At 33.7% G+C, this 57,671-nt stretch carries 56 protein-coding genes (2 of these 56 cut by a window edge); 17 read left to right on the top strand and 39 right to left on the bottom strand.

All coding sequences use genetic code 11. The features are described 5' to 3' along the window. The 11 genes from DR980_RS00495 to ppsA form a co-directional block, all read right to left on the bottom strand. Positions 1-51: the start of a universal stress protein gene (locus tag DR980_RS00495; RefSeq protein ID WP_113633314.1), read on the bottom strand. It extends 783 nt beyond the left edge of the window; the window shows 51 of its 834 coding nt (coding positions 1-51); the start codon lies at positions 49-51; its stop codon lies off the left edge, out of view. A gap of 159 nt (positions 52-210) precedes the next feature. Then, positions 211-498 (bottom strand): chaperone modulator CbpM, encoded by a 288-nt coding sequence (locus DR980_RS00490; protein ID WP_244199227.1) that lies wholly within the window; start codon positions 496-498, stop codon positions 211-213. Between the two features lie 2 nt (positions 499-500). Beyond that, on the bottom strand, positions 501-1,406 hold the full coding sequence (locus DR980_RS00485) for a J domain-containing protein (protein WP_113633312.1): 906 nt from the start codon (positions 1,404-1,406) through the stop codon (positions 501-503). 75 nt (positions 1,407-1,481) lie between these two features. Then, positions 1,482-2,054 (bottom strand): YceI family protein, encoded by a 573-nt coding sequence (locus DR980_RS00480; RefSeq protein WP_113633311.1) that lies wholly within the window; start codon positions 2,052-2,054, stop codon positions 1,482-1,484. A gap of 217 nt (positions 2,055-2,271) precedes the next feature. Further along, positions 2,272-3,333 (bottom strand): reverse transcriptase domain-containing protein, encoded by a 1,062-nt coding sequence (locus DR980_RS00475; RefSeq protein ID WP_113633310.1) that lies wholly within the window; start codon positions 3,331-3,333, stop codon positions 2,272-2,274. A 497-nt stretch (positions 3,334-3,830) separates the two neighbouring features. Continuing rightward, the gene (locus DR980_RS00470) at positions 3,831-4,985 is read right to left on the bottom strand and encodes a phospholipase D-like domain-containing protein (RefSeq protein WP_113633309.1); all 1,155 of its coding nucleotides are present in this window, start codon (positions 4,983-4,985) and stop codon (positions 3,831-3,833) included. Beyond that, positions 4,966-6,075, bottom strand: coding sequence for a site-2 protease family protein (locus DR980_RS00465; RefSeq protein ID WP_113633308.1), 1,110 nt, complete (start codon positions 6,073-6,075; stop codon positions 4,966-4,968). The genes DR980_RS00470 and DR980_RS00465 overlap by 20 nt, the downstream gene beginning before the upstream one ends. A 75-nt stretch (positions 6,076-6,150) precedes the next feature. After that, positions 6,151-7,143 carry an NAD(P)-dependent oxidoreductase gene (locus DR980_RS00460; RefSeq protein WP_113633307.1) on the bottom strand — a complete coding sequence of 331 codons (993 nt, stop codon included), beginning with the start codon at positions 7,141-7,143 and terminating at the stop codon, positions 6,151-6,153. Positions 7,144-7,415: 272 nt separating this feature from the next. After that, complete coding sequence (locus DR980_RS00455) at positions 7,416-7,688, bottom strand: zinc ribbon domain-containing protein (RefSeq protein ID WP_113633306.1); 273 nt, start codon at positions 7,686-7,688, stop codon at positions 7,416-7,418. Positions 7,689-7,985: 297 nt separating this feature from the next. Then, on the bottom strand, positions 7,986-8,741 hold the full coding sequence (locus tag DR980_RS00450; RefSeq protein WP_113633305.1) for an SDR family oxidoreductase: 756 nt from the start codon (positions 8,739-8,741) through the stop codon (positions 7,986-7,988). Between the two features lie 12 nt (positions 8,742-8,753). Continuing rightward, positions 8,754-11,174 (bottom strand): phosphoenolpyruvate synthase, encoded by a 2,421-nt coding sequence (gene ppsA, locus DR980_RS00445; RefSeq protein ID WP_113633304.1) that lies wholly within the window; start codon positions 11,172-11,174, stop codon positions 8,754-8,756. 676 nt (positions 11,175-11,850) lie between these two features. Here ppsA and DR980_RS00440 point away from each other — a divergent pair. The 6 genes from DR980_RS00440 (at position 11,851) to DR980_RS00415 (ending at position 18,635) form a co-directional block, all read left to right on the top strand. Then, positions 11,851-14,169, top strand: coding sequence for a PAS domain S-box protein (locus DR980_RS00440; RefSeq protein ID WP_113633303.1), 2,319 nt, complete (start codon positions 11,851-11,853; stop codon positions 14,167-14,169). 6 nt (positions 14,170-14,175) lie between these two features. Further along, positions 14,176-14,904 carry a sensor histidine kinase gene (locus DR980_RS00435; protein WP_113633302.1) on the top strand — a complete coding sequence of 243 codons (729 nt, stop codon included), beginning with the start codon at positions 14,176-14,178 and terminating at the stop codon, positions 14,902-14,904. A gap of 4 nt (positions 14,905-14,908) precedes the next feature. Beyond that, the gene (locus DR980_RS00430; protein ID WP_113633301.1) at positions 14,909-15,319 is read left to right on the top strand and encodes a response regulator; all 411 of its coding nucleotides are present in this window, start codon (positions 14,909-14,911) and stop codon (positions 15,317-15,319) included. Between the two features lie 21 nt (positions 15,320-15,340). Then, a complete protein-coding gene (locus DR980_RS00425) occupies positions 15,341-15,763 on the top strand; it encodes a response regulator (protein WP_113633300.1) in 423 nt (140 codons plus the stop codon). Between the two features lie 9 nt (positions 15,764-15,772). Further along, complete coding sequence (locus DR980_RS00420; RefSeq protein ID WP_113633299.1) at positions 15,773-18,124, top strand: response regulator; 2,352 nt, start codon at positions 15,773-15,775, stop codon at positions 18,122-18,124. Positions 18,125-18,269: 145 nt separating this feature from the next. Then, the gene (locus DR980_RS00415) at positions 18,270-18,635 is read left to right on the top strand and encodes a response regulator transcription factor (protein ID WP_113633298.1); all 366 of its coding nucleotides are present in this window, start codon (positions 18,270-18,272) and stop codon (positions 18,633-18,635) included. Positions 18,636-18,766: 131 nt separating this feature from the next. On the opposite strand, the gene DR980_RS00410 is transcribed toward DR980_RS00415, so the two are convergent. The 13 genes from DR980_RS00410 to truA form a co-directional block, all read right to left on the bottom strand. Next, positions 18,767-19,639 carry an HAEPLYID family protein gene (locus DR980_RS00410; protein ID WP_113633297.1) on the bottom strand — a complete coding sequence of 291 codons (873 nt, stop codon included), beginning with the start codon at positions 19,637-19,639 and terminating at the stop codon, positions 18,767-18,769. A 70-nt stretch (positions 19,640-19,709) separates the two neighbouring features. After that, positions 19,710-20,108, bottom strand: coding sequence for a hypothetical protein (locus DR980_RS00405; protein WP_146779205.1), 399 nt, complete (start codon positions 20,106-20,108; stop codon positions 19,710-19,712). Positions 20,109-20,200: 92 nt separating this feature from the next. Beyond that, positions 20,201-20,647, bottom strand: coding sequence for an endo-arabinase (locus DR980_RS00400; protein ID WP_113633295.1), 447 nt, complete (start codon positions 20,645-20,647; stop codon positions 20,201-20,203). 169 nt (positions 20,648-20,816) lie between these two features. Further along, entirely contained in the window at positions 20,817-21,491 is a 675-nt protein-coding gene (locus DR980_RS00395) for a hypothetical protein (RefSeq protein ID WP_113633294.1), read from the bottom strand. 357 nt (positions 21,492-21,848) lie between these two features. Further along, entirely contained in the window at positions 21,849-22,433 is a 585-nt protein-coding gene (locus tag DR980_RS00390; RefSeq protein WP_113633293.1) for a fasciclin domain-containing protein, read from the bottom strand. A 413-nt stretch (positions 22,434-22,846) separates the two neighbouring features. Continuing rightward, the gene (locus DR980_RS00385) at positions 22,847-23,305 is read right to left on the bottom strand and encodes an SRPBCC domain-containing protein (RefSeq protein ID WP_113633292.1); all 459 of its coding nucleotides are present in this window, start codon (positions 23,303-23,305) and stop codon (positions 22,847-22,849) included. 201 nt (positions 23,306-23,506) lie between these two features. Continuing rightward, positions 23,507-24,352, bottom strand: a complete 846-nt coding sequence (locus tag DR980_RS00380; protein ID WP_113633291.1) for a hypothetical protein — start codon at positions 24,350-24,352, stop codon at positions 23,507-23,509. Positions 24,353-24,715: 363 nt separating this feature from the next. Next, positions 24,716-25,630, bottom strand: coding sequence for a cysteine synthase A (cysK, locus tag DR980_RS00375; RefSeq protein ID WP_113633290.1), 915 nt, complete (start codon positions 25,628-25,630; stop codon positions 24,716-24,718). A gap of 5 nt (positions 25,631-25,635) precedes the next feature. Then, positions 25,636-26,472 (bottom strand): serine O-acetyltransferase, encoded by an 837-nt coding sequence (locus tag DR980_RS00370; RefSeq protein WP_208630779.1) that lies wholly within the window; start codon positions 26,470-26,472, stop codon positions 25,636-25,638. 326 nt (positions 26,473-26,798) lie between these two features. Further along, complete coding sequence (locus tag DR980_RS00365) at positions 26,799-27,584, bottom strand: hypothetical protein (protein ID WP_113633289.1); 786 nt, start codon at positions 27,582-27,584, stop codon at positions 26,799-26,801. Between the two features lie 240 nt (positions 27,585-27,824). Next, entirely contained in the window at positions 27,825-29,213 is a 1,389-nt protein-coding gene (gene lpdA, locus DR980_RS00360) for a dihydrolipoyl dehydrogenase (RefSeq protein WP_113633288.1), read from the bottom strand. A gap of 366 nt (positions 29,214-29,579) precedes the next feature. Next, positions 29,580-31,334 (bottom strand): ABC transporter ATP-binding protein, encoded by a 1,755-nt coding sequence (locus DR980_RS00355; RefSeq protein WP_113633287.1) that lies wholly within the window; start codon positions 31,332-31,334, stop codon positions 29,580-29,582. Positions 31,335-31,416: 82 nt separating this feature from the next. Beyond that, on the bottom strand, positions 31,417-32,151 hold the full coding sequence (gene truA / locus DR980_RS00350) for a tRNA pseudouridine(38-40) synthase TruA (protein WP_113633622.1): 735 nt from the start codon (positions 32,149-32,151) through the stop codon (positions 31,417-31,419). A gap of 246 nt (positions 32,152-32,397) precedes the next feature. On the opposite strand from truA, the gene DR980_RS00345 reads away from it, so the two are divergent. Next, a complete protein-coding gene (locus tag DR980_RS00345; protein WP_113633286.1) occupies positions 32,398-32,895 on the top strand; it encodes a metallophosphoesterase family protein in 498 nt (165 codons plus the stop codon). Here DR980_RS00345 and DR980_RS00340 read toward each other — a convergent pair. The 3 genes from DR980_RS00340 to DR980_RS00330 all read right to left on the bottom strand — a co-directional run bounded on the left by DR980_RS00340 (position 32,870) and on the right by DR980_RS00330 (position 35,917). Further along, the gene (locus DR980_RS00340; protein ID WP_113633285.1) at positions 32,870-34,597 is read right to left on the bottom strand and encodes a tetratricopeptide repeat-containing sensor histidine kinase; all 1,728 of its coding nucleotides are present in this window, start codon (positions 34,595-34,597) and stop codon (positions 32,870-32,872) included. The two genes, DR980_RS00345 and DR980_RS00340, sit on opposite strands and share 26 nt — an antisense overlap. A gap of 77 nt (positions 34,598-34,674) precedes the next feature. Further along, entirely contained in the window at positions 34,675-35,337 is a 663-nt protein-coding gene (locus DR980_RS00335) for a response regulator (RefSeq protein WP_113633284.1), read from the bottom strand. Between the two features lie 166 nt (positions 35,338-35,503). Then, a complete protein-coding gene (locus tag DR980_RS00330; RefSeq protein ID WP_113633283.1) occupies positions 35,504-35,917 on the bottom strand; it encodes a DUF4293 family protein in 414 nt (137 codons plus the stop codon). 182 nt (positions 35,918-36,099) lie between these two features. Between DR980_RS00330 and rho the strand changes: the two genes are divergently transcribed. Beyond that, a complete protein-coding gene (gene rho / locus DR980_RS00325) occupies positions 36,100-37,890 on the top strand; it encodes a transcription termination factor Rho (RefSeq protein ID WP_113633282.1) in 1,791 nt (596 codons plus the stop codon). 137 nt (positions 37,891-38,027) lie between these two features. Here rho and DR980_RS00320 read toward each other — a convergent pair whose 3' ends face one another. From DR980_RS00320 to DR980_RS00310, 3 genes are all read right to left on the bottom strand, one after another. Further along, the gene (locus DR980_RS00320) at positions 38,028-39,284 is read right to left on the bottom strand and encodes an RsmB/NOP family class I SAM-dependent RNA methyltransferase (RefSeq protein ID WP_113633281.1); all 1,257 of its coding nucleotides are present in this window, start codon (positions 39,282-39,284) and stop codon (positions 38,028-38,030) included. A gap of 139 nt (positions 39,285-39,423) precedes the next feature. Continuing rightward, on the bottom strand, positions 39,424-41,385 hold the full coding sequence (locus DR980_RS00315; protein WP_113633280.1) for a KUP/HAK/KT family potassium transporter: 1,962 nt from the start codon (positions 41,383-41,385) through the stop codon (positions 39,424-39,426). A gap of 117 nt (positions 41,386-41,502) precedes the next feature. Next, the gene (locus DR980_RS00310; protein WP_113633279.1) at positions 41,503-42,912 is read right to left on the bottom strand and encodes a hypothetical protein; all 1,410 of its coding nucleotides are present in this window, start codon (positions 42,910-42,912) and stop codon (positions 41,503-41,505) included. A 117-nt stretch (positions 42,913-43,029) separates the two neighbouring features. Between DR980_RS00310 and DR980_RS00305 the strand changes: the two genes are divergently transcribed. Continuing rightward, positions 43,030-44,091 carry a sialidase family protein gene (locus DR980_RS00305; RefSeq protein ID WP_113633278.1) on the top strand — a complete coding sequence of 354 codons (1,062 nt, stop codon included), beginning with the start codon at positions 43,030-43,032 and terminating at the stop codon, positions 44,089-44,091. Positions 44,092-44,156: 65 nt separating this feature from the next. Here the strand turns inward: DR980_RS00305 and DR980_RS00300 are convergent, their stop codons facing one another. The 5 genes from DR980_RS00300 to DR980_RS00280 form a co-directional block, all read right to left on the bottom strand. Then, positions 44,157-44,543, bottom strand: a complete 387-nt coding sequence (locus DR980_RS00300; protein ID WP_317047911.1) for a sensor of ECF-type sigma factor — start codon at positions 44,541-44,543, stop codon at positions 44,157-44,159. 114 nt (positions 44,544-44,657) lie between these two features. After that, a complete protein-coding gene (locus tag DR980_RS00295) occupies positions 44,658-45,071 on the bottom strand; it encodes a hypothetical protein (protein WP_113633276.1) in 414 nt (137 codons plus the stop codon). 32 nt (positions 45,072-45,103) lie between these two features. After that, entirely contained in the window at positions 45,104-45,646 is a 543-nt protein-coding gene (locus tag DR980_RS00290; protein ID WP_113633275.1) for an RNA polymerase sigma factor, read from the bottom strand. A gap of 60 nt (positions 45,647-45,706) precedes the next feature. Then, positions 45,707-46,828, bottom strand: a complete 1,122-nt coding sequence (locus DR980_RS00285; protein ID WP_113633274.1) for an SRPBCC family protein — start codon at positions 46,826-46,828, stop codon at positions 45,707-45,709. A 260-nt stretch (positions 46,829-47,088) separates the two neighbouring features. After that, entirely contained in the window at positions 47,089-47,277 is a 189-nt protein-coding gene (locus tag DR980_RS00280) for a hypothetical protein (protein WP_113633273.1), read from the bottom strand. 81 nt (positions 47,278-47,358) lie between these two features. Here DR980_RS00280 and DR980_RS00275 point away from each other — a divergent pair, with 81 nt between their 5' ends. Continuing rightward, positions 47,359-47,748 (top strand): pyrophosphohydrolase domain-containing protein, encoded by a 390-nt coding sequence (locus tag DR980_RS00275; RefSeq protein WP_113633272.1) that lies wholly within the window; start codon positions 47,359-47,361, stop codon positions 47,746-47,748. A 91-nt stretch (positions 47,749-47,839) separates the two neighbouring features. On the opposite strand, the gene DR980_RS00270 is transcribed toward DR980_RS00275, so the two are convergent. After that, entirely contained in the window at positions 47,840-48,907 is a 1,068-nt protein-coding gene (locus tag DR980_RS00270; RefSeq protein ID WP_113633271.1) for a branched-chain amino acid aminotransferase, read from the bottom strand. Between the two features lie 301 nt (positions 48,908-49,208). Between DR980_RS00270 and mnmD the strand changes: the two genes are divergently transcribed. Together mnmD and DR980_RS00260 are read left to right on the top strand one after the other, a co-directional pair. Further along, positions 49,209-49,871, top strand: a complete 663-nt coding sequence (gene mnmD, locus DR980_RS00265; protein WP_113633270.1) for a tRNA (5-methylaminomethyl-2-thiouridine)(34)-methyltransferase MnmD — start codon at positions 49,209-49,211, stop codon at positions 49,869-49,871. 169 nt (positions 49,872-50,040) lie between these two features. Further along, positions 50,041-50,238 (top strand): hypothetical protein, encoded by a 198-nt coding sequence (locus DR980_RS00260; RefSeq protein WP_113633621.1) that lies wholly within the window; start codon positions 50,041-50,043, stop codon positions 50,236-50,238. A gap of 32 nt (positions 50,239-50,270) precedes the next feature. Here DR980_RS00260 and DR980_RS00255 read toward each other — a convergent pair whose 3' ends face one another. Next, positions 50,271-51,215, bottom strand: coding sequence for a hydrogen peroxide-inducible genes activator (locus DR980_RS00255; protein ID WP_113633269.1), 945 nt, complete (start codon positions 51,213-51,215; stop codon positions 50,271-50,273). Between the two features lie 98 nt (positions 51,216-51,313). Between DR980_RS00255 and DR980_RS00250 the strand changes: the two genes are divergently transcribed. From DR980_RS00250 to can, 4 genes are all read left to right on the top strand, one after another. Next, the gene (locus tag DR980_RS00250) at positions 51,314-51,793 is read left to right on the top strand and encodes a Dps family protein (protein WP_113633268.1); all 480 of its coding nucleotides are present in this window, start codon (positions 51,314-51,316) and stop codon (positions 51,791-51,793) included. 133 nt (positions 51,794-51,926) lie between these two features. Continuing rightward, a complete protein-coding gene (locus DR980_RS00245; protein WP_113633267.1) occupies positions 51,927-52,208 on the top strand; it encodes a hypothetical protein in 282 nt (93 codons plus the stop codon). A gap of 87 nt (positions 52,209-52,295) precedes the next feature. Beyond that, positions 52,296-53,966 carry a SulP family inorganic anion transporter gene (locus tag DR980_RS00240; protein WP_113633266.1) on the top strand — a complete coding sequence of 557 codons (1,671 nt, stop codon included), beginning with the start codon at positions 52,296-52,298 and terminating at the stop codon, positions 53,964-53,966. A gap of 88 nt (positions 53,967-54,054) precedes the next feature. After that, positions 54,055-54,690, top strand: coding sequence for a carbonate dehydratase (can, locus tag DR980_RS00235; protein ID WP_113633265.1), 636 nt, complete (start codon positions 54,055-54,057; stop codon positions 54,688-54,690). Positions 54,691-54,735: 45 nt separating this feature from the next. On the opposite strand, the gene DR980_RS00230 is transcribed toward can, so the two are convergent. Together DR980_RS00230 and DR980_RS00225 are read right to left on the bottom strand one after the other, a co-directional pair. Continuing rightward, the gene (locus DR980_RS00230; protein ID WP_113633264.1) at positions 54,736-55,935 is read right to left on the bottom strand and encodes an LETM1-related biofilm-associated protein; all 1,200 of its coding nucleotides are present in this window, start codon (positions 55,933-55,935) and stop codon (positions 54,736-54,738) included. A gap of 226 nt (positions 55,936-56,161) precedes the next feature. Next, positions 56,162-56,806: a superoxide dismutase gene (locus DR980_RS00225; RefSeq protein ID WP_244199240.1), complete on the bottom strand. Its 645-nt coding sequence runs from the start codon at positions 56,804-56,806 to the stop codon at positions 56,162-56,164. A gap of 435 nt (positions 56,807-57,241) precedes the next feature. Here DR980_RS00225 and DR980_RS00220 point away from each other — a divergent pair, with 435 nt between their 5' ends. Next, on the top strand, positions 57,242-57,671 hold the start of the coding sequence (locus DR980_RS00220; RefSeq protein ID WP_113633620.1) for a YihY/virulence factor BrkB family protein. It continues 518 nt past the right edge of the window; the window shows 430 of its 948 coding nt (coding positions 1-430); its start codon is at positions 57,242-57,244; its stop codon lies off the right edge, out of view.

Genomic DNA, 57,671 nt, shown 5'->3' with positions numbered 1-57,671 from the left:
GGCGGAATCTGCCGCAATGGAGAAGTCTGTGGGCACAAGTATTGTTTTCATAGCTATAAAATTTATGCGTTAGTAATGTCATAAAGTATCAATTTTGAAATTTTTTAGGTTCCAGCAATAATAGCATTACTAAAAAGCAGTGAAACGTTTTCTTTTCTAAATATTGTAAACCATAACTTTTTTAAGGGGCGGATTCTAGTAGGGCTGTTGTTAACTTTCGTACAAACGCAATCTGTTTTTGAGAGCGGTCAATTCATTTTGCAATCCATCAATCTTTTGTAACAAATTAAACACGACATCAATTCCTGCTATGTTTACGTCTAATTCCTGATGCATGCGAATCATTTTTTCGATTTCATAAATTGCATCTGAATCAATATATTGCTTGGATTCAATCGTTTTTATTTCGAGCAAACCCATTTCGCTGAGGTTAGTAAAAAAAGACATTTCCACTTCATAATGAGCACATAATACTGGTATCGAGATCAAGTTTTCCATGTTCATGATTTTCTTAGGGTAGCGAGTTCAGCGAATAATTCTTTTTCTTTCTCAGAAAGATTGGTGGGGATTTGTATTTGATAAGTTAGGTACAAATCACCAAATTCTCCTTCTTTTTTATACACCGGAAATCCTTTTCCTTTCAATTTGACTTTAGTTCCGTTTTGGGTTCCGGGTTTAACGGTCAGTTTTACTTTTCCGTCAAAAGTGTCTGCGGTAATCTCGCCGCCCAATAACGCAGTATACAAATCCAAATCCACTGTTGCGTAAAGGTTGTGCTTATCCAGTTTAAAATTAGTGTGATTCGCCACCGTGAAAGTGATATATAAATCACCTTTGGGACCGCCACCGGCTCCTTCGCCACCCATACCGCTGATTTTTATTTGTTGGCCGTTTTCGACTCCGGCAGGAATGGTAATACGAATGTTTTTGCCATTAATGGTTAAAGTTCGTTTGTGAGTCGTGTAGACGTCTTTGAGTTCGAGATGCAGTTCAGCATTAAAATCCTGTCCTTTGAATTGCGCACTTCTGCGACCACCGCCACCAGAAGCTCGACCAGCAAACATAGATTCAAAAAAATCAGAAAAATCACCTCCACCACCGAATCCACCACCGCCAAAACCGCCTTGTTGTCCATTTCCTTGGTATTGCCGTTGTTGTTTTGATTTTTCAAATCCTTCTGCATGTTGCCAGTTTTCGCCGTAATCATCATATTTCTTACGATTCTCCGCATGGCTCAAGACTTCATTTGCTTCATTGATTTCCTTGAATTTTCTTTCGGCTTCTTTATCATTTGGATTTAAATCAGGATGATATTTACGAGCAAGTTTACGATACGCCTTTTTAATCTCGGCTTCGGTTGCTTTTTTGTCCACTTCAAGAATCTTATAATAGTCTATGAATGCCATTGTGATTATTTTTATGTTGTGGTTATTCGGTTAGGTTTGTAGTATCTGGAAATATAAAAAATGGTTTTTCGATACTTATTGTTTTATAAATTCACTGTCGGCCTTAATTTTTACTTCATCACTAATCATTGGTGCAGGGAATTTTGGACCTATATTAAAATCAGAACGTTTTATGATGGTACTAAATTTAAAACCAGCTGTTGGCGCTTTTGATTGAGGATTTTCAATAGTTCCTCTATACCACATGGTGATGACTACCGGTTTCGTTATTCCGTGCAGGGTAAGTTGACCCGTTAGTTTGTATTTATCTTTCGCTGTTTTTTGTATTGTTGTGCTTTTGAAATTCATTTTCGGATATTTTTCTACATCAAAAAATTCTTCACTTCGTAAATGCTTATCTCGCATTTCCACTTCGGTATTGATGGACGCAACATCTGTAGAAAGTTCAAAAACGGCATCGCTGAAATCAGTTTTGGTTGTAATTGCGCTAATTTCAAATGTTTTGAACAATCCTGCAATGTCAGAAATACCATTGTGTACCGTGCTAAAAGTTAATTTAGAATGCATTGGATCAGCTTTCCATGTTGTTTGTGCAAATAGAAAAGTAGATAAAAATAATGTAGTGATAATGGTAGCGATTTTTTTCATGACTTATTTTATTTAATTTTAAAAAGATACTCTACGAAGTAATTACGAAGTTTAAAACGAAATTTTTGAGATATGCAGAATTATAATTTTCAATGAATGTATATACCAAATTTAATCAATTTTTAGGTTATAAAATAATAATAACTTATTTTATAACAGTTAGTTATGAAAATTAAAAGCCCCAAAATGGAGCTTATTATAAATTGGTTTTTACAATTTAAATAGGAAATAATTCGTTTTCTATCGCCCTTAAATCTTGTTTGTGTTTCAAATCGAAAAGCACTGCTTTATACTTTATAAATTCCGCATCTTTTGGATTAATTTGGAGTACAAAATTTATTTTCCCCAGCAAATGTTCCAGATAATTGTTCTGATTAATTTTTTTGAAGATTTTATGTTCTTCAAAACCAAATTTCTGAATGTAATATAAGGCTTGTCTCAGTTCATTGCGTTTGTGGAAAATGACTTGCGGTTTCTGATTCACCACAACTCCAGTAACCGTTTGTCGCATATTTGGCGTCATCAGTTTGGTCTTTTTGGCATTGATGTGCAGGTTTAGTTTTTCAACCGTTTTTGTTACTTTTTTTAGCAATTCCTCATGGTCAAAATCTCCTGAAAAACTCATATCGTCCGCATATCGCGTATAACGAATTTTATAATCTTTGCAATATGAAGCAATTTCGGTATCAGCCTGTTTAAAAATCAGATTCGAAAGATAGGGGCTGGTAGGCGCACCTTGCGGCAAATTTCCATTTCTGGTGCATAATCTGGAAAGTAATTTAGATACTATTTTAGAATATCCCAATTCCAGAAATTCTGCTTCAACAACCTCAACTGATATTGAAGGAAAGAAATTCTCTAAATCCAGCGTAAAAATCTTGGGTTGATTTTTATGAAATCTTAGGTTTTCCAGCAGGGTTACGGTTGGCTTATAGGCTTTCGCAAAAGGACTGATGGGTACTTTATACAGTATATTTCTGAGAATCCAGATTTGGATTTCTTTCAAACTAGGCAGTGGTTCAGAAATTAGTCGTTTGCTTCCATTTTTTTTTAAGACTTCAAAATCACGATAAAAATAGTTAGGAAACAGCGATGCTTTTTTCAGGTATTCTTTTTTATATCCCACAATTGCTGATAAATGCGAAGGATTGTAAATTACCGGGACTTGATGCGAAAATAAAATTTCGGCATAATCCAGACAGCGCTGAATATTAGGTAACGAAAAGCCAATTTTTCGCGATTCCTTAATAAAAGCTTCTTTGTAATGGTTAAAATCCATAGGGTTGAATCATTAATGGGATAGGGACTTTTGCGTCCCTAACCCCAATTAAGAATACCGGTTTAAAAGTTCGGAGCTCTGCGGAGAATCTTTTAAACCTGGTGCTTGAAAGAACATTCAATTACAGAACAGTGACTCACGGCTCCGTCGTTAGCCTAAGCTAACAAATTTCTTTTAAAAATGAATTAAAAAAACAGTTCATCCTGATTAGGCACAAATATTTTTTTACAGTCCAATTTAGGGATTTGTCTTTCAAAATCCTTTTGGATCCAATCCTCTTTTTTTCGGGTTTTAATTCGGTATGGTTCCATTTTTAAAAAATTATAAATCAACATCCAATATTTGTAACTACTTATTTATTAAGTGATTACATTTATAAATTTACAAAAAAAAATGTAGTAACCGCATAAATTCTTAAATTTTTTAGTTTTTATTTTTAAAAAAATGCTTCTTTATAAATTTGATAGGTTTTAATAGGAATTAATCGATTGCTTTTTTCAATTATAGAACCGTTTATAAGGCGTGTAAGTAACTACTAATTCTACGATTCTTGTGACAGCATACGATACTAAGTTGATGAATTTTGTCATTATACTGGTTTTGGTTTTCAGTGATTCGGGAGTGATGCGTTGACATTGTGAAATAATTTCGTTGAGGTGTTCCTGAAATACCGTGGAGAAGGAACTTGAAAGTACCTCAACATTCATTTCAAGACTTCCGTAAGAACTCAAATTATTCAGGTTAAAAGAACCAATTGTGGACCAATTGCCATCTACTACAGCTACTTTTCCGTGTAAAATGGATTCGTTCCATTCATACAATTCAATGTTATAACTGAGGAGTTTGCCATACAAAAAGCAAGTTGCCCGTCTTGTCAGCGGAAGATCTGATTTTCCGGAGAGAATCAATTTGATAATTACTTTATTTTTAGATGCTTTTTTTAAGGCTCGAATGATTCGAATTCCTGGAAGAAAATAACTGCCTACAATGATGATTTCTTTTTTAGCATGGCGGATGGATTTTATATAGCCATCGCAGATTTCATTTTTACCTTTTAACCAATCATTTTGCAGGATGCGAACGGAAGTGTCTTGTTGGATTCGAAATGCAGATTTTATTTGTTTATTCTTAAAGTGGCTTTTCTTAAAATAAATGTCGTGGCAAAGCTGTTGAAGCGGTTTTGCAATTTCCCCGTTTAATTGAACGGCATAGTCCAGCCAAGGTTTCTGGGTGGCGGAACCGTGGTATTTATCAGCTATATTTATTCCGCCCACCAGCGCAACTTTTGCGTCAGCGACAATAACTTTACGATGCAATCTTCGTCCAAGATAAAAGGTGTAGGTTGAAAACAAAGGAGCGAAAAAACGAATATTTACGCCACTGTATTTCAGTTCTTTTATCACTTCAGCAGGAAAGGACAAAGAACCCAAACCATCCAGAAGTACATAAATTTCAACTTTGCGCAGAGCGGCTTCTTTTAATGCGGTAACAATTCTTTTTCCCGTGGTGTCATTTTCAAAAAGATACATTTGCATATGAATTTGAAATTGTGCTTCACGGATGATAGTTTCTAGACGAGCAAAATAATCTTCACCACTATGCACCAACTCCAGATTTTTAGGTACATAAAAACTATTGTTGTTTATTATCATGGGCTTTATTAATTTTTACCTCGTTAATCAAAATAAATTCCATTAAATTATCAATGTCCAAGGTTCCGGCAACTTCATTGTTTTCCATAACGAGCATTAATCTTGATTTATTGAGCTGTATGAGTTCAAAAACATTTTCCAAAAGCGAATTTGCATCTAGAAAAATCAAATTCCGGTCCATAACATTATAAATAAATTCGTCTTCTCCTTTATTTGTAAGCGCCATTATGATTTGATCACGGTTCAGGGTTCCCACCGGAGTTCCTGCTTCGGTTATTAGGAAATTCTTATTTTGACTGTCTAAAACTGATGCAACGGCAGTTTTTACGGTTTCATTGGCATCAATTTTCGGATAGTTTTTCATCACCACATCATGGACTTTAAAACCTTTTAGCATGAATTTCGATTCGGTGTAATCCGCTTCAACCTGAGCACCTATAACTACAAAAACACCAATAAAAACTAAAATAGGAGAGGTGAAAAAACCGAAAAGTATAAACCCCAAAGCAAGAAATTGACCAATCCGAGCCGAAATTCGTGTAGCGATATGTCGCTGCATTTTGAACGACAAAAGCGCACGTAAAATTCTCCCGCCATCCATTGGAAACGCAGGTATCAAATTAAAGAGTGCCAGCCAAAAATTCACTAAAAAAAAATTCAGAAAGAAATTATTCGCATTGACGCCATTGGATAATTCGGCCATCAGCTGTTCCGAAGTATCAGGAATAGTGATAAAAATTCCGGTAATAAATGCTAAAGTTATGTTGACCAAAGGTCCTGCAATAGCCACGATTAACTCTTCGATGGGTTTTTCAGGAATTTTTTCGAGTCGGGCTAAGCCACCAATGGGCAAAAGTGTGATGTCTTTTGTAATTATATGGTATCTTTTTGCTGCTAAAGCATGGCCTAATTCATGCATTACAACGGTGATGAAAATACTCAAAATAAACACAACCGACCATAATATTTGAGTAGCATTTTGACCTGATCGGTAATTAATGAAAATGATAAACAGAATCAGCAACGAGAATGTCCAGTGAACAAAAATCCCTATATCTGCTATTTTTCCGAGTTTAAAAGAGCCTTTCATTTGGTGCTTTTTTAGGAGTTTATTTTGATAAATAATCTCGAGTATTTCATTTTAACTAGAAAACAAATAGCTCATTTATCCACTTATTTCATTTTCAGAAATACCATTGTACGCCCAAGCATTTAAATTGGCAATCGTCGTATGGGCAATTCCTGCCAGCGTTTCATTAGTCAAAAAACCTTGATGTCCGGTAATCATGACATTGGGATAGGAGCGGAGTTTCAAAAATAATGTGTCAGTAATAGGAGCTTCGGTATGATCCTGAAAAAATATCGAATCTTCTTTTTCATAGACGTCTAAACCAACAGCAGCAAGGATTTTGTTCTCTATTGCTTCAATTAAATCTTCGGTATTTACTAATTTTCCATGTGAGGTATTAATAAAAACGATTCCTTTTTTGAACAACGAAAAGGTATTTTTGTCAAACATATATTTAGATGAATCATTCCAAAAAGCATGTACAGACAATACATCTGAAGCTGCACAAACCTCCTGTAGCGTCTTGTAGGAAATTGGTATGTCATTCTGTAACTCATCATTTTCTTCATTATCAAAAGCGACAATTTTGCAACCAAAGCCATGCATAATCCGTGCAAAAGCAGCACCTATTTTTCCAGTTCCAATAATTCCTACTGTTTTTCCATGCAAATCAAAACCAACTAAATGATCCATTCTGTAATCTCCAATGTGCATTAATCGCTGTCCTAAAACCTGTTTCCTGTTTAGTGCCAATAGTAATCCAACAGCATGCTCAGCCACCGAATAAGGAGAATACACAGGAACATTTGCCACCTTCATCGCCAGAGATTTTGCTCTTGAAACATCAATTAAATCGGAGTGTACAGCCCGCAACGCAATATATTTCACACCGCAACTATAAAGTTTTTGCAAAACTGCTTCTGAAGCCACATCTAAAGTGAATATCGAAATAGCATCAAATCCTTGGGCCAGATGTGCTGTGTTTTCATTTAAATGCTGCTCCGTAAAAACCAATTCATGATTTCCATGAGCTGCTTTTTCCATAAATGGCTTATCAAAGCCAAAGATGCTGTAGACTAATACTTTCATTTTATGGTTTTTTATTTTTTAATGTAAGTGATTTGTGCGTGTCATTTGGCAATTTTCTAACAATCTTTTTCCAAGATTTCTATTTGACGGTTTTTGGTTATTTGTATGTTTTTCTTCAATCTTCGGATGATATTACAGCAGCATTTTCAAATTATCGTTTATAAAAGAATTACTTTTCTCCTTTTTGAAATTCTTAGTAAAAATTTCTTTTTAATAACATTTATGATAATTAAGGATTATTTTTGACATTATTCTTGATGATGCAAAATGATTTAAATCACAAATTGGTTGTTTTTCCATCGCTTTAATGAGGGTAAAATATTCAACGCTTTTTGAATCATGTAAGAAGGAAGTTTTTTTTTCTCCATGTGGATTTTTACGTTGTTTTTCATTTCTTCTAAGTTCATCTCCGGATTTTTGAAATGGCTGTCTTCATAACAATACTTGCAGTAATCATTAGTTTTCTGACCGTTATTTTCGGTTCCTTTGGCGTCTTCTGTAGTCAGTGGCATTCCGCAACTTTGACAAAAATGTGTGTTTTCCATGTGTGTTGATTTAAATAGTTAGCTTTCTTTCTTTATGTAGTTTCTAATTTATTTTTCGTGTAAACAATTTTGTCAATTCATTATACCTTTTTCATATTTTCGCTTTCGCAAAATTTACTGCGTAATAAATTTTAATTTGAAAAATGATGTGAACTTAAATTTATCGTTTTTTTTACGTTGTCAAGTAGCTGTTGGCGCTTTAAATCGTCTATTTAAAAAATCTAATTTTATTTGTAATACAGACAGATACGTTTTTAAATTCACTTCTGCTGTCTAAATTTTGAGATGCTTTAGTTGTTATTGCGCCACAAATCCGCCGTCTACTGCCATCACATGTCCGGTTACAAAGGAGGCTTCATCTGAGCAAAGCCATACCACGGCATTGGCTATTTCTTCTGGAAGACCAAAACGTCCAATGGGTTCAAAACCGGTAAATTGCTCAATGCCTTCTTTTGTTTTGCCGGTCAGCCGGTCAATCATTGGTGTTTGAATAACACCGGGACAAACAACATTTACTCGGATTCCTTCTTTGGCACACTCTAAAGCAGTGGTTTTTGTAAGTCCCACAATTCCGTGTTTAGAAGCCACATAAGCCGGTAGCCCTGCAAAACCGACTAATCCCGCTACAGATGCACAATTGACGATGGCTCCTTTGCCTTGTTTGAGCATTTCCGGAATTTCATATTTCATGCACAGCCAAACTCCTTTCAGGTTTACACCAATGGTTTTATCCCAATTTTCCTCCGAACAATCTTGGGTAGAAGCGGAGGCACCCTCGATTCCGGCATTGTTGAACGCATAATCTAATCGGCCAAATGCGGCAATAGTTTGCGCCAACATTGCTTTTACGTCATCGGTTTTTGAGACATCGCATTTGATAAAAATAGCTTCACTGCCCAATTCTTTGATGAGGTCTACCATTTCATCATTTTCTTTCCAGTCCGCAACGGCTACTTTGGCTCCTTTTTTGGCGAAAGCAAGTGCAGTGGCTCTGCCAATTCCCGATGAACCTCCGGTTACTAATGCTACTTTATTCTTGAATGTTGTTTCCATGGTTTGGTTTTCTTAGATTATGATTTTTCTTTTTGTTTTTTGTTCTGCTTCCAAAATATTTTCGATTCCTTTTATCAAAGCATCGGGGTTAAACGAGATACTGTCAATCCCTTCATTTACTAAAAACGCGGCAAATTCTGGGATGTCGCTTGGTGCTTGTCCGCACAATCCCACTTTTATTTCGTAGCGCTTGGCCACCCGAATGGTTTCTTTTATCAGTGCTTTGACGGCAGGATTTTCTTCGTTGAATAAGTAACTTACCAATGCCGAATCGCGATCCAGCCCCAGCGTGAGTTGCGTTAAATCATTGGAACCAATAGAAAAACCATCAAATAGTTTGGCAAAATCATCCGCCATCAATACATTGCTTGGGATTTCAATCATCACATAAACCTGCAACCCGTTGATGCCTTGAACCAAACCGTTTTTAGCCATTTCGGACAGTACTTTTTCTCCTTCTTCGAATGTGCGGCAAAACGGAATCATCAGTTTTACATTGTGAAGTCCCATTTCGTTGCGCACTTTTTTCATCGCTTCGCATTCTAAGGCGAAACCTTTTCGATAAAAATTACTGTAATAACGCGAAGCACCACGGAAACCAATCATGGGATTTTCCTCATCTGGTTCAAAATATTTCCCTCCGATGAGGTTAGCATATTCGTTACTTTTAAAATCACTCATTCGAACAATTACCTCTTTTGGATAGAAAGCGGCAGCAACAATCGCTACCGCTTCGGCGAGTTTATCAATGAAATATTTTTTGGGGTCTTCATAGCCTTTTGTCAATCTGGCTATTTCAGATTTGATAGTTGAATCAGTTATATTTTCAGGTTCACATAACGCTAAAGGATGGATTTTGATGGTATTCGAAATCGCAAATTCCATGCGCATCAAACCAACACCCTGATTGGGATAATGACTTAGTTCAAAAGCTCTTTCGGGATCAGCAAGAATCAGCATCGGGTCTGTGTTTGGCATTTTGAGTGTGCTGAAATCTTGTTCTGTAATTTCCCAGTTCAATTTCCCGTCGTAGATGTTTCCTTCTTTACCTTCCGCACAGGATACGGTGATTTCCTGTCCGTTTTTTATAATTGAAGTAGCATTTCCGCATCCTACAACTGCAACAGTTCCCAGTTCACGTGCTACAATGGCGGCATGGCTGGTGCGCCCGCCTTTGTTGGTTATGATTGCCGAAGCTCTTTTCATGATGGGATCCCAATCCGGATTCGTTAAATCAGTGACAATGATTTCTCCGTTTTGTAACAAAGCGCCTTCTTGCGGATTGTTGAGAATTCGCGCTTTTCCGGACGCAATTTTATCACCAAGAGCAATTCCTTTAGTCAAAAGTGTACTTTTTTCTTGGAGTTTATAGATTTCCCGCACTTGCTTGTTTGCTTTACCGTGAACGGTTTCCGGGCGGGCCTGAACAATGTACAATTGATTGTTTAAACCGTCTTTTGCCCATTCGATATCCATTGGTTTTTGATAATGTTTTTCAATTTTAGCGCACCATCGGGACAGTTGAATGACTTCTTGATTGGTTAAGGAAAATTGGTTCTGTTTTTCTAAAGTTGTTTCGGTATTTACGATGGTATTTTCTGCGGATGAACTTTCGGATTTGTCCGAGTAAATCATCGTGAATTCTTTTCGACCGCACAGTTTTTTTAGCATTGGATTCAAATCCGGGTTTTGTAAAGTGGGTTTAAAAATCATCCATTCATCCGGTGTGATGGTACCTTGAACAATATTTTCGCCCAGTCCCCAGCATCCGTTGATGATGATTGTGTTTTCGAAACCGCTGTCCGGATCTATGGTAAAAGCCACGCCCGAAGACGCTTTGTCACTTCGAACCATTTGTTGTACGCCAACGGAAATAGCGATATCTATTTTGTCAAAATTCATATCATAACGATATTTTATTGCGCGGTCTGTAAATAAGGAAGCGTAGCATCTCCGAATTGCTTCAAGCAATTGCTGTTCTCCGTTGATATTTAGAAAAGATTCCATTCTTCCGGCAAAACTAGCGGTTGGTAAATCCTCCGAAGTGGCGCTACTGCGGACTGCTACATCAAGATTATTTATGCCACATTGTTCGCTGAGTGATTGATAGGCTGTGTTTATTTCATCATGAATCTCATCCGGAATAGTTGCTGATACAATTAGGTTTCTAGCTTTTTCTCCAATAGCAGAAAGATTCGAATACTCTTTGGTATCTAATGAAAGCAGCAAATCTTGAAGCGGTTGCTCCAGATTATTTTCTTTTCGGAAGAGTCGATATGCTTCTGCGGTAAGGGCAAAGCCGTTTGGAATATTAATGCCAATGGGGTTGAGCTGATTGTACATTTCGCCCAATGAGGCATTTTTGCCACCAACTTCTCCAAGAGATTCAATACTAATTTGATTGAAAAATAGGATGTATTTGAACTGTGCCATTTCGTATTTTTTTAAGTTGAAACAGACCCTTATTTGAGTCCGTCAAAATCGTAATATTAGAAAATAGGAATGGGGCATTTAATTTACTCCGATTGTAAATTTTGTATTTCAATTGTAGGTTTGAAATTTAATAATCGGTTTTATTAGTTTGATATACAATTAAGTAGGAGTTTTTGCTCGACGAAACCAATAGTGTAAATTTAATTAATTATTTTTTTAAATTTTGAAAAATAATCATTATTTTATTTTGTAAAATACTGTTTATCAGTATAATGTGTATTTTGTCGAATACATTTAATAAATTTTTATTTTTTATTAAAAAGATGGAAGGATCGAAGTTTTTTTCAGGTAAAAAGATGAAGTATTTATTAGTTGAAATTTAACAAACCAGATTTAAGATTTTGAAAAACACTTCAAAATAAGTTTGTGTCCATTATTTTAAACTTTTTTGAAAACAAAAAACGGGAAAAAAGACAGCGAAATCTTTATGGGATTACGTAATTTTAAGTTGTGAAACTTCTGTTTAATCCAAATTTAATTTTATTTTTGTGATGAAACATATTAGTATTTTAATAGAAGTACGGTAAGGTCATTAGAGAAAATTGAAAAAAATAATCATTCGACCTCCAGAAATTATTAATTCTTTACCAGTACTACTAAAGAAAGTCCCATTTTGATGAAAATATATCCGAAACCGGAGAATGAAGTAGAAAGACTAAAAGCGCTGAAAGAATATTCGGTATTGGATTCATTACCAGAAAAAGAATATGATGCTATTACCCAGCTTGCCTCCTACATTTGTGGAACTCCTATAGCCTTAGTAAGTTTAATTGATGATCAACGACAGTGGCTTAAATCTACCGTTGGAATAGACGTTAAAGAAACTTCGAGAGATGATTCTTTTTGCCAGTATACTATTATGGGTGATAGTGTTTTCGAGGTCAGTAATACTTTAGAAAACGAAAATTTTGCTGATAGTCCTTTTGTTACAGGATCTGCTAATATCCGCTTTTATGCTGGGGCACCGCTTAAGGACGCGAATGGTTTTAATTTGGGATCACTTTGTGTTATTGATACAAAACCCAAAATACTTACTGAAGAACAAAAAAATGCATTGCAATTATTGGCCGGTCAGGTTGTGTTGTTGCTGGATGCTCGTAAGAAAAATTTAGACCTTAATAAATCGCAGAGAGAGTTTCAGAATTTTATAAAACTCTCTAAAGATTTGGTTTGTATTGCAAATGTGGATGGATTATTTTACAAAGTAAATCCTGCATTTACATCCGTTTTAGGTTATTCTCAAGAAGAACTGGAAGGAAGTCCCTTTGTGAATTTTGTTCATCCTGATGATTTGGCTTCAACGTACCATGAAGTAGAAAAACTATCTAACGGGGAAATGACCATTAGTTTTGAAAACAGATATCTCTGCAAAAATGGGAAATATGTTGTATTAAGCTGGAATACCTCTCCGGATCCTGTCACTGGAAATTTGTATTGCATTGCCCGAAATGTGACAAAAGAGAAAGAGGCAGAACAAAGCTTAATAGACGGGAACAGGTTACTGGATGAATCACAAAGTATTGCGAAAATTGGAAGTTGGAAATTTGATTTGCTTACCAATGACCTTGTTTGGTCAGAGGGTCATTATCGTATTTTTGAGCTTGATAGAATGCCAACGGATCAATTGTATGAAGCTTACAGAAGTAGAGTTCATAAAGATGATTTAGCAAAGTTGGATAAAGTCAGCAGGAATGTGAACAAAACGGGAAAAGATTTCAAAATCAAATACCGAATTGTATTTCCGGATCAACGCGTCAAACACATATTAGAGATTGGGCAGCCTTTTAAAAATGAAAATGGCGAGATTACAGAATTAAAAGGGATTATACAGGACATCACTGAGATAACGATGGCCGAAAAGAAAATTATTCAAAAATCGAAAGAAATTAGCGATATACGATCGGCTCTTGATGAATCCGCAATTGTATCTATTTCAGATCAAAAGGGAATTCTGACGTATGTGAACGATAATTTCTGTACCATTTCTAAGTATGCTAAGGACGAACTTATAGGTAAAGATCAACGCAGCATTACGGGACATCTTCCTAAAGAATCTGCTAAAAACATTTTGCGAACTATTGTTAAGGGAGATATTTGGAAAGGAGAAACGCGAAATTTAAAGAAAGATGGTTCTTACTACTGGGAAAAAGCCACTATTGTTCCTTTCTTGGACGAAAAAAATAAACCCTATCAATATATTTCAATAAGTACTGATATAACAGACCAAAAAAACGCAGAGGAAAACCTAAATTATGCATTGCTTAATCTTGAAAAAAAGAATAAAGAACTCGATCAGTTTGCTTACGTAGTTTCGCATGATTTGAAGGCTCCGCTCAGGGCAATCAATAATCTTTCGGAATGGATTGTTGAAGATATGCCGAATATGCCAAAAGAGGTAAGTGCAAACTTTGATTTACTGCGCGGTCGTGTGCTGCGAATGGAAAATTTAATTAATGGAGTTTTAGAATATTCGCGTATTGGACGGGTTGAAATTGAGAAAGAAACTATTGATTTGAAAGTGATGCTAAGTCAAATAGTTGACTCGATTGTTCCTATGGAAGGGTTTGAAGTTACTATTGACGACAATCTTCCGGTTATTATATCTGAAGTAATACTGTTGCAACAGGTTTTTAGTAACTTGATTAGCAATGCAGTAAAATACAATGATAAATCTTTGGGAAAGATAGGATGTCATTATAAATCAATATCCGGTTTTCACCAATTTAGCATCAAAGATAACGGTCCGGGGATTGCGGAAGAGTACCACAAAAAAGTTTTTAAAGTTTTTCAAACCATTGAAGCGCGCGATGTAAAAGAGAGTACCGGAATTGGATTATCTATTGTCAAAAAAATTATTGAAGAAATAGGAGGAACAATTCATATTGAATCTGAACAAAATAAAGGGTGTAGTTTCATTTTTACCGTCCCTAAATAAATCAAAATGGAGGAATCTGAAAAAAAGTGCCAAGAAGAATTGGTAGCCCTTAAAAAAGAATTTGAAGAGTTTATTTATATTGTTTCACACGATATAAAGTCACCAATGAGAGCAATATCAAATATAACGACCTGGATTGAAGAAGATCTGGGAAGTGTTGTTAACCAAGATGTTTTGACTAACTTAGGATTGTTGAAAAATAGGGTAAAGCGTCTTGAAAACATGATGAATGCCTTACTGGAACTTTCTCGGGTTGAACGAACAGAATTGGAATTTTACGAATTGAATATTCCTAAAATGATTTCGAATTGCATCGCTTTATTTGATGACACAGCTCATGTAGATTTTCAATTTAAGGCTGATCTCCAGCAGGAGAATTGTTTTACTTTAGGATTGAAAATGCAAAAAGTAATAATGAGTGTGCTTGATAATGCCATACGTTTTAATCATGAAGAGAACAGGCTTGTATTTGTTGACGTGATCGAAAATGAGAATGATTATGAAATAAAAATCAGCGATAACGGACCGGGAATACCGGAACAGGCAATTCATAAAATATTTTCTATTTTTTATACCGTTAATTCTAAGGACGAATTGGATACAACTGGAGCAGGATTAGCCATAAGTTGTAAAATCATGAAATTAGTTGGAGGGAAATTAGAATATGCTCCGGGATTAAGCAGCGGTTCGGTTTTTACAATAAATTGGCCCAAAATAATAACATTAAAAAATTAATATTATGAACCAAAAATTGGTAAATATTTTATTAGTCGAAGACGATGAAGTAGACGTAATGAATGTAAAAAGAGCATTCTCTAAAAACAATATTATGAATCCGCTTTTTGTTGCCGGAAACGGGGTAGAAGCACTTGAAATGCTAGATGATAAGATAATTCCTTTGCCTAAAATCATTATTTTGGATATTAATATGCCAAAAATGAATGGAATCGAGTTTTTGAAAATTATGAGGGAAAACGAGAAACTTAAAAACATATCGGTTTTTGTGATGACCACTTCAAACGAGGACAGTGACAAGATCAATGCTTATAATTTGAATGTTGCCGGTTACATTCTTAAACCGCTTTCTTTCGAAAAATTCCTGACTTCAGTGGCTACGCTCAAAAATTTCTGGCAATTATGTGAAATGTAATTTATTTAAATTGTTTTGATTATGAGAAACGCAAACATTTTGCTGGTTGATAATAGAAAGACCACAATTGAAAATATCAAAAAGTCTTTTTTAGAAATTGATAGTAAGCATACTTTATTTTCAGCAGAAAACGAAAATGAGGCATGGTTAATGTTAGATGGAACTCATAAAATAAATCCTGTTCCTAAAATCGTACTTATTGATGTGAACAGAACAAAGAAAAAAGGAATAAATTTATTGAATGCAATACGAAATCATCCGGATCTGAAATCGATTTTAATCTTTGTAATTACAGATTCGGATGAAGATATAAATAAAGCAGCAGCGTTGAACCTGAATATTGCCGGTTATATTCCACTATCATTTGAAAGTCACAAATTGAATTATTTTCTTTCAGTATTGAATGATTATTGGAATATTATCGAATTTTCAAGTCAAAAATAACAGCATATTATGGCCCTTGTGTTAAAAATATTAATAATCGATGATGATAAAATCGACTCTATTACCATCAGTCGTTCCATATCTCAATCTGGGATGATTGCTGAGGTAGACAGTGTGTTTTCAGCAAAAGAAGGCATGGAAAAGATTGAATCAATGTATTATGACTTAATCTTTTTAGATTATTTGATGCCGGATACGGATGGAATTTCTTTTTTGAAAAAAGTAAGAACGGCAGGAATTGAAACACCAATCATTTTTGTAACCTCACAAGGTGACGAAAAAATTGCCAGTCAGGCCATATTAAGTGGAGCTTCGGATTATATTCCAAAAACTCTATTGACTCCTGATGGTGTTTCACAAAGTATCAGAAATGTGATCAAATTACATGAAAGTATAAAGCTCCGAAAAGATACTGAATTAGCTTTGAAAGTAAATGCTAACCGACTTCTGGAAGCACAAAAACTCGCTAAAATAGGAAGCTGGGAAATTAATTTAAGTAATAACGAAGCGTATTTCTCGGATGAATTCTTTACTATTTTTGAAGTAGAAAATCAGGCGATTGCTTCCGTTGATTTTTTTAAATCATGTTTTACTGATGCCGAAGATTTAGCCCTTTATGAAGATAATCTCGAACATGTCAAAAATACAAATGCAGAAGTACAGTTCCAGCACAGCATTACCAGTAAAAAAGGGACGTTAAAATATATCAGTGTATTCATTAAATGTTTGAATGATGAAAATAGCAAACCTTGTAAAATTTTGGGAACCATTCAAGACATCAGTGAGCAAAAACGTACCGAAGCAGAATTGATAAAAGCGAAAGAATTAGCGGAAAAAGCGGTTGTAATAAAAGAGCAGTTTCTTACTAATATGAGCCATGAAATTCGGACGCCTATGAATGGAATTATAGGATTTGCCAGAATTCTTGAGAGTACAAATCTAGATAATGACCAGAAACAGAGTGTGGAAGCGATAAAAAAAGCCAGCCATAATTTGATGTTTATTATTAATGATATTCTTGACTTCTCGAAAATTGAAGCCAATAAAATGACTTTTGAAACCGTAAATTTTTCTTTGTCAAAAACGGTCAATTCTGTAATTGAGTTGCTGTATCCCAATGCAAAAGAGAAAAAAATAAAATTGCTGTACGATATTGATCCGGATATAAATGACAATTTAATTGGAGATCCTACAAAACTGTCTCAAATTTTAGTGAACTTGGTTGGTAATGCTCTGAAATTTACTGAAAAAGGATATGTTGAAGTGGTCGTTACTGAAATGCTGGAAACCGAAACTGATTCGTTAATTAAATTTTCAGTAATCGATACCGGAATTGGTATTCCAAAAGATAAAATAGATTCCATATTTGAAAGTTTCAATCAGGCTTCAAATGAAACTACCAGAAAATATGGAGGAACCGGACTTGGTCTTACCATAACGCGAAAATTGGTTGAGCTACAGGGCGGAAAAATTACTGTTGAAAGTGTTGTTTCTAAAGGGAGTGAATTCTCTTTCTCGTTAGAGTATAAAAAAGCTCAAAAAGGAACCGCCAATAACACTAAATTAAAAAATGTAGCAATCGCTCCTGATTTTTTGAAAGACATAAAAATACTTTTAGTGGAAGATAATGAATTGAATCAGCTTCTTGCAGTTAAAGTTTTTGGAAAATGGGACAAACAAATTGATATTGCCGATAACGGAAAAATAGCGATTGAAAAGATAACCAATACCGATTATGATATTATTTTGATGGACATTCAAATGCCGGAAATGGATGGAAATGAGCTTACGCATTACATTCGAACAAATATGGGCGAGAAATCTACAGTTCCTATTATCGCTTTGACAGCGCATGCTACATTGGAAGAAGAGAAAAGATGTTTGCAAAACGGAATGAACGATTACTTATCGAAACCGTATGATTTCAATGTATTATTGGAGAAATTATATGAGAATTTGAATAAAAATAAAGGAAATACGATACAATCTCCTGAATTACCAACGCAAGAAATGACAACAGAAAAACTCATTAATTTTAAATATTTAAAGGATTTTGCAGAAGGAGACGATTCTTTCATAAAAAACATGATTTCCATTTTTTTAGAAAACACGCCGGAAACTATGGCACTAATTCTTAAATCGAACAAAAACGATGATATCAAAACATTGAAAGAAGAGATTCATAAACTAAAATCTTCCATCAGTTTATTGGGAATAACCAAGGCTTCAGAAAGTATTGCAATTATCGAAAATGAAATTGAAACAAATCCTTTGAGTGAAAAAAGAAAAGAGGAAGTTGTGTATTTAAATGAAATTTGTCAGTTGGCTATCAAAGAACTAGAGCTAGTGGAAGAGTATTAATTTTCTTGGTTGAAATTAATTTTTTGGTAAAAAACATATTTTATTTATCTAGATAATTTTTAAAAAAAATCAGATATTTGCTTTTAATTGATAATCAAATAATTAGTAAGAGTTGTTATAGTTATGAATTTATAAAACCATTTGTATGAAGAAGATATTAATTGCTGAGGATGACGAGATGATGTTGAAAACCATGGAATTCAAATTGGTTAAAGAAGGATATCACGTGATCCTATGTCCAAATGGACAGGTTGCTTTAGACAAAATAGTTTCAGAAAATCCAGATTTAATAATTTCAGATATTATGATGCCTTTCATAACGGGATTAGATATCGTAAATAAAGTAAAAATTGAACTCAAATTAGATATCCCAATTATCATACTTTCAGCGGTGGGATTGGAGAAAACGGTTTTGGAGGCTTTTGAACTCGGCGCAGATGATTTTATAACAAAGCCTTTTAGTCCTAATGAATTGTCCGTTAGAGTGAAGCGTCTTTTGCTCAGGAAATAACAAAATATATTTTTAGATTTAAATTTGTATTAAATACTTGGAGTTTAAATTATAGACTTTTGGCTAATCGCAAAAAAACCTCGCTAAATGTTATTTTGGCGAGGTTTCTATTTTTAATAGGAGTTAGTTTTCTAATGTGACGGTTCGTAGATTAACCGCAAAAAAGTGCTAAACCTTTCATTTTCTCTTTTGATAGGAATTCCAGTGACGATTCCCACAAGTAAATGTTCTGTTACTTCCACTCGCATTTGTGGTCGAATAGTCATATCAAAATCGCTTTTTTTGATTTCTTTGTTAAACTCTAACCCAATAAAATTTCTGCTTCCAGGAATCATATAATGAAAATTAGAGTTGATTTGCCAATCTGTTTGTTGTGAATTATCGGCGTAGCGTGTGGAAAATTGCGGACCAGTATATAAAAGGGTATGGAAATTTTGACCCCAGCGTTTCGCAACTACCACAAATGGATTGTAAACATTTCCAGTAAAAAAAGTATCATTTTGGTAATTTTTAAAATCGGTTAATTGAAATTCATGAATATAACCAACTGCCATGGATAACTTCTTTTTTTCGGATACAAAAAAAGTATATTGTGCAGCTAGTTTTATACTGTGCAGGCTACTTCCAGGAGTCGCAGCATCACTGATTGTAGGGTAATATATTGAAAAAGGTAATTCGACTTCAAGTCCTAATCTGTCAATTGGCGCCCATTCATATTCTATTAGTGCAGTATATTCATCATGCGTAATGTTGTCTGTTAATCCTAGTCCTACATTCCATTCCCGTTCCCCTTTTCTGGCGCCTAGATCTCTAATCAAATCAATATATAGAGGTTCGGCGTGCAAAACTTTGGGTCTGTCTTTTTTACCTTCAACTTTTTGAATGTAGAGACTATCTTTGATACTATTACTTTGATTTGTATTTGTTTGTGCGTGAGTGGTATAAACGGTAAATGTTATTAATAACAAGGTCCATAACTTTGTTTTTAAACAGTGGGTAGTCATCTTTATTTGTTTTATTTTTATTAAAAAAGGGTAATCCTTTACTTTCTTATGAAAATAGAGGAGATATCATTTAAACAAATAAAACTTCGGGAGGAGGTGTATTGATTTCAAAAAAAGGGATCAAAATAATTGGATTTTGTCCCGCCAAATCCTGGTTTTTAAGAATTAAAAATTTTTGGTTTATGTAAAAATGCATGCTTGGTAAAACAAAAAGGTCTAAGTTAAAAGCACTTTTTCCTAAGATGTTTTCGTTAGTGTCAGTATCATCATACTCAGGAATTGCATGTTCGAATCCCAACACTTTCTCTATTATTATTTCAATAACACTTTCTTGATCATTATAGGTTAGGTTTTCAGGGAAATAATTAGACTTTACGTCTGGAGAATCAACACAACAATTTAGCAGATATAAGGACATAAATCCCCAAAAATATCGGACTAATAAAGAATTTCTTGTTGCTGTAATCATTTTGCATAAGTACATCTAATTCTGCGATACTGTTTGTAATTTTACGTTAAAAAAAAGTAAAATAAATCTAAATTCGCAGCAGCTGTGGGTTATTATTCTGGTTTGTAAACATGTATGGATTGCCCCACTAGTTTCCATTTTCCTTTAATTTTCTCTAAAAGCCGAATTTCATAAGAGTAACTTTTTGTTCCGTCTTTTGAGGTTGATACTTCGTCGTGACTTACCCAGGCACTATTTTTTTGAATGCTCATTTTGTAATTTGTATTAACAGAGAAACCGCCATTTCCCATCGCTGCTGGATCCGTGTTTTTCATTGCCGCAGGCGGAATATCAAGCGCTGTTCCGTTCCCGATTGAAATCAAAATTCGGCTGTATGGCTGTATGTGCCAGCAATCGGCATGGCCTTTTCCGTCTCCGGATCTCCATGTTGCCGATTCTTTTTCCAAAAGGCTTATTATTTTGGCAGATTCATCTTTTTTTTGACCGTAAGTCAAAAGTATTGTACTGAAGATAAGGCAAAAAGATAATTTCCATTTCATAGTATTGTTGTGGTTAATGGTTATAGTTTCGGTTAATTTTTTGTATAAAAGGATTGATACAACGTCAAAATACGTTTGTAAAACTTACTTTAAAGTAAATATATTCTATTTTCGGTTATAATTTATATAATTGTAAGGTCATGAAACAACGGTCATTTTTCATGCAGAATTATCTAAAATTACAACTAAGGCCACTCCATAAACTTGTAATTTTAGATTCTTTTTTTGGCCCGTCAAAAATACCAAACAATCCGGAGGATGTCGAAAACTCGTATCCTAAACTGGTTTTAGAAACCGATAGAACATAAGCACTTTCCATTTCGGCTCTTGTGGATCCTATGCCGATTCCAGCCATTGTTGAGATTTTTTTTGAGTTTTTGGAATTGCTTCCCACGAACCAACCCGCAAATTGCCAATTGGTTTCGGATGTTTTAGATTCAGATTTTTTATTCTGAAATACCACTGTCAAGCCATTATTCCAAGATACCATTTTTAAAGGTCCGGCACCACATTCACTATTTATCCCAATAGTTTTTGGTTTGGATTGGAGAACATTATTAATGATTTCAATCATTTGGTCAAATGGTTTGCCAAAAGGGATTTCACAGGTCGAACCGGTATTTTTATTTATAATTTGTAACGCATTAGAAGTCAATATCAATCCGTGCGTGCTTTTACTTTTGACAATCGCTATGCTATCTGGAATCTTTTCTTTGCTTTCTTCCATACTGGAAACGGTGTCCTGGATTTTGGCTGCTACTGGAATTTTAGATGAATTATTGTCTTTGTTCTGACAACCGATTAGGATTACGGAAAGAAGAATTAAGAGGATATAGGATTTCATATTATGTTTGTTTAGCTGAGTTTGTTTAGTTTTGAAATGACCATTTTAAATATTAGGAATTTCTGGTAATAGCAGTTGATTGTTTCAGTCACGAATTCTTATTTAATTTTAAAAATTAGTGAAAATTAGTGAAATTCGTGGTTAACTTTTTTGAAGTATTCGTGTCCTGTAACTTTTATTATTTCGGGGACAATCACAGCAAATGATTGCTGTTTTCAATAATTATTTGACACGTTTACATTTCAAAGTTAATTAAAGCTATTGTCTGTACAAAAAATAAAAGTTATTTGTTCGTGACACCGCATAAAAAAACCGTTGCATTGCTGCAACGGTTTCTAAAATTTAAAAGTTAAAACCTTATTTAGGCATAACCACAGTATCAATTGCATGAATTACTCCATTTGAAGCAGCTACATCAGCAAGAACTACTGTTGCAGTTCCACCATTAGCATCTGTCAACATCACTTTTCCGTCTTTCAAGCTCAAAACAATAGTACCACCTTGAACAGTTGTAACAGTGTATTTTCCGTTATTTTTGTTGATTGCATCAATTACAGTTGCAGCATCAAATTTTCCTGAAACTACGTGATACGTCAAAACAGCTTTCAATTTGTCAAGACTTTCTGGTTTCAATAACCCGTCTACAGTTCCTGCAGGAAGTTTATCAAACGCTGCGTTGTTCGGTGCGAAAACTGTAAAAGGTCCATCACCGCTTAATGTTTCAACTAATCCTGCTGCTTTAACAGCTGTAACCAATGTTGAGAAATCTGCATTTCCTGAAGCTATACCTACAATGTTTGGTGTTTCAGCAACAGCCATTGTGTCTACTACTACAGTTGTTGTGTCAGCCATATCTGTTGATTCAGCTGTTTTTTTCTCTCCACAAGAAGTAGCGATTACTCCTAACAATGCAAATGCACCAATTGTTTTTACTAATTTCATAGTCAATATTTTAAGTTTAAATTAAATTAAGATACTCAAAGATACACATTTATTTTATTTGTTTAATTTATTTAACAAATAATTAAACAAATAATAAAGTAGTGATTCATTTAGAGTACTGATTTCGGTACTTCTTAATAATTTAAAATGAGATTAGAAGGTTTAAAAGTGACCGAAAACACGATATCAAAATATAAATACTTCGAAAAAAAAAGAGGATACTGAACCCTCTTGATATTCTCATTCTTAATTTCATGAAAACTCCATAGTGGTTGCATGTGAACGGTTCTCCCGAAAAAATGGAACAGGTTGTTCAACTGGAGTTTCATTGTTCTTGCTGCGCACCCAACGAAATTTTAATTGTTATACGCTGTGTTTATTTCTTTGTCTTTTTTACGATATTCTTGAAATTGTTATTTTTCACAAAGTTCTTTCAACTTCTCGAGTGCTTTTGGGTAAGTTTGGTTCATATAATCTAAAAAATCTTCTGTGGTATCTAAGTCAACAATAACGGTTGTTGTCCCGTTGTTTTCTTCGAAAGTATAGTTTTCGAATCCGTTTGCCCATTTTTCTACTTCTGGTCCCTCTGTAATTTCCTTATCAGCTTTTATAAGACCATAATGTTGAATAGAAACAAAGCGGTTGAAAATGTTTTCAGCTATCTTGGAAACCATCCCGCCCTTTTCTCCTTTTTCATCAATTCCAATAAATAGAATTTTATTTCCCTTGTCCCAACTGCCTTCATAGGTAGATGTCGGGTTAAACAAAGAAGTCCATTGATCATAAGTTGACTTACTGTTAATACCAAGCATAAAATCATATACCTTAGTTACAGGTGCATTGATGCTTACTTTGAATTGTAACTTTTTCATAGTATTAAATATTTATTTAGGTTAATCTTCCGAATTGTATTTTATGTGGTATTTAGCAGTGGTTTAATGTTTTGCTACTACAGCGGGTTTGGGAACTAAATTAAGCCCATTATTCGGATTTGCCAAATCTTGCAGATACAAAACCAACTATCCATTAAGCCTATTGCCCAAATCCGTTGTATTAGTTGTTATAGGGAGGTTTTACTTTATAATCTTTTTTAAACTTTTTTTAATGCCATGCTTTTCTATTGAAAACCAATCCAAATTCACACTGATTTTATTCAGGTTATTTAAATTTAAATTTGCAATTAGTAAAATATTTCTTTTCAATTTTCTTTGCTCTTTTTTCTCTTTTACAAGATATGGTATACGGATAAAAAGCATCTCATAATTCATATATAATGCTAGTAAATAAAGAAATGGAATTAAAGAAATTGTATATACAAATGGAAGTAATAGACTTTTTATATTTTGAACAGTCAACAGCAAATTATAATATTTAATTGTTTCATAGCTAACATAAGTGAAGATTAAAATTCCAGTTAAACTAAAAAAAGTTTTCAAACAGCTAGCGACTTTCAAATGCTCGGTATTTGTTTTAGCGGAATATTCTGCAGCTATTTGAAGAAGGCCAATAAATGTCATTATTGGAATAAGTATCATTTCGGTTGTAAAGTTAAATGTATAAAAGTTGGATACAAATTCTAAAATTACGATAGCCTTAAGATTTTCCAATATTACAGGTTTAAAATATGTTAAATCCTTTGCTTTATTTATGTTGAAAAATAAAATTGTACTAGAAGCTATTGACCAGATAATAGTATCTTTTAGTAAACCAAAATTCCAAATTTTCAGGAAATATAAACAAGTTGTAATTACCGTTATGTATATAAACATAAACCATAGTGGAAGTTGAATTTTAGAAACAAAAAATGATTTAAGAAGTTCTAAAAGTTGTTTGAATTTTACAATAAATATAGCCACAACAATAAATATTGTTGACCATATTAAAATTGCAACTTCTCTTGTTGAAAATATTTCAAACATAGGATTTAAGGAATGATGACGAACTTGCCTATAACTTGTTTATAGGTTTGATAGGGGTAAACTTTGTTTTATTTCAAATATATTAAAATATTCTTACAAATTTTCACATGGACTTTTTATTTTTAGGATATTTTAACTTACAAGAACATATATTTAGCATCTTTTGCGTGAGGGATAGCAGTGGAAATCCTTTTATGAAGCGCAGCGCAATAAAAGATTATAACGGATAGCCTGACCCTGTTGCGGCACTAAATAATGTGATTTATACAATAGCACTGCAACAAGGACACGCCCAAAAAAATAAACACCATAAAAAAACCGACTTGTTTTCACAAATCGGTTAGTATTTAGAGGTATTTTAGTTTACACAAATAAGCCTTCGATGCTTAAATAATGCTCTCCGGTGTCGTAACAAAAAGTCAGCACTGTAGCATTTTCAGGGATTTCGGATAATTTTTTGGCCACGGCAGCGAGTGATGCTCCAGAGGAGATTCCTATGAACATACCTTCTTCTTTGGCTGCTCTTTGGGCGTATGCAAATGCTTCGTCTTTGCTTACTTGGATGGTTCCGTCCAGTAAATCAGTATGAAGGTTTGCGGGGATGAATCCTGCTCCAATTCCTTGAATAGGGTGGGGAGCTGGTGCGCCGCCACTGATAACGGGTGAGGCTTCAGGTTCTACAGCATACACTTTCAGGTTGGGGAAATGTTGTTTCATTATTTCGGCACAACCCGTGATGTGACCGCCAGTTCCTACGCCGGTAATCAAATAATCCAGTCCGTCAGGGAATGCTTTTATGATTTCCTGTGCGGTGGTTGTTTTATGAATATCGATATTGGCAGGATTCTCAAATTGAAGTGGTGACCAGGCATTTGGCATTTCGGCAACTAATTCCTGCGCTTTTTCCAGTGCGCCTTTCATTCCTTTTTCACGGGGTGTTAAGACAAATTCGGCACCATAAAGGCTCATGAGTCGGCGTCTTTCTATCGACATCGATTCTGGCATCACCAATATTAATTTATAGCCTTTTACGGCCGCGACCATTGCGAGACCAATTCCTGTATTTCCGGATGTCGCTTCAATGATAGTGCCTCCAGCTTTCAATAACCCTTTGGTTTCGGCATCTTCAATCATCGCAAGAGCGATTCGGTCCTTGATGCTGGCTCCGGGATTAGCACGTTCCAGTTTGATCCAAACATTGTGGTTGGCACCAAATAACCGATTGATTTTTACGTGTGGCGTGTTGCCTATTGTTTCTAATATGTTGTTGTATTTCATAGTATTTATATGGAGAAAAAATTAATGTCTTTTATTTCCTGTTGGTTTAAAACCGTATTTTTATTGGATTGCATCACAAACGAATATGGATTCACACTCTTAGTGATAAACGTGTTTCCGCCTACAATACTGTGATTTCCTATAATGGTGCTTCCGCCCAAAATAGTAGCATTGGCATAAATAATCACATGATCTTCTACGGTAGGGTGGCGTTTTTTTTCCTGCATGCTTTTCTCAACTTGCAACGCTCCCAATGTCACTCCTTGATAAATACTGACATATTTCCCGATGATTGTAGTCTCGCCAATGACAATTCCGGTTCCATGATCAATCATAAAAGGGACGTCAATAGTAGCGCTCGGGTGAATGTCGATTCCGGTTTTGCTATGCGCATATTCGGTGAGAATTCGTGGCAAAAGACAAGTAGTTCGGGAGGCAATTGCATTGGCAATGCGATAGACTTCTATGGCAAAAAAACCGGGATAAGAATTGATAATTTCCTGAATGCAATCAGCAGCAGGATCCGTATCCAGAATGGCTTGTGCATCTTTTTGCATCGAATCATATAGTTTCGGAAGTCCGATATAAAAAGATTCGGCGTCATCTAAAATTTCATTTGCTGATTTGTCTTTTACAATCTCCGAAAGAATTGCGATGAAGTTGGCTTTGTTTCGGTCCAAAAGCAATTCGATTTGAATGGTTTCCAGAGCATTTTCAGGGAATAATATTTTGAATAAATCATCGATCCAAGTGATGATTTTGGAAGAATCGATGGCTCTTACCCAATTTTTATTTTGGTTTTCGTGTAATGTATTTGAAAAACGGTTGGTTTCAGTATTCATTTATAATGGAATAAAATCAGAATTAAACGAGAAAAAAGGCTCGAAATACAAATATAGAGCAGAATTGAATAGGTTCATAATGCTGCTTTGTAAATAAATGTTAATATGTTAATTTCCCACAAAATAGCTCTTTGCTGTTGAAAATGTTTCGATAAAAAAATCCGATTAGCAAAAACGAATCGGATTCTTGTTTTGATAAACCTCTTAATTTTTTTGCCACAGATTTCACAGATTAATTCTTTAAGGAGCTTTAAAATATTTCTAATCCTTCAAATCTCTGGAAAAAAACTCTTTTAATAATTGTGACACTATATCTTTCTTGTTGCTTACTTAATAAAGATTCGGTTTTTTGAGGTGATTACTTTACTGTAAATGGAATCCGCTGCGTAATTTTTGATAACACTGTATTTTGTTTTCAAGTCATTAATATGATTCAGAGCCGAACGTTTGATTGCTCGTGATATTTTAATTAAAGTATCGGTATGATTGTCAATTTCCATATTAAGGATGGACTGTATAATATCTTTTTTCTGTACGTGACCGCTCATTCCTTTGTCAGAAATTGAATTCATCTGACTGAATTTTTTAGCAATTTTTAAGTTTTGTAGACCTTGATAATTAAAATTGGACTGGTTATTTAAAAACGTCTTTTTCAAATGGGATATGAATGGATCATTGATCGTATTTGCTAAGCCAGCGGTTTCCACTTGTATCAACGAGAATTGAAGAGCTGTGTTTTTTTTGAAATGCAAGATAGTATTTACGCTTGCTTTGCTGGTTACTACTGCTGAATAATGTTTTCTAAGCTTAGATTGAGGTCCGGAAATGCCAACACTATGTTTGAAATATCCTTCAGTGCAGTACGCAAATAAAATAGACGATTTACTTGGTGATTCGATGCTTAATGCGATGTCATCCAAAAATGTCATGTTCACCTGAAAGGATGTAATTCCGTTTATAAAAGTAACCACATCAATATTTCCCTTAATGAAATCAGTATCTAAGGCTAGTTTAAATTCATTGTTACTTGAATTTAATACGCCGTCAAAAGAAGTTTCAAGTTCATTAAAAACTTCATTTAGTGTTCCGGTGTTTAGGTAAATATTTTTCATAAGGCATCGATTTAAATAATTACAAAAAGAAAATTGAATCCGTTTATTTTAACTATTTTGATTTATTCAAATTACGGAATTAGATAGAAAATTTTTGTTACGTAATTCTGTATAAAAGTTTCATAATTCTTATAACTACTTTATCTGTTAGTGAATGTTTTAAGGGCACAAAAAAATCCGATTTGCTTTCACAAATCGGATTAATATATAATCTGAAATCTTTATTCTAAATTCTGAAATCTATAAATGTATTACTTCACCATACGCATCAGCCACAGCTTCCATAACAGCCTCACTCATGGTTGGGTGTGGGTGAATTGATTTTAGGATTTCATGTCCTGTAGTTTCCAGTTTACGCGCTACAACTGCCTCAGCAATCATATCGGTAACTCCGGCACCAATCATGTGGCATCCTAACCATTCACCATATTTAGCATCAAAAATTACTTTTACAAAACCATCCGGAGTTCCGGCAGCTTTCGCTTTTCCTGAAGCTGAGAACGGGAATTTACCAATTTTCAATTCGTATCCTTTTTCTTTAGCTTGTTTTTCAGTCAAACCTACAGAAGCAATTTCTGGAGTCGCATACGTACAACCCGGAACGTTTCCGTAATCGATAGGTTCTACATGAAGTCCTGCAATTTTCTCCACACAATTGATTCCTTCCGCAGAAGCTACGTGTGCTAATGCTTGTCCTGGTGTTACATCACCAATAGCGTAATAACCTGGAATGTTCGTTTGGTTGTAGGCGTTTACCAAAATTTTATCTTTGTCAGTAGCGATTCCAACTTCTTCTAATCCGATGTTTTCAATATTGGTTTTGATTCCAACAGCCGAAAGTAAAATCTCAGCTTCCAAAACTTCTTCTCCTTTTGCCGTTTTCACAAATGCTTTAACACCTGCTCCGGTAGTATCAATTCTCTCAACAGATGAGTTTGTCATGATTTTGATACCTGCTTTTTTCAAAGAACGCTCCATTTGTTTCGAAATGTCCTCGTCTTCCACAGGAACTACATTTGGCATAAATTCTACAATAGTTACCTCAGTTCCCATTGAGTTATAGAAATGTGCAAATTCAATTCCAATCGCTCCGGAACCAACGATAATCATCGATTTTGGTTGTGTTGGTAATGTCATTGCTTGTCTGTAACCAATCACTTTTACACCATCTTGAGGCAAGTTTGGCAACTCACGAGAACGAGCTCCAGTTGCAATAATGATATGATCCGCACTGTATTCCGTAACTTTATTGTCTTTGTCAGTAACATCAATTTTCTTTCCTGGTTTTAATTTTCCAAAACCATCAATTACGTCAATTTTATTTTTTTTCATCAAGAATTGAACACCTTTGCTCATTCCGTCAGCAACGGAACGGCTGCGTTGTACAACAGCAGGGAAGTCTTTATCGAATGATGAAACAGTCAATCCATAATCAGAAGCGTGTTTTAGATAATCAAAAACCTGAGCTGATTTTAGTAACGCTTTTGTTGGAATACAACCCCAGTTCAAACATACACCACCTAAGTTTTCTTTTTCTATTACGGCTACTTTAAAGCCTAATTGTGATGCTCTAATAGCTGTAACATAACCACCTGGACCACTTCCTAAAACTATAATATCGTATTTCATTTTTTTATTTTTATTTAAATTTTTGTAAAAGTGAATTCGTAAAAACTCATTTCATTTTGTGTGTTTATCTTGTTTAATTGATGGGGCGAATTTAAGGATTTATTCTGTTTTGAGAAAGTTTCAAAGTAATAAAGTGGCAAACTAACCAATTTTCAGAAAAACACCTTTGTTTTTTAACTGCTGCATCTTTGTGAAAAGGTAAAGTGAAATTTAGCGCACACGAATTAAATTGATTTTCACTCTTAACTCTTTTATTCTCATTGTTGAAAAATGGAACGCGGATGACACGGATTCAACGGATTTAGGCTGATTTTTTAACCTTGAAACCTTTGCGTCTCTGAGCCTTTATTCCTTTTCAACAAAAAACTAATTCGCTACTGAAAACTGTGAATCGTACAAATTCTTGTAATACCCACTTTCGCGGTTAATTAATTCCTGATGTGTTCCTTGTTCTACAATCAGTCCTTTGTCCATTACTACAATTTTATCAGCGTTGACAATCGTTGCCAAGCGGTGCGCAATAACAATTGATGTTCTGCCTTTGGTAATAGTTTCCGTAGCGCGCTGGATCAATTCTTCGGAATACGTATCGATTGATGACGTGGCTTCGTCCAGAATCAAAATACTTGGATTGCTCACATACGCTCTCAAGAAAGCAATCAATTGGCGTTGACCGGAAGAAAGCATGACGCCGCGTTCCTTAACATCAAAATCATAATTATCCGGTAAACTCATGATGAATTCATGCACGCCAATTTTTTTGGCTGCAGCCAAAACTTGTTCCCGACTAATTTCAGAATTATTCAAAGTGATGTTATTGAAAATAGTATCTGCAAAAAGGAAAACATCTTGCAATACTACTGCAATTTGTTTTCGTAAAGAATCCAAAGTGTAATTCTCAATATTGTGATTGTCAATATAAATAGAACCGCTGTTGATTTCGTAAAAACGATTCAGTAAGTTAATAATCGTAGATTTTCCGGCACCAGTAGAGCCTACGATGGCAATGGTTTGACCGGCACTCACCTCTAAATCAATTCCTTTTATCACTTCTTCATCCGGAATATATCCAAAACGAACTTTTTTGAACTTGATATCTCCTTTAAAAATAGGAGCTTCGATGGTTCCGGTATCTTGAATTTGATCTTCGGTATCTAAAATGTCAAAAACACGGTTCGCCGCAATCATTCCCAGTTGCATCTCGTTGAATTTATCTGCAATTTGACGCAACGGATTGAATAGCATTCCAATAAACATGGTGTACGAAAATAAATCTCCAAAAGTGGTGAAATTATCTCCGTTTAATATCTTGATTCCACCATATAATACAATAAAACCAAGCGTTAAAGACGAAATGATATCTGCAATAGGGAAGAAGATGGAGTTGTAAAGAATGGTTTTTATCCACGCTTTTTTGTGCTTGTCGTTGATACTTTTGAATTTTTCGTACTCAATTTTTTCACGGTTAAAAAGTTGTACAATCTTCATTCCCGTTACGCGTTCCTGCACAAAGGAGTTCATATTTGCAATTTGAGTTCGCACTTCTTCGAAAGCTACTTGCATTTTCTTTTGGAAAATTCGGGTGAAGAAAACCAGAATTGGCATTGCCACAATCACAATCCAAGTCAAGGTCCAGTTCATGTAAAACATAAAAGCCAATACGACAACCATTTTCATTAAGTCACTAATAATCATGAATAATCCTTGACTGAAAATTCGGGCAATGGATTCAATATCCGAAACCGAACGTGTTACGAGTTGGCCCACAGGAACGTGATCAAAATATTTCATTCGGAAACTTAGAATATGTTGAAACAGTTTTGTCCGAATGTCTTTTACAATGTCTTGACCGAGCCAGTTCGCCCAATAGACAAAGTAAAACTGAGAGAATACTTCCAGTAAAAGCACAATTCCCATCAGGATGACATACATTAATAATCCCTGTTGGTCTTGGGTTGCAATGTAACCATCTACGGTTTGTTTCAATAAATACGGACGTAATGCCGCAAAAATTGATAGTGAAATGGCGAAAATAATTACACCATTAAAACGCCATTGATAGGGTTTTGTAAATTTTAATATTCGTTTGAATAATCGGGTATCAAATGCTTTTGCTTTCATATTTTGTAAATTACGAATTACGAATTATTAATTACGATTTGAATCTTAGATGCATAATTCGTAATTATTAATTCATAATTATTTAAATGTAATCGTATTCTATTTTGGTTAAATACAAACCATGCGCCGGAACCGAAAAACCAGCTTTATCTCGGTTTTTACTATCAATGATGGCGGTAAAATCAGCCAGTGTAATTTTGTGTAATCCTATGTTTACTAATGTTCCCACAATAGCACGCACCATATTTCGTAAAAAACGATTGGCCGAAATAGTAAAAATCAGACTGCCATTTTCTTGCTTCCAATTGGCTTCAAAAATTGTACAGTCAAAAGTATTTACATCCGTATTTACTTTTGAAAAACACTGAAAATCAGTGTGATTGAATAATATTTGTGCCGCTTCATTCATCAAATCGACATCCAATTTTTGATGGAAATACCAACTTTGCTCTTGCGAAAAAACATCTTTGAATGTATTAATGTGATATTCGTAGGTTCTTTTTGTGGCATCAAAACGAGTATGCGCTTCATCATGTACCGGAATAATTTCATAAATAACAATGTCTTTTGGTAAATAAGAGTTGAGTTTGTGCACTAAACTGGGAATATCCAACGGGTTTTCAAAATCGAAATGAGCATACATCTCTTTTGCATGAACTCCGGTGTCTGTTCTTCCGGCCCCCATAAGATTGATGGTTGTATTCAATAGCACCGAAAACGCTTTGTTCATTGTTTCCTGAACAGAAGCAGCATTGGGTTGGTATTGCCAGCCGTGATAATGGGTTCCGTTGTATGCTAATTTGATGAAATATCTCAAGTGAATTTTTTTGAAGCCACAAAGATACTTATTAATTTTTTTGCCACGAAGTCGCATTGGTGCAAACTTTGTTAAGTTTCGATTTGATTTTTTATTTGGAATTTGAATGTTTATTTTTACCACAAAATCCTAGCCCTGATTGTAACGGAAATCCTTTTTAATCGCCTTTTCGGCGGATAAAAAGATTGAAGTGGAAAGCGGGAAATAGCTCCAGATTGCCTCAAGCGTTGCAATGATAACATAAATATGAAAAAAATACTTCTGCTTTCCGATACGCACAGTCACATTGATGATACGATTTTGAAATATGTCGTGCAGGCTGACGAGGTTTGGCATGCCGGAGATATTGGTGATTTGGCCGTGACTGATACTATAAAAAAGCTAAAACCGTTGCGTTGTGTGTATGGAAATATTGACGATGCCGCAGCCAGACTGGAGTTTCCGTTGCACAATCGTTTTATGTGTGAAGGTGTCGATGTTTGGATTACTCATATTGGCGGTTATCCTGGGAAATACAATCCCAATATTAAAGCGGAAATGGAATCGAATCCTCCGAAATTATTTATTTGTGGCCATTCGCACATCCTGAAAGTCATGTTTGATAAGAAACATAATTTATTGCACATGAATCCTGGAGCTGCCGGAAAAAGTGGTTTTCATCAAGTGCGTACGATGTTACGCTTTGTCATTGAAGGTGACAAAATTAAGGATATGGAAATTATTGAGATGGAAAAACGGGTGTAGTTGTTTTTTTTGGATAGGTGATTGGAACTTCAATAGTAATGGTTGTTCCAGCGTTTAGTTTTGAGTTCAAGTAAATATTTCCTCTTAAATTATTGATACGAGCTTTGATTTGGTTCAGACCAAAACCTTCCAGAACATGAAATTTACTGGAATCAAATCCTTTTCCATTATCCAAAAGCGTGATTTTCAGCAATTCGTTATTTTCCTCCATACTTAATTTAGACTGACTTGCATCACTGTGTTTTATGATGTTGTTGAGAAGTTCCATAATGATAAAATAAATTTTCATTTCAAAATCTTCATCATAACGCGTTTTTCTGTTGATGGAACTGGCGTATTCAAAGTGCAGAATCGAATTAGAATTTTTTTCACATAAATCATCCAAAGCATCAAATAAGCCGAATCGCGCCAAAAGTGAAGGCATCAATTCATGTGACAAATCCCGAACCTGATCGTGCGCTTCTTCCAGAATTGCTTTGGTTTTCATTATTTCTTGCGGATAGGACTGGTTTTGTGACGTGTAGGCATGTAAATGTAATCCTGCGGATGACAGTAAAGCGCTGATATTATCATGTAAAAAAGCAGCGATTTTTTTGCGTTCTAATTCCTGTCCGTTTATAGACGCATTAATCATGTTTTCCTGCGCTTTACTGCGCAAATCTTTCAGTTTGTTTTTTTGTTTTAGTTGCGCATTTTGGGAATAAAGGTAAAAAAGCAAGAACAATAGTAATAGGATCGCGCTTAATACAATGACAATTTTCTTGTTTCTGGATTGCTCTTGTAACAACACATATTCTTTGGTTTTAAACTCACTTTCTATTTTGTCAATTTCTCGTTTGTATTCGTCAATTTCAAGATTTATACCGGCAACATTGGCTTTGTTGAGTTTTTCTTCGTCGTTTAATTCATCCGTTATAGCATTAAAAATAGCGAGATTTTTATAAGCATTTTTATAATCTCCATTTTTTAATAAAAACTTAGAATACTCATGGTGTGAATACGACAAATCCGATTTTTCGTTTCCTTCATTTCCATGTTTTATTGCATTTTCAAAAAAGAAGGTTGCTTTTTCAGGCTCATTTTTATAATTATAATACATTCCATTGAGCATATTTAGTGCAACAATAGTAGAGGTATCGCCATGTTTTTCATGATGTTTGTTGATGTATTTCAGGTAGGGAAGTCCTTCCTCATAACGACCAATATCAAAATACGCCCATGTCAAATTGAGCTTTGTAAAAACAATTTGTGCAGAGTCCTTGATTCTGGTGCTGTATTCTAATGATTTTTTGTAGTAATAAATTCCTTTTTCGTATTGCTTTTTGTCAAAGCAGTAAATGTTACCTAAATTATTGTTGAGCCAGTTTTTTAAAACATCATTATTGGTTTTGTTGGCATAGGTCAGGCCCTTATGATAATAATAAAAGGCTTTGTCAAATTCAGATAACTGATCAAAATTTGCAGCAATAGTGTTGTACGAACCTGCAATGAGATTGTTGTCTTTTAGGCGAATAGCCTGACTTAAAGCAAGTCGTGACTTTATGAGTGATTTTTCGTAACTGCCTTCTTTCATTAGCAGAATTGCTTCATTAGAAAGCGTGGTAACTTCTTTTTTTGTAGGCTTTTTTTTGTTTGCAAAAACTGTATTAGTGGAAGAACTAAGTAATACAAGCAATACGATAACAATTTGTCTGTATGACATAGATACTTTGATTTTATTGGGTTTTATTACTTTGTTACAGTTGTTTTTTGAAAATGAATCGCACTTAGATTACCAACTCAGGATTTAATTAACTGATGTTTAATGGCGTATTTTACTAGGCTTATGGAGTTTTTTGCATCCAATTTTTTCATTATGTTTTTTCGATGTGTTTCCACTGTATTTACGCTAATGAATAACTGATCGCTAATTTCTTTTCCACTGAATTCAAGTGAGATCAAAGTGATGATTTCCAGTTCCCTGTCGGTTAAAGCTAAGTTTCCTTTTAAGTCAGGCTTGTTTAATTTTGGATTATCCTTAGTAGCGGTATTGAAAATTTTTTCCCGAACCGATTTACAAAAATATTCTTCACCATTGTAAACAGCCTGAATAGCTTCTACGATATTTTCACCGGCGCATTTTTTTGTCAAATAACCACTGCTGCCTAATTTCATCACTTCTTTTATTATTCTTAAATCATCATGGCTCGATAAAATAATAATTTTGCAGGGAAATCCTTTTTCAGCAAACTCTTTAATGACTTCAATTCCATCTTTTTCCGGCATGTTAATATCCAGAATAAGGATATCCGATTTGTTATTGATTACTTCATCATATAAATCGGTACCATTAATGGAAAAACCTACCACTTCAAATCTAGGATTGGTATGTAGTAGGGTTCTGATGCCGTCAATAAGGATTTGATGGTCATCAGCAAGATGAATTCGTATTTTGTTTAACATATCGGGATTATTATTGCCAAATTTATAAAAAAAACAACAGATTGTTAGTTTGTTAAGTCTTTATTATTGTTTTTTACTGTTAAAATAAAAAATAGTAAAACCTACAAAAAAACCCGAATTGTTACATTCGGGTTTCCTTCGCACTAATAAACTAAAATTTATAGGTTTACCTCAATCTGTCCACAGATTTTACAAGATCTTCATCCTTTTTGATGGCCTTATTAGCCAAGACTAATAACACGATAGCAATTACAGGTAGAAACATCCCAATATCTTTCTCAGAAACAGCAGGTGTTTCTCCAGATAGATTTAGTGAACGATAAACAAACAATCCTAATAAAATCAAATTTAATATGATATTCAATCTGCCAATAACAAATTGATTTTGTCTTTTTTTATAGGAAACAATACTTAACAACGTCAGCGTAGTACTCAATCCTAATAGTATAGTATACACTTGGCTTTGCATAAAATAATACTCCTTACCATCACTCATAGTCCATAACGGAATAAAAAATAGTAAGATGCCGGTAACTACAAAAGCAAGTAGTAAATAAATGGTCTGAATTCTTTGTATCATTTGTTAAATATGTTTTACAAAAATATATTTTCTTTTTTAAAAATACTATTGTCTGATTAAATTTTATTCGTATTATTGCATCATAATTCCGTAAGCACTTCATACTGCGGTTGATTCAATTTAAAGTTTACTACCTATCTTTTACATTATTTCCAAAAATTAATTAAACTCATAGAACATTCATGTTTGATATTTCTGCATTAAAAGAAATGAAGCTTTCTGAGCTTCAAGAAATAGCTAAAACAGCTAAAACCATAAAATTTAACGGTGTAAAAAAAGAGACTTTAATCGGTCAGATCTTAGAGCATCAGGTGGCTACCGCGGAATCTACTTTAGATACAAAAACAGAAAATAATCTTGAAGAGGATAAACCGAAAAGAGAAAGAGCTAGAATACTGCCTGTGAAAAAAGTAGCTATTCAGAAAACAACAAAAAACACGCTGTTTGAAACGGAAGATAGTAATGTAGAAGAAAGTACTCCTGTTGAAAATAGTTTTTCTTTGGAAGAAATGCCAAAAGAACAAGAAGCAGTTTCAGTTCAAGAGCCTTTGGTTACTGAGAAAAAAGCAGACAAGGTGATTAAGTTTAATAAATCAGCTTACGAAAAGAAAATTGCATTAAAAAAGGATAAAGAAGAGGTAAAAGACACAAACATAGAGAATGTGTTAGCTTCAGATACAGCAACTGATGAAAAAGCAGAAGTTCCTGTTGCTCCAATAAAAAAGATAAATCCAAATCAATTACACAAACAGAATCCTAACGCAAATCCAAATCCAAATCAAAACGGAAATGGTAACGGAAATCAAAATCCAAATTTCAAAAATAAGAAAAGCAATTTCGCTGCTTCTGATTTTGAATTTGACGGAATTATAGAAAGCGAAGGCGTTCTGGAAATGATGCCTGACGGATATGGTTTCTTGCGTTCTTCAGATTACAACTATTTGGCTTCGCCTGATGATATTTATTTATCGACTTCACAAATCAGATTGTTCGGTCTTAAAACCGGAGATACTGTAAAAGGTGTGGTTCGTCCGCCAAAAGAAGGAGAGAAATTTTTCCCGTTAGTTAGAGTTTTAAAAATAAACGGACACGATCCTCAAGTGGTTCGTGACCGAGTTTCATTCGAACATTTAACGCCGGTTTTTCCATCGGAAAAATTCAAATTGGCCGAAAAACAAAGCACGATTTCAACTAGAATTATCGATTTGTTTTCACCAATAGGAAAAGGACAACGTGGAATGATTGTGGCACAGCCTAAAACCGGTAAAACGATGTTGCTGAAGGAAATTGCCAATGCAATTGCTGCAAATCATCCTGAAGTATATTTGATAGTTTTATTGATTGATGAACGTCCGGAAGAGGTTACGGATATGCAACGCAGTGTACGTGGCGAAGTAATTGCTTCTACATTTGACAGAGAACCACAAGAGCATGTAAAAATTGCAAATATCGTTCTTGAAAAAGCAAAACGATTAGTAGAATGTGGTCACGATGTAGTGATTTTATTGGATTCGATTACGCGTTTGGCTAGAGCCTATAATACTGTTCAGCCTGCTTCAGGAAAAGTATTAAGTGGTGGTGTGGATGCGAATGCATTGCAAAAACCAAAACGTTTCTTTGGAGCGGCACGTAATGTGGAAAACGGTGGTTCATTGAGTATTATTGCTACTGCATTAACAGAAACCGGTTCGAAAATGGACGAAGTTATTTTCGAAGAATTTAAAGGTACTGGTAATATGGAATTGCAATTAGACAGAAAAATTGCTAATAAACGTATTTTCCCGGCTATCGATTTGACCTCTTCAAGTACAAGACGTGATGATATGTTATTAGACCAAAAAACATTGCAAAGAATGTGGATTATGAGAAAATACCTTTCTGACATGAATCCGGTGGAAGCAATGGATTTTATTAATGATCGTTTCAAGAAAACGAAAAATAACGAAGAGTTTTTAATCTCGATGAATGATTAATTAAAAAAGTTCCAAGTTTTTTTAGTTTAATGTTTAAGGTTAGAAAAAGATTAAACTAAAAAAAAATAATTTCATAAAAAAAGTCCTCGAAATTTCGAGGACTTTTTTTGTGAATTCAAGATTCAAAAATCTATATTCTATTCTATTTCTTTTTGTACTCTCTTTTCTTTTTGTTCTGAGCTTTCTTTTCTTTCTAATAAAGCCATATAGAATCCGTCAAAACCAGATTCTGAAGCCAAGATTTTTTGGTCTTTTATAAAGTTGAATTGTTTTCCAATATCAGTAGTCAAAAAGCGAGCAATTTGTTCTTGATTTTCTGATGGCAATATAGAACAAGTGGCGTACACTAATTTTCCGCCCGGTTTTACAATTTTAGAATAGCTTTCTAAAACTTCCGATTGTACTTTACGGATATTATCAATAAATTCCGGTTTCAATTTCCATTTAGCATCAGGATTTCTTTTCAAAACTCCTAAACCACTACAAGGCGCGTCAATTAAAACTCGGTCCGCTTTTTCGTGTAATTTTTTGATGATTTTTGTCGAGTCAATGATTCGGTATTCAATGTTAAAAGCACCGTCTCTTTTAGCTCTGATTTTTAATTGCTTCAGTTTGCTTTCATACAAATCCATAGCGATTAATTGTCCTTTGTTTTCCATCAAAGAAGCAATGTGTAACGTTTTTCCACCGGCACCAGCACATGTATCCACAACACGCATTCCTGGTTTTACATCAAGGAAAGCAGCTACTAACTGTGAATTGGCATCTTGAACTTCAAAGAAACCTTGTTTGAAAGCATCAGTAAGGAAAACATTGGCTCTTTCTTTCAGTACCAAAGCATCCGGCTGATTTTTCAACGTTTCTGTCTCAATGTTTAAATCCATCAAAATAGCACGTAGCGCTTCTCTAGTTGTCTTAAGTGTATTTACTCTTAATATTACTTTAGCAGGTTGGTTTTGAGCTGCAATTTCAGTTGCCCAAACTTTCTCCCCTAATTCCTTAACTCCCAATTCATCCATCCAGTCCGGAATAGATTCTTTTAGAGCTCTCACTTTAGAAAGTTCGTCAAAACGCCCTTTTATTTTTCGTTCAGGAGTTCCTTCCAGTTGACGCCAATCCGGAATAGGATATCCTCTTAATACTGCCCAAACAGAAAACATTCTCCAAAGGTTGTCTCTGTCAAATGGTTCTTTTACCTCGGCTATTTCTGCGTATAGTCTTTTCCATCGTACTATTTCGTAGATGGTTTCGGCAACAAACTTTCTGTCAGAGCTTCCCCAACGTTTGTCTTTTTTTAAGGATCTGGCAACTACTTTATCAGCATATTCACCTTCGTTAAAAATGGCGTTTAAAGCATCTATTGTTGTGTAAACTAAATTTCTGTGTAATCTCATTTTAAATAATTGAGGTGCAAAGGTACTATTAATTGATTGAATGTTATATTTTTAATAATGAATGTTGTTTTTAAATTTTCTGACAAAAAAAACACTGTACTACTACAGTGTTTTATGGATCATTTTAAAAGCAAAAAAATTATTTTACTCTTGTCAATCCTATTTTTTCAGGTGCATGGAGAACCATTGGGAATTTCTCTACTTTTACGGAGCTACTGTCCAGGCCAAAAGCTCTCTCTTCGGATAAACTCAATTTTTTAATTAAGAAATAAGAATTCATAATTATTTTTTCATGCCATCTCAAGTCACTATCATTCGAAAGGAATTTTTCGGATAAAACAAATTTGAAATCACCAATGATGTTGTTTTTATTCAAAGACTCATATCTGCTGGTAATATCCATTTCACCTTTTTGTACCATATCCTTGATAACTTCTTTAAACATCAAGTTAATTTTTGTAGGTTCTCTAAATCCTAAATTGAAGTCTACACGATACAAATCATCTTTGACAATTTCGGTAACTTTATATTCAGTTTTGTAGGGTTCTGTTAAAATATTGACATGAACGAACCAATATATATCAGCTCTTTTAGGTCTTTTTTGTAAAATAGAATACATTACTTTTTCTTCTATTTCGTCTGTTCTTCCTGCATTGGTCATGTAAACTAAATGTGTTGCATATTTTGGAATAGATAAGTCAGCACTTAATTCAACCAGAACTTTTTTGTAATCTTCAATTTTAACGATTTTCGTATAGCTCTTGTTAATTTTTTTCGCTAGATACCAAATTGTCATTATACTAATTAAAGTGATTGCGATAAAAAGCGTTACATAACCACCGTCAGCGAATTTAGTAATATTGGCGGCCAAAAAACTAAACTCAATTGCTAAATAAATACTAATCAATGGTATAATAAAATACAATTTTACTCTTTTCATTATCAAATAAAAATTAAGCAAAATTGTCGTCATAATCATACATAAAATGATAGCTAGTCCGTAAGCATGTTCCATATTACTGGATTCTTCAAAGTGCAAAACGATTCCAACACATCCTAAAAACAGCAACCAGTTTATTGATGGAATGTATAATTGCCCTTTTAATTCAGTAGGATATTTAATTTTTACTTTAGGCCAAAAATTCAATCGCATCGCCTCATTTATCAAGGTAAAAGAGCCGCTTATCAATGCTTGTGAAGCAATTACAGCAGCCAGCGTAGCGATTACAATTCCTATCGGCTGAAACCAATCGGGCATTATAAGGTAAAAAGGATTTCCATTTTTTCCGCCTAAGCTTTGTAATGTTTCACCTTCATGCTGAATTAAATAGGCTGCTTGTCCAAAATAATTAAGAACTAAAGCTGTTTTTACAAAAATCCAGCTAATTCTGATGTTTTTTCGTCCGCAATGTCCCATATCAGAGTACAATGCTTCAGCACCAGTTGTACAAAGGAATACAAATCCTAGAACAAAAAAACCTTCGGGATGAATGGTCAATAAATGATAAGCGTAATAGGGATTAATTGCTCTAAAAACATCAGTATGTTGCGCGATTTGGATAGACCCCAAAACTGCTAACATTCCAAACCAAATCAACATCATGGGCGCAAAGAATTTGCCGACTAATTTAGTTCCAAATTGTTGAATGGTAAAAAGTATAAATAAAATACCAATAACAATTGGAATTGTATTTATTTCAGGATAGTAGGTTCTAATACCTTCAACGGCAGAGGATACAGAGATTGGAGGTGTAATAATTCCGTCAGCGAGCAAGGCACTTCCCCCGATGATTGCGGGGACTATTAACCATTGTATTTTTGTCTTTTTAACTAAAGCATATAAAGCAAAAATACCGCCCTCACCATGATTATCAGCACTTAGAGTTATAATTACGTACTTTATAGTAGTTTGTAAAGTAAGTGTCCAAAAAACGCAGGATATTCCTCCTAAAACAATATCAGCATCAATGATATGATCACCAAGTATGGCCTTCATTACATACAATGGCGAAGTTCCAATATCGCCGTAAATTATTCCCAATGAAATTAATAATCCACCTAATGTCCATTTACTATGGAGGTTTTTGTGTGAAGTGCTCATGAAATTTTTTTAAAAAACTGGTCAAATTTACACTTTTAAAAATAAATTAACTGTTTTTTATATAATAAAAAAACACGGCTTGTATAGCCGTGTTATCTATTTTAAGGTGAAGTGTTTTTAAGATCTTCTATTGTCGTTTCTGGAAGAATTACCTCTTTGACTTTCTGACCTTTGTGGCGCTGATTCTCTTGAAGAATTCCCTCTGCTTTGAGACTCTGCTCTTTGTGGTGCAGCTTGTCTAGAAGTACTAGTTCTGTTTTGAGAATAATCTCTCTGTGAATTCCCTCTTTGAGGCATTGCCTGTGTAGAAGGACTGGTTCTGTTTTGAGAATAATCTCTTTGCGAATTTCCTCTTTGAGGAGCATCCTGAATAGAAGGACTAGTTCTGTTTTGAGAATAATCTCTCTGTGAATTTCCTCTTTGAGGCATTGCCTGTGTAGAAGGACTAGTTCTGTTTTGCGAATATTCTCTCGGAGAATTCCCTCTTTGAGGCGCTGCCTGAGTAGAAGGACTAGTTCTGTTTTGAGAATAATCTCTCTGAGAATTTCCTCTTTGAGGAGTTGCTTGTTCAGAAGAACTATTTCTATTTTGAGAATAATCTCTCTGAGAATTTCCTCTTTGAGGCACTGACTGATTAGAACGATCGGATCTGTTTTGAGAATAATCTCTTGAAGAACCTGATCTTTGCGGAGTAACTCCTCCTCTTGAAGGGCTAGTTCTGTTAAGAGAATTGTCTCTTGAGGTAATGGCTCTTCTATTAGAATATCCACTATCATTTCTTGAAACTCTTCTTTGATCTAATTCATATCGATTTGCAACAGTAGCGTTTCTTCGTGAGAATGAATAGTTTGGATTTTGTCTTTCGTATCCATTGGAACGTCTTGAATTGTATAAAACAACTGCTCGATTGCTTCTTCTATTAGTTACATAATTATAATTGTTATTGATATTCAAATTAATATTTATGTTATTTCTGTAACGGAATACTGGAAATGGATTCCATGCATAATAATAGGAAGGATAATAGCCCCAGTTCCAAGTTGAGTAATAGGGACGGTAATTATTAGACCAGAATGAAGCATAAATTACAGGAGTAGTGTAATAAACGGGTTCGTAAATGTAATTTTCGCCATACATGAAAACATCTCCTACTACTTGTACGTGGATTTTATTATTTCTGTCTTTTTCGACATCAATCGTGGCAACATCTTGGTATACATCTTGATCAATTACGGATTGAACAATGATTAAATGTGTTCTGTTTTCCACGGTTTCTATAACCCGTAAATAATCAACTTCATTATCATTATTTAAATCTAAATTTGATATCTGAAGTTTAGGATCGTTCAAGCGTCTTTCAAAATCCTGTAGGTCTCTAGATTCGCCAAAAATAGAAGCAACAGCTCTCAAATCAAGATTATCGCTGATTTCAGCATTCATGGCATTTACTGATGTTCTATCTTGCGCTTGAATTTGTGTTGCGAAAACAGAAGTCAATAGACTCAATAATAGTAGTTTCGTTTTCATAATAAATTGGATTAAGTTTTCCCTTTTTTTTCAATATTCAATTACTGTGCCAATAAATATTAGTCTCTATCTGTATTTATATTATTAATTGTAAATTAGCCCTAAAATGTATAAAAAATGAAAAATATTTTTTTAATTCTATTGGTTTTAATTGTGTTTGTGTCTTGTAAAACAGGTGCTTATGAATCTTTAAGTTCAAATATTGTTAATTTTCAATCTGTGAAAATTGATACGTTATTTCAAGATAAAATAAGTATTCGAGCGATTCAAATGGATAAAAATAAAATTTGGTACGCTGCAGATAAAGGTAGATATGGTTTTTATAATTTAGATACCAATCAGAAAATAGAGAACAAAATTACCAAGGATTCTTTAAAACTTGAATTTAGAAGTATTGCTCAAACAGCTAAGCATGTTTTTATTCTGAATGTTGCAAATCCTGCCTTATTGTACCAAATTTCAAAAGTGGGTAAGGAAGCAAGAGTAGTGTATCAGGAAAATCATGAAAAAGTCTTTTATGATAGTATGCAGTTTTGGGATGATAAAGAAGGAATAGCCATGGGAGATCCAATTGCTGATTGTCTCAACATAATTAATACACGCGACGGAGGGAATTCGTGGAATAAAATCCCATGTGATAAATTACCGAAAGTGATGGATGGTGAGGCTGCTTTTGCGGCCAGTAATACTAATGTTGTAGTCAAAGGAAACCATACGTGGATTGTTTCTGGTGGAAAAAAATCGCGGGTTTTTTATTCCTCTGATAGAGGAAATAGTTGGTCGGTTTATGAAACTCCAATTGTGCAAGGAAAAGCTATGACCGGAATTTTTACGGCTGACTTTTATGATGCAAATATCGGATTTGTTGCTGGGGGAGATTATGAAATCCGAAATCAGAATTTCTCCAATAAAGCCAGTACAATTGATGGAGGCAAAACATGGAAACTTGTAGCTGAAAATGAAGGTTTTGGGTATGCATCTTGTGTGCAGTATGTTCCTAAAAGTAACGGCAAAGGACTTGTAACTGTAGGGACTTCAGGAATATATTATTCATCGGATAGTGGGGCTTCATGGAAACAATTATCATCCGATTCCACATTTAATACAATTCGCTTTCTGGATGAAAAAACCGCTATTGCTGCTGGGCAAAATAAAATGATTCGCCTCAACTTTAAATAAAAAACCTAAGCAATAGATTTTATCCAATGCTTAGGTTTTTGTTGAACTAATAAAATAAAAAGCAATTATTTTTTTGGGCCTTTATTGCGATATTGATGAAGCAATTTTCTGTTGAAATCTTCTTCAGCCTTTCTAAGTTTAATGATTTTTACTGAGGGTAATACGCCTCGCAAATTTTGTGTAAACTTTTTTCGAAGTAAAAATAATTCTTCTTCAGTATCTTCCATTTGAACTAAGAAATTATTAGCTTCTTTTTCAGATATTTTATCTAATGAGCCATCACTCATTCTTTTCATATAAGCGCGCATTTTTTGATGTCTTAATTCAAATTGTTTGTCATCAAATGTGTTGTAAAGCGGCCAGAACTTTTCAGCCTCATTGCCTGTCAATTCAAGCTCTGTTGTGAAAAAAGCTACTTTCAACGCTTTTATTTTTTCTTTTTTTTCTTTCATACTTTCGCTCTGAGCGTAAAAGCTGAATGAAACAAATAAAAAGAGTAGTGGTAATAATTTTCTAACGTTCATTTTGTTATTTTTTAATTAAAGCTTATTGAGCATGTTTGTTATTTATTCTAAAATAAGATTTTCCAGATTTGAATTTCCAGATAAAAGATCTTCTATCGCTTCATCTTCTATTGCAATACTTGTATTCATGTTGTTAATATCTTCCGTTTCTAGACCACTTATCAAATCATATTGATTTACGTTAGATTGATAGGTTATGTAATTTTCTAATTCAGTTGAATCCAATTCATTGCTGCTGGCAGATGAATAATTAAAAATTGGAATCATCAGCGCAAGTACCAGAACGGCTGCAACCATCAGAATTAAATTTTTTCTTTTTTGAAAAATAGAAATAACTTTTGGTTCACTCGCAGGCAATTGCTGCATCATTTTGACTGAAAAATTTTCAAAATAATGATCCGGTGTTTTGAATCCGGTTTCAATTTTAGGCTCGTTTTCTAATTTAAATGTTTTCATATTTTCTTTAGACGTATTTATTGCAAAAAGGTTTAATTAGTAGATACAAAAGCTTCTATTTTTTTTACTGCAATATGATAGGATGCTTTTAATCCACCAACGGAAGTTCCCAAAATTTCAGAAATTTCTTCATACTTGAGTTCTTCAAAATACTTCATTTTAAAAATCAATTGTTGTTTCTCAGGTAATAATGCGATAGCTTTTTGCAATTTTATTTGAATATCATTACCGTCAAAAAACACATCAGCTTCCAGATTATCTAAGGTTTTGTTTTGCAATGTTTCAGATGAGATACCACTTATTTTTGATTTTTGTTTTAAAAAAGTCAAAGCTTCATTGGTCGCAATACGGTATATCCATGAAAACAGTTTGCTTTCGCCTTTAAAATTCTTTAAATTTTGAAATACTTTAATAAAAGTATTTTGCAAAACATCATCCGTATCATCGTGATTCAAAACGATATTACGAATATGATTGTAAAGTGGTCTTTGATAATCCAATATCAGCTGCTGAAACGCTTGGTTTTGCGTTTTAGGGGATAACAATTGGTTAATAAATTCCTGTTCTTCTTGCAAAATTATTATTTATAGGTTAGAGTGGAATTTATCATAAAGGTTTAATCGGTTCAATAATATTTAAAATTCAGATTGCTCTTCTTCTTTATTGATAAACGGTTCAGGAGTTTTTACAGGTTCTACTTTCTTGATAGCAGCGGGAACATAAGAATTTACAGGAATTACTTTTGGCTGTATCGGATAGTAGATTTCAGTTATCCATTTTGAAGGATTTTTAATTTCTGTTCTACTTGTAGTGAAAACTTCCAAGTGTGAAAATGCAGGATCTAGCACAATTTTATTGGTATTAATGTATGCTTTAGTTTTGTCCAATGCTTTTTGAGTATGGGAATAATCACCGTTTAAAGTTGTTTTAACAGCGTCGAATGGTTCTAGTTTTCCAGCTAAAATATCACTTCCTGAACTCGTTAAAATTTGAGTTTTTATGGGAACACAAAACGAAACTTTGGTCAATCCGCTTGATACATCATAAGTGTGATAGATTAAAAATGGTTTTCCATTCAATTCAATACTATTTTGTTTACAGAAAGTGTTGATTTTATAAAATACGATTCTGGAATTTTTAATAACATTCGAAATTTTACTGTTGAAGGTTTGTTTCAAATAAAAGGTTCCAGCCTTTTTATCTGGTCCGTCCACTTTTACCGTGTAGGTGTTTATTTCAAAATCTAGCGTTTTATCAAGATTGGCCAGGCTTTTTTCATACATTTCACCAATGATTTTATCGATGCCTCCATTAAACGCGGTATATACTTTCATAGAAAAACTCATTTTTCCAATGGTTTTCCAAGTTACTTTTGTTCCTCCAACGGTATCTTTAAATTTCCAAAAAACCGAAGATTCGGTACCGCTATAATTCATTTTCTGAGAAATACTATCGTTTTCTTTTACAAAAAGAGTTTTCATATCACCATTTCCATCTTTTCCTTCCCAGGAATACGATGCTCCTGGACCAATTGTTTTGCCGGGATAATTAATTTTAATCTCTGGATCTGCAGTAATCCATGAGCCAAAATCTTCCCAGTTTCTGTAATCATTGACAAAATTAAAAACGTTGGATTTTGGAGAATTTATGATTTTACTTCTTTCTACGGTAAAATCTCCTTTTTGAGTAGCTACAAAAATGGATAAAGCCACAAAACTAAGCAGCAGTAAAAGAAATAAATATTTTAAAATCCTCATAATACACGGGTTTATTAATTTTTGTAAAGTTAAAGATTTAATTTACAAGTAGCGGAAAGTGTTAAAAAAATATGATGGCAATTTTATTTCAAAAAAGGAAGTTTAATTTATTTAATTATTTGAAGCGGTTAAAAAATTAATTTTCAATGCCTTAATTTTCAATTTTTATGCACAAACAAGAATTTTGAAAGCATATCCTGATATATTTAAAACAAAAAATTCCACTGTAGAGTGGAATTGGTTTATTAATTTGGAGAAAACTAACGTTTGAAAAATATTTTTATCAGGAATAAAATACCAATAAAAACTACAAATCCTATTACAATTTTGTAATTCCCCTTGTAAAACTCATTATGAATTTTGATATCTTTTCGATAGGAATAAATTGCAGCAATAACAAATGCAACAAAAAACAAGCCTGCAAACACTAATTGACCTTGACTAAACATAGTTGAAATTATTTCAGGCAAATTTAGGTAATAGTTTAGAAATAGTTGCTAATTTGCCTTTTCATTTAACAAAATAAAAAGATGCAAAAACAGATAAACTCAGTCAAAGAATTTCATACCGCTTTTAAAATTGGGCACAGTGAAATTCCAACAGCTAATTTAGGCGAAAGTAAGCATGAACTTCGCTATAATTTAATGAAAGAGGAAAACGAAGAATATCTTGAAGCAGTTCAAAATAATGATTTAATAGAAATTGCGGACGCATTAGGGGACATGATGTACATTCTCTGCGGAACTATTATCGAACATGGTTTGCAACATAAAATAGAGGAAGTTTTTGACGAAATCCAACGTAGTAATATGAGTAAGTTAGGCGAAGACGGAAGCCCGATTTACCGTGAAGATGGCAAAGTGATGAAAGGACCAAATTATTTTAAACCTGATTTTTCTAAAATATTGGAACTTAAATAGGAGCACAGGCGGAATCTTACTATTTACAAAATGCAAAAAGCGATTTTCATTGTGAAAATCGCTTTTTGTATGCATGCTGATTGTTTAAATATTATATTTTAACAGTCCACCCAAAAGTATCTTCTTCTAGTTTATTCTGGATATTAGTCAATTTGTCTTTCAACTGAATTGCTACTGTTTTTTCAATTTTTGGTAATTCATAATATACGTCTTGGTATGAAAATCCTGATATCGGACTTACTACAGCCGCTGTTCCAGCACCAAAAATTTCTTTTAGAGTTCCGTTTTTCGAAGCTTCAACAAGTTCAGATACCAAAACGGGACGAATCTCTACAGCAATTCCTTCACTTTTAGCCAAGTCGATTAGTGTTTTTCTGGTAACACCATCAAGAATTCTTTCGCTAACCGGAGCCGTCAATAAAGTATCATTTATTCTAAAGAAAACATTCATTGTTCCCGCTTCTTCCAGTTTGGTATGCGTAGCATCATCTGTCCAAATTACTTGTTGGAATCCTTCCTTGTTGGCTAAATTAGTTGGATAGAATTGAGCAGCGTAATTACCTGCAGCCTTTGCAGCTCCAATTCCTCCATTAGCAGCTCTACTGAAATGTTCTGCGATAAGCACTTTGACATCACCGGAATAATAAGAGGTTACTGGAGATAAAATGATCATGAATTTATAATCATTGGATGGATTTGCAATCACACCTGTTCCAGTAGCAATCATAAATGGTCGGATATACATTGCATTTCCTTTCCCTTTTTTGATCCAAGCTTCGTCTAATTGCAACAATTGATTCAATCCATTCATGAATATTTCTTCAGGAACTTCAGGCATAGCCATTCTCACTGCTGATTTATTGAAACGTTTGTAGTTTTCGTCAGGTCTAAAAAGCCAAACAGCATCATTAGTATCCTTGTAGGCTTTCATACCCTCAAATATAGCTTGGCCGTAATGAAAAACTCTTGTTGATGGGTCTAACAAAAAAGGAGCGTAAGGTTTAATGACCGGTTGTTGCCATTCACCATTTTTAAAATCACATTCAAATAAATGATCCGTGAAAACGGAACCAAAGCTTAAGTTTTCAAAATCTACTTCACTTATTTTTGAAGTAGCGGATTTTATAATTTCAATTTTGTTAGTTTGAGTGGTACTCATAATAAGGTATCGTTTTTTAATTTTTTTTAAAGTGTTAGCTAAAGCTTAAAAAAATCTGGTTTCTACAAATTGGCATTTAATATTTGCAAAATTAAATAAAAATCAGCAAATTACTTATGAAAACAATATTAATTACAGCCTTTAACTACGATTTGTTTACGTTTTAGAAAATTAAAAAAAAACGAGCTTAATTCTATCGATTACATAATAAATAGTGATTTATCAGCAGTAAACGCATTAGTTTTCATTAATTTTGACAAGTTTAAAAAATTTCACACTCGAATAACTTTAGAAAATAATTTTGAAAAGAGAAATAATCCAAACACTTGATGGTTCGACAACCATTCATATTGCGGAATGGGACGAATGTTATCATTCTAAACATGGAGCCATTCAGGAAGCGCAACACGTATTTATAAAAAACGGACTTTCACTGTTTCCAGACAGGAATGTTTCTATTTTAGAAATTGGTTTTGGCACCGGCCTTAATGCTTTTATTACTTTTTTGGAATCAAAAAAAAGGAATCAAAGTATTGATTATGTTGGAGTGGAAGCGTATCCAATTTCAGCAGAGGAAATAGTGTCGATGAATTATGTAGAAGAACTTAAGGCAGTGGAACAAAATTCAATTTTTGATATCATGCATCAAAGTAATTGGGAAGAAAAAATTATTCTGGATGATGATTTTACATTGACGAAAAGAAAACAATTCTTTGAAGAAATCAATGATGAAAATAAATTTGACTTGATTTATTTCGATGCTTTTGGATATAGAGTACAACCTGAATTGTGGAGTACAGCAATTTTCGAAAAAATGTATAAGGCGCTCAAACCAAATGGAGTGCTGGTTACCTATGCAGCCAGAGGTGTGGTAAAAAGGAGCATGATTGAAGTAGGTTTTACTGTTGAAAAACTCGCAGGGCCACCGGGAAAAAGAGAAATGTTTCGGGCTACAAAAAACTAAATAGAGTTGTTAAAGCCTTTGTTTTCAGTAGTTTGTTTTTGTTTTATTGATGGAATTTTTATGTGAAATAAAAAACTAAAAACTACGTTAAATAATTATGTTACAATTATAATTAATGTATTTTTACACCGATTTATTATTAAAATCTAACTTAAAATCTTCATTTACTATGTCGAAAATCATGTATGATTATACAAAATCAGTCCTAGAAAGAGTAAGTTTTGATCCGTTGCTTTTTTGCAAAGAGTTAGAAAAAGCCATCAAAATGTTGTTGCCTTACGAAATGGAACAATTACGAGAATGGTTATTGAACTATACGATAGGAAAACCAGAGTTGAAACAATGTTTACTTATTGTAAATTCATAAAAAAAAGGAACCGCGAAAACGGTTCCTTTTTTTTATTTTTTATGAATAGAACTTATAATTTGTACGTTCTGAAAAACGATTGCTCCTTTTATCACTCCGGCAATCGTACTTCTAAGAGCTTCAATTATCTGAATTTTCAATTCGCTTTTAGGAAAAATAAGGCTGACTTCTCGCGCTGGTTTTGGTTCCTTGAAATGGCGAAGCTTTAATTTATCTTTTTCTTTTAAATCTAACGTATGCAAATAAGGAAGTAATGTTGTTCCTAAACCTTCATCGGCTAATTTTATTAAGGTTTCAAAACTGCCGCTTTCTATTTGAAAATGTCCAATTTCATTTTTGCTGCTATTATTTTTACACAAATTTAAAATTCCGTCTCTAAAGCAATGACCGTCTTGCAATAACAGAATTTCATCTAAGTTTAAGTCGGAAACTTCAATTTCTTCCTTTTGAAAATGATGGTGACTTTCCGGAATGTACGCCACAAAAGGTTCAAAATACAATACAATTTCCTTGATTTTATCTTCTAATAATGGAGTTGCGGCTATGGCAGCATCCAGATGACCATTATTAAGTTTTGTAATAATTTCGTCCGTATTCAACTCTTCGATGATGAGTTTTACTTTTGGATATTTTTTAATGAAATTATTCAAAAACATCGGTAATAAAGTAGGCATAATGGTAGGAATTATTCCTAATCGGAATTCACCACCAATAAATCCTTTTTGCTGTTCTACAATATCTTGAATGCGATCAGCTTCGTTGACGATATTTTTAGCTTGGTTAACTATTTTTTGACCAATATCAGTAAGTTGAATCGGTTTTTTTGATCGGTCAAATATCTGAATGCTTAACTCTTCTTCGATTTTCTGAATCTGCATACTCAATGTAGGTTGAGTTACAAAGCATTTTTCGGCCGCAAGAGTGAAATTTTTGTGTTCGGCTACAGCCAAAACATATTTTAGTTGAGTTATTGTCATTTTTTATAGTAATATCTGATGCAAATATAAAAACAATCAATTTGACTTATAGTGTAAAGTGGTGTTTTCTTGCGTATTTTTGTTTAAAATAATAAATTATGAAAACAAATATTTTAGGATTACCAGTTAAAGAATCAGAATTGATTGTAAGTGAATTGAATGTTTTGTTATCTAATTTTCAAGTGTATTATCAAAATTTAAGAGGAATTCATTGGAATATAAGAGGGAAACGTTTTTTTGATTTGCATGTTAAATTTGAAGAATTGTATACGGATGCCCAAATTAAAATTGATTTAATCGCTGAAAGAGTGTTGACTGTAGGAGGAACTCCGCTACATACTTTTGAGGATTACATAAAAAATAATCAATTAGTTGTAGGGAAGAATGTTTCTAATGACGAGAAAGCGGTTCATTTGATTGTTACTTCACTGTCACATTTGCTAAAAATAGAAAGAGAAATTCTTAATAAATCGGGTGAAATTAATGACGAAGGAACAAATTCAATGATGAGTGATTTTATATCAGAGCAAGAAAAAACAATTTGGATGATGCAAGCTTGGTTGGAAGAGACTTTGTAATTTTAATAACGAAATAGAAAAAACCAGATGGAATCATAAGATTTTATTCTGGTTTTTTTTTGAATGTTAATTTTTTTTTAAATTTAATAGAACTAATGTTTTTTCTAATGAACTTAATTCTATTTTTGCGACAATGAAAATTATATCTAAAATATTCTTAATCATATTTTTTGCATTTCTTGTCACTCCAACAATTGTTACTGTGATTGAGAAAAGCGCTGATATATCTATTTTCTATAGCATCTCTGAAGAGGAACATTCGCTCAAAGAAATCAAGACTTTTTTTTATGTAGATCATTTTTCAGAAGTTTTGGTTCCAATAGAATCAACTTCTAGCGCCATTTTATCTGAGAATCTATCAAAACATGATAAGATTACTTCCTCCATATTTATTCCTCCGCCCAACGAGGCTTAATACAAGTATGATTTTGAATCATTTCAAAATCTGTTGTCGCATTATTTTGTGCGAAAAAAACGCTGTATTCAATTTTAGTTAGGTATTATGTCAAAAAAAATTAATCTTTTTGCTAACCTTAAATCCGATTTCGCATCTGGTTTAGTGGTTTTTTTGGTGGCGCTACCATTGTGTTTAGGTATTGCAATGGCTTCAGGTGCTCCTTTATTTTCAGGAATTATTTCAGGAATTATTGGAGGAATAGTAGTAGGCTATTTCAGTACGTCGCACATTAGTGTTTCCGGTCCAGCTGCGGGTTTAACAGCTATTGTTCTTACGGCAATCACGGATTTAGGTGCTTTTGATGTTTTTTTGACTGCGGTTTTCATCGCAGGTTTGCTACAATTAATATTAGGATTTGCCAAGGCGGGAAGTATTTCTAATTATTTTCCAACGAATGTCATTGAAGGAATGCTTGCAGGTATCGGAATTATCATTATTCTGAAACAATTGCCACATGCTTTTGGATACGACAATGATTTTGAAGGAGACCAAGCGTTTTCACAAACGGATGGCAGTAACACATTTTCTGCGCTGTTTAGTATTTTTGATTACATCCAAATTGGCTCAATAGTGATCACTTTGGTTTCGATGGTAATTTTGATTTCTTGGGATAAAGTTCCTTTTTTGAAAAAATTAAAATTAGTCCCAGGAGCTTTGATTGCGGTTGCTCTAGGTGTTATTTTAAATGAAATTTTCATTGCTAACGGAAGTGCATTAGCTATTGGAAAAGAACATTTAGTTTCGCTACCAGTTCCATCTTCTTTCGAAGAATTTAAAGCAATTATTGTCACGCCTAATCTTTCTGGAGTGATGAATCCTAAAGTATGGGTAGTAGCCTTGACTATAGCAATCGTAGCGTCTATTGAAACATTATTAAGTATAGAAGCTTCCGATAGAATGGATGTTCAAAAAAGATATACTGACACGAATAAGGAGTTGAAAGCGCAAGGAATTGGTAATATGGTGAGTTCGCTTTTAGGTGGTTTACCTTTGACCTCAGTAATTGTGCGTTCTTCTGCAAATAGCAATTCTGGAGCAAGATCTAAAATGTCGACCATCATTCACGGAGCGTTGTTGTTAGTAAGTGTACTTGCTATTCCAGTCATTCTGAACAAAATTCCTTTGGCTACTTTGGCAGCTATCTTAATTTTGGTAGGTTACAAATTAGCAAAACCGGCAACATTTATACATTTTTGGGAAAAAGGGAAATATCAGTTTGTTCCTTTTATTGCCACATTATTAGCTGTAGTATTTTTAGATTTATTGAAAGGTGTTACCTTGGGGATTATCATCAGTATTATTTTTGTTTTAAAAGGAAATCTCAAAAGAGCTTACTTTTTTAGAAAAGAACAATATGCTGATGGTGATGTGATCCATATTGATTTGGCTCAAGAAGTTTCTTTTTTGAATAAAGCGGCCATTAAACAAACCCTGAATCATCTTCCGGAAAATTCTAAAGTGATTATTGATGCAAAAGATACGGTTTACATTGCACATGATATTTTGGATTTAATACATGAGTTTAAAACTACAAGAGCGTTAGACAACAACATTAAGGTAAAACTAAAAGGATTTAAAAAAGCCTATCATCTGGAAAATAGCATTGATACTCAAAATTATGTTTCTATTGAGCACTATTATGATGCGGCTAAAAGAGTTATGGTTAAAAAAGAAATCACTGACGAAGAATTTCTTAAACAAGAAAATGGCAACTAATTAAGGAACTTAAGTTGAAAAAAACTTCCTTTACATTGCATTAGAGTTACAGAACGTTTGTATTAATAAAAATAATAAAACAAGAATTATGAGCGATTTTTATAAAAAAATATTAGAAAATAATAAAAAATGGGTGGAAACTTCGTTAGCAAGTGACCCTAATTATTTCCAAGATCTTGCCAAAGGTCAAACGCCGCCGTTATTATGGATTGGCTGTTCTGACAGTCGTGTACCTGCCAATGAAATTGTAGGAGCAAAGCCTGGAGAAGTTTTTGTACACAGAAACATTGCTAATATGGTGGTTCACTCTGACATGAATATGTTGAGTGTTTTGGATTATGCTGTAAATGTTTTGAAAGTAAAACATGTTTTAGTTTGCGGTCATTATGGTTGCGGTGGTGTTAAAGCGGCAATGGGAAATGATTCCATTGGTATCATTGACAACTGGATTCGTCACATCAAAGATGTATATCGTTTGCACAGCGCGTATTTAGATTCAATTGAGGATGAAACAGAACGTTTTAATACTTTTGTCGAATTAAACGTAAAAGAACAAGTTTTTGATTTGGCTAAAACTTCAATCGTTCAGGCTGCTTGGAGAAACGGTCAAGATTTGACATTACACGGATGGGCTTATGGACTTAACTCTGGTTTTGTAACAGATTTAGAGGTTAACATCAGTTCTGAAAAAGATTTGGATGCAGTTTATCAGTTGAAATTTTAATTGAGAAATTAAATTATGAAATCCGCTCATGTAGCGGATTTTTTTTTATTCAGTATCTAGATTTTCATTAAAAGCAGAAGGCAACAATGTGGGTATGAATTTAATCAAAATGGGTAACAATAAACTGCCGCCAGGAAGCAGAAAAATGGTTAGTGATGGAATGGTTTTACAAATCTCCAGTAATTGTTTTTTGACTTTTTTCTTTTCTTTTTCGTCCAAATCTCTGCGAGTAGAATAGGCGAGGAGCACCATCAATTCTTTGCTTTGCACAATTTCCTTAATCAATCGGTTTTTATTCCTGCCAATGAGTGTAACCACGCTTTGTGTAGTTTGATCATAAAAATGTTTGACAGGATTTGAGTAATTGAAATAAGGAATTTCTTTTTTGTGTGTATCAATAAATTCATTGGTACTATTGATACTTTCGTCAACAAAAGAATCTGGAACCGATACAATTTCAGCCAAAGAATGCAAAAAATATCTCTCGTCATTTTCTACTTTTCCATCGCTCCACAAAGCCATCCCGGCAATATCTATTAAATAATATTTTTCCAATTCATTTGTAAAGTAATCTAAATGTAGCATTTCTAAACTTTGAACAGAAACTTTAGAAAATTTGCTGTAGCGAATGGAAGCCTCAAAAAGTTTGATTAGTAAATCATCATATTGTGATTTTCTAGACTTGATTTTTAACGCAAGTGTTACAATATTAACGACCGTTTCTTCAATTTTTTTTAGATATTTTTCGGGAATTTCACCGTGAATCAAATATTGACGAAAAGCGAGCACATCAATGAATAATAAAGCGTTTGTAACCAGATGAGAGAAACTTTTGCTGATGATGCTGTCATTGGTCTGTACACGTTCATCAATGATTTTTTCTAAAGTTAAAGCAGGAGAGTTTTTCGGAAGAATTTTTTTAAACAAATTAAATCCTTGAGGATTCATTTGATTATAAAAAGCATTTCCTTGTTCAATAAAATTCTCGGGACTGATATCTTCATTTGTCAAACAAAAAACTTGATATAAAGTGTTCAAAAGCGCAACTTTTGAAATCTCTTCTTTGAACCAACCTTTCGTTTGTATTGTTGTTGCGGTTTCAAAAGCAATTATATGTCCATAAATAAATCCTGTATCTCTCACTTTTTGATAAAAAATATCAGTAGTTTTAGAAACAGTATCTTTTGAAAATTTTTGTTCAATAAAAAATTTATCTATCCAACCGGATGCTGAAGGGTTAATCATTGCTTTATTTTGAAGGTACAAAGCTATACTTTTTTGCGGTAGTTTTAACGGGTGTATTTTAGTTTAACACAGATATTACATTTAATTAGCGCTGTTTTTTTAGATTTTGAAAAGGAATAATTTATTGCGGATAATCATAGGAATTTATCAGGCTGTATTTTCGTTTTTTAAAAGCAAAAACCCTGAAATATAGATGTATAATTCAGGGCTTTTATTAAGGTTTTTTTTATGAATTGAATAATTTTTCTGCTTCATCCCAATTGACAACATTCCAGAAAGAAGCGATATAATCCGCTCGTCGGTTTTGATTTTTAAGATAATACGCGTGTTCCCAAACGTCCAATGCTAAAACAGGTTTTCCTTTTAGTCCTTTTCCTCGCAATCGCATCAATGGATTGTCTTGGTTTGCTGTGGAACCTATCACTAATTTTCCGTCTTGTACCACTAACCAAGCCCAGCCAGAACCAAATCTTTTCATGGAAGCATCACTAAATTGCTTTTTGAATTCGTCAAAAGAACCAAAAGTACTCATTATAGCATCTCCTAGTTTGCCTTTTGGAGTACCACCTCCGTTTGGTTTCATTAAACTCCAGAACAAACTGTGATTGTAATGCCCACCACCATTATTACGAATCGCTTCAGGGAATTTGGACATTTTTTCAAAGATATTTTCTAATGATTTTGAATGTTCCACTAAATTTTTGTCCAAAGTTTCTATGGCTTTATTCAAATTCGTCACATAAGCTTGATGATGCTTAGAATGATGAATTTCCATTGTAGCTTTATCAATATGTGGCTCTAAAGCATCATACGAATACGGTAATTTTGGAAGGCTGTAGTTTCCTTGAAAGTCGAAATTTTCCGGTTCCAAGACTTGATTTTCAGTTTTCAAATTGTTTTCAGCAGCTAATACTGAATTAAATAAGCTAGAACCAATAATTGTTCCTGTTGAAAGTATTGCTGTTTGTTTTAAAAAATTTCTTCGTGTATTGTTATTTTCCATAATTTGAAAATTTATCCTAAAAAGGTTATTAAAATAGAATATAAATTTAAACATTAAATGATAGGAATGGGTTAATAAAGACTTAAAATTTGGTTAGGTTTTTGCTTCTATTATGTTTAGAATATACAAAGAGCAAAGGAATTTTATAAAATCTATTTCTATTTGGTAAATAATATCTTTGTAATTTTGAAAGCAATACCATTTGAGATAATTCAAGGTGTTAACCATACTTTTCAATTATTAAAAACAAGTTTAAGAGTTAGGTTTTTTATTGAAAATAAAATATTAAAAATAGTTACAGAAATGAAACATAAAGAAATAGCAGTTTTGAGTTGGGGTTTATTAAAGCGAACTTATAATGAATTTGATGATGATAACGGATTTAAATTAAGTGCGTCACTTTCTTATTATACTATTTTTTCATTACCTCCATTATTGATTATTATTTTATCTATTTTTAGTTTTTTCTTTGGAAGAGAAGCTGTTACAGGAAGATTTTTTGGTCAAATTAACGGAATGGTAGGTAACGAAGCTGCTATCCAAATTCAGGAAACCATCAAGAATATTGAATTGTCTGACAGCGTTACATTTGCAACAATACTGGGAGGAATTATGTTATTAGTAGGAGCTTCGGGTGTATTTGCTGAAATACAAAGTTCTATTAATTCTATTTGGGGATTAAAAGCAAAACCGAATAAAGGAATTGTGAAATTCGTTCAAAACAGATTAATGT

Source organism: Flavobacterium psychrolimnae (genome assembly GCF_003312425.1).
GTDB classification, from domain to species: Bacteria; Bacteroidota; Bacteroidia; order Flavobacteriales; family Flavobacteriaceae; genus Flavobacterium; species Flavobacterium psychrolimnae.
This window is presented reverse-complemented; position numbering and strand designations above follow the sequence as displayed.

Coding starts and splice junctions, on each gene's coding strand:
- DR980_RS00355 (WP_113633287.1), bottom strand. CDS start 31,334: ATGAAAGCAAAAGCATTTGATACCCGATTATTCAAACGAATATTAAAA.
- DR980_RS00405 (WP_146779205.1), bottom strand. CDS start 20,108: ATGATTACAGCAACAAGAAATTCTTTATTAGTCCGATATTTTTGGGGA.
- DR980_RS00470 (WP_113633309.1), bottom strand. CDS start 4,985: ATGATAATAAACAACAATAGTTTTTATGTACCTAAAAATCTGGAGTTG.
- DR980_RS00465 (WP_113633308.1), bottom strand. CDS start 6,075: ATGAAAGGCTCTTTTAAACTCGGAAAAATAGCAGATATAGGGATTTTT.
- DR980_RS00385 (WP_113633292.1), bottom strand. CDS start 23,305: ATGAAAAAGTTACAATTCAAAGTAAGCATCAATGCACCTGTAACTAAG.
- DR980_RS00345 (WP_113633286.1), top strand. CDS start 32,398: ATGAAAAAAATACTTCTGCTTTCCGATACGCACAGTCACATTGATGAT.
- DR980_RS00250 (WP_113633268.1), top strand. CDS start 51,314: ATGAAAACAAATATTTTAGGATTACCAGTTAAAGAATCAGAATTGATT.
- DR980_RS00310 (WP_113633279.1), bottom strand. CDS start 42,912: ATGAAAACGAAACTACTATTATTGAGTCTATTGACTTCTGTTTTCGCA.
- DR980_RS00365 (WP_113633289.1), bottom strand. CDS start 27,584: ATGAAAAATATTTACCTAAACACCGGAACACTAAATGAAGTTTTTAAT.
- DR980_RS00485 (WP_113633312.1), bottom strand. CDS start 1,406: ATGGCATTCATAGACTATTATAAGATTCTTGAAGTGGACAAAAAAGCA.
- DR980_RS00490 (WP_244199227.1), bottom strand. CDS start 498: ATGGAAAACTTGATCTCGATACCAGTATTATGTGCTCATTATGAAGTG.
- DR980_RS00430 (WP_113633301.1), top strand. CDS start 14,909: ATGAACCAAAAATTGGTAAATATTTTATTAGTCGAAGACGATGAAGTA.
- DR980_RS00230 (WP_113633264.1), bottom strand. CDS start 55,935: ATGATTAACCCTTCAGCATCCGGTTGGATAGATAAATTTTTTATTGAA.
- DR980_RS00435 (WP_113633302.1), top strand. CDS start 14,176: ATGGAGGAATCTGAAAAAAAGTGCCAAGAAGAATTGGTAGCCCTTAAA.
- DR980_RS00275 (WP_113633272.1), top strand. CDS start 47,359: ATGCAAAAACAGATAAACTCAGTCAAAGAATTTCATACCGCTTTTAAA.
- ppsA (WP_113633304.1), bottom strand. CDS start 11,174: ATGGCACAGTTCAAATACATCCTATTTTTCAATCAAATTAGTATTGAA.
- can (WP_113633265.1), top strand. CDS start 54,055: ATGAGCGATTTTTATAAAAAAATATTAGAAAATAATAAAAAATGGGTG.
- DR980_RS00395 (WP_113633294.1), bottom strand. CDS start 21,491: ATGAAATCCTATATCCTCTTAATTCTTCTTTCCGTAATCCTAATCGGT.
- DR980_RS00425 (WP_113633300.1), top strand. CDS start 15,341: ATGAGAAACGCAAACATTTTGCTGGTTGATAATAGAAAGACCACAATT.
- lpdA (WP_113633288.1), bottom strand. CDS start 29,213: ATGAAATACGATATTATAGTTTTAGGAAGTGGTCCAGGTGGTTATGTT.
- DR980_RS00380 (WP_113633291.1), bottom strand. CDS start 24,352: ATGTTTGAAATATTTTCAACAAGAGAAGTTGCAATTTTAATATGGTCA.
- DR980_RS00255 (WP_113633269.1), bottom strand. CDS start 51,215: ATGACAATAACTCAACTAAAATATGTTTTGGCTGTAGCCGAACACAAA.
- DR980_RS00245 (WP_113633267.1), top strand. CDS start 51,927: ATGAAAATTATATCTAAAATATTCTTAATCATATTTTTTGCATTTCTT.
- DR980_RS00285 (WP_113633274.1), bottom strand. CDS start 46,828: ATGAGGATTTTAAAATATTTATTTCTTTTACTGCTGCTTAGTTTTGTG.
- DR980_RS00260 (WP_113633621.1), top strand. CDS start 50,041: ATGTCGAAAATCATGTATGATTATACAAAATCAGTCCTAGAAAGAGTA.
- DR980_RS00410 (WP_113633297.1), bottom strand. CDS start 19,639: ATGACTACCCACTGTTTAAAAACAAAGTTATGGACCTTGTTATTAATA.
- DR980_RS00390 (WP_113633293.1), bottom strand. CDS start 22,433: ATGAAATTAGTAAAAACAATTGGTGCATTTGCATTGTTAGGAGTAATC.
- DR980_RS00475 (WP_113633310.1), bottom strand. CDS start 3,333: ATGGATTTTAACCATTACAAAGAAGCTTTTATTAAGGAATCGCGAAAA.
- DR980_RS00455 (WP_113633306.1), bottom strand. CDS start 7,688: ATGGAAAACACACATTTTTGTCAAAGTTGCGGAATGCCACTGACTACA.
- DR980_RS00300 (WP_317047911.1), bottom strand. CDS start 44,543: ATGAAAGAAAAAAAAGAAAAAATAAAAGCGTTGAAAGTAGCTTTTTTC.
- rho (WP_113633282.1), top strand. CDS start 36,100: ATGTTTGATATTTCTGCATTAAAAGAAATGAAGCTTTCTGAGCTTCAA.
- DR980_RS00370 (WP_208630779.1), bottom strand. CDS start 26,472: ATGAATACTGAAACCAACCGTTTTTCAAATACATTACACGAAAACCAA.
- DR980_RS00305 (WP_113633278.1), top strand. CDS start 43,030: ATGAAAAATATTTTTTTAATTCTATTGGTTTTAATTGTGTTTGTGTCT.
- DR980_RS00295 (WP_113633276.1), bottom strand. CDS start 45,071: ATGAAAACATTTAAATTAGAAAACGAGCCTAAAATTGAAACCGGATTC.
- cysK (WP_113633290.1), bottom strand. CDS start 25,630: ATGAAATACAACAACATATTAGAAACAATAGGCAACACGCCACACGTA.
- DR980_RS00315 (WP_113633280.1), bottom strand. CDS start 41,385: ATGAGCACTTCACACAAAAACCTCCATAGTAAATGGACATTAGGTGGA.
- DR980_RS00270 (WP_113633271.1), bottom strand. CDS start 48,907: ATGAGTACCACTCAAACTAACAAAATTGAAATTATAAAATCCGCTACT.
- DR980_RS00400 (WP_113633295.1), bottom strand. CDS start 20,647: ATGAAATGGAAATTATCTTTTTGCCTTATCTTCAGTACAATACTTTTG.
- DR980_RS00450 (WP_113633305.1), bottom strand. CDS start 8,741: ATGGAAACAACATTCAAGAATAAAGTAGCATTAGTAACCGGAGGTTCA.
- DR980_RS00480 (WP_113633311.1), bottom strand. CDS start 2,054: ATGAAAAAAATCGCTACCATTATCACTACATTATTTTTATCTACTTTT.
- DR980_RS00240 (WP_113633266.1), top strand. CDS start 52,296: ATGTCAAAAAAAATTAATCTTTTTGCTAACCTTAAATCCGATTTCGCA.
- DR980_RS00460 (WP_113633307.1), bottom strand. CDS start 7,143: ATGAAAGTATTAGTCTACAGCATCTTTGGCTTTGATAAGCCATTTATG.
- DR980_RS00415 (WP_113633298.1), top strand. CDS start 18,270: ATGAAGAAGATATTAATTGCTGAGGATGACGAGATGATGTTGAAAACC.
- DR980_RS00320 (WP_113633281.1), bottom strand. CDS start 39,284: ATGAGATTACACAGAAATTTAGTTTACACAACAATAGATGCTTTAAAC.
- DR980_RS00420 (WP_113633299.1), top strand. CDS start 15,773: ATGGCCCTTGTGTTAAAAATATTAATAATCGATGATGATAAAATCGAC.
- DR980_RS00440 (WP_113633303.1), top strand. CDS start 11,851: ATGAAAATATATCCGAAACCGGAGAATGAAGTAGAAAGACTAAAAGCG.
- DR980_RS00340 (WP_113633285.1), bottom strand. CDS start 34,597: ATGTCATACAGACAAATTGTTATCGTATTGCTTGTATTACTTAGTTCT.
- DR980_RS00280 (WP_113633273.1), bottom strand. CDS start 47,277: ATGTTTAGTCAAGGTCAATTAGTGTTTGCAGGCTTGTTTTTTGTTGCA.
- DR980_RS00330 (WP_113633283.1), bottom strand. CDS start 35,917: ATGATACAAAGAATTCAGACCATTTATTTACTACTTGCTTTTGTAGTT.
- DR980_RS00335 (WP_113633284.1), bottom strand. CDS start 35,337: ATGTTAAACAAAATACGAATTCATCTTGCTGATGACCATCAAATCCTT.